56 protein-coding genes and 1 tRNA gene (2 of these 57 cut by a window edge) are annotated in these 57,671 nt (G+C 34.6%); 24 read left to right on the top strand and 33 right to left on the bottom strand.

Annotated features, from left to right (window positions below; genetic code table 11):
* The 8 genes from QWY88_RS00245 to QWY88_RS00280 form a co-directional block, all read left to right on the top strand.
* Window positions 1-368, top strand: partial view of a class II aldolase/adducin family protein gene (locus QWY88_RS00245; RefSeq protein WP_304542830.1) — the 3' portion only. It extends 796 nt beyond the left edge of the window; the window shows 368 of its 1,164 coding nt (coding positions 797-1,164); its start codon lies beyond the left edge, outside the window; its stop codon occupies window positions 366-368.
* Entirely contained in the window at window positions 368-1,933 is a 1,566-nt protein-coding gene (lsrK, locus tag QWY88_RS00250; RefSeq protein ID WP_304542832.1) for an autoinducer-2 kinase, read from the top strand. The genes QWY88_RS00245 and lsrK overlap by 1 nt, the downstream gene beginning before the upstream one ends.
* Before the next feature lie 141 nt (window positions 1,934-2,074).
* A complete protein-coding gene (mqnE, locus tag QWY88_RS00255) occupies window positions 2,075-3,109 on the top strand; it encodes an aminofutalosine synthase MqnE (protein ID WP_304542834.1) in 1,035 nt (344 codons plus the stop codon).
* Window positions 3,110-3,931, top strand: coding sequence for a glycosyltransferase family 2 protein (locus QWY88_RS00260; RefSeq protein ID WP_304542836.1), 822 nt, complete (start codon window positions 3,110-3,112; stop codon window positions 3,929-3,931).
* Entirely contained in the window at window positions 3,906-6,008 is a 2,103-nt protein-coding gene (locus QWY88_RS00265; protein WP_304542838.1) for an STT3 domain-containing protein, read from the top strand. The genes QWY88_RS00260 and QWY88_RS00265 overlap by 26 nt, the downstream gene beginning before the upstream one ends.
* A gap of 17 nt (window positions 6,009-6,025) precedes the next feature.
* Window positions 6,026-6,859, top strand: a complete 834-nt coding sequence (gene galU / locus QWY88_RS00270) for a UTP--glucose-1-phosphate uridylyltransferase GalU (protein ID WP_304542840.1) — start codon at window positions 6,026-6,028, stop codon at window positions 6,857-6,859.
* Window position 6,860: 1 nt separating this feature from the next.
* Window positions 6,861-8,069 carry a glucose-6-phosphate isomerase gene (locus tag QWY88_RS00275; RefSeq protein WP_304542842.1) on the top strand — a complete coding sequence of 403 codons (1,209 nt, stop codon included), beginning with the start codon at window positions 6,861-6,863 and terminating at the stop codon, window positions 8,067-8,069.
* A gap of 72 nt (window positions 8,070-8,141) precedes the next feature.
* Entirely contained in the window at window positions 8,142-8,390 is a 249-nt protein-coding gene (locus tag QWY88_RS00280; RefSeq protein ID WP_304542844.1) for a ComEA family DNA-binding protein, read from the top strand.
* A gap of 34 nt (window positions 8,391-8,424) precedes the next feature.
* Here the strand turns inward: QWY88_RS00280 and QWY88_RS00285 are convergent, their stop codons facing one another.
* The 13 genes from QWY88_RS00285 to QWY88_RS00345 all read right to left on the bottom strand — a co-directional run bounded on the left by QWY88_RS00285 (window position 8,425) and on the right by QWY88_RS00345 (window position 21,223).
* Entirely contained in the window at window positions 8,425-9,597 is a 1,173-nt protein-coding gene (locus QWY88_RS00285) for a glutathionylspermidine synthase family protein (RefSeq protein ID WP_369811206.1), read from the bottom strand.
* 5 nt (window positions 9,598-9,602) lie between these two features.
* Window positions 9,603-10,199 (bottom strand): Cj0371 family chemotaxis-regulating polar lipoprotein, encoded by a 597-nt coding sequence (locus tag QWY88_RS00290; protein WP_304542848.1) that lies wholly within the window; start codon window positions 10,197-10,199, stop codon window positions 9,603-9,605.
* Window positions 10,199-10,645 (bottom strand): hypothetical protein, encoded by a 447-nt coding sequence (locus QWY88_RS00295; RefSeq protein ID WP_304542850.1) that lies wholly within the window; start codon window positions 10,643-10,645, stop codon window positions 10,199-10,201. Before QWY88_RS00295 ends, QWY88_RS00290 begins: the two co-directional genes overlap by 1 nt.
* Window positions 10,642-11,115 carry a Sua5/YciO/YrdC/YwlC family protein gene (locus QWY88_RS00300; protein WP_193114303.1) on the bottom strand — a complete coding sequence of 158 codons (474 nt, stop codon included), beginning with the start codon at window positions 11,113-11,115 and terminating at the stop codon, window positions 10,642-10,644. The genes QWY88_RS00295 and QWY88_RS00300 overlap by 4 nt, the downstream gene beginning before the upstream one ends.
* On the bottom strand, window positions 11,076-14,330 hold the full coding sequence (carB, locus tag QWY88_RS00305; protein WP_304542855.1) for a carbamoyl-phosphate synthase large subunit: 3,255 nt from the start codon (window positions 14,328-14,330) through the stop codon (window positions 11,076-11,078). Before carB ends, QWY88_RS00300 begins: the two co-directional genes overlap by 40 nt.
* A 72-nt stretch (window positions 14,331-14,402) precedes the next feature.
* Window positions 14,403-15,158: a MipA/OmpV family protein gene (locus QWY88_RS00310; protein WP_304542857.1), complete on the bottom strand. Its 756-nt coding sequence runs from the start codon at window positions 15,156-15,158 to the stop codon at window positions 14,403-14,405.
* Window positions 15,155-15,916: a rod shape-determining protein MreC gene (gene mreC / locus QWY88_RS00315; protein WP_304542859.1), complete on the bottom strand. Its 762-nt coding sequence runs from the start codon at window positions 15,914-15,916 to the stop codon at window positions 15,155-15,157. Before mreC ends, QWY88_RS00310 begins: the two co-directional genes overlap by 4 nt.
* A complete protein-coding gene (locus tag QWY88_RS00320) occupies window positions 15,909-16,946 on the bottom strand; it encodes a rod shape-determining protein (RefSeq protein ID WP_283949395.1) in 1,038 nt (345 codons plus the stop codon). The genes mreC and QWY88_RS00320 overlap by 8 nt, the downstream gene beginning before the upstream one ends.
* A gap of 9 nt (window positions 16,947-16,955) precedes the next feature.
* Window positions 16,956-18,203: an ATP-dependent Clp protease ATP-binding subunit ClpX gene (gene clpX / locus QWY88_RS00325; protein ID WP_304542862.1), complete on the bottom strand. Its 1,248-nt coding sequence runs from the start codon at window positions 18,201-18,203 to the stop codon at window positions 16,956-16,958.
* Window positions 18,204-18,205: 2 nt separating this feature from the next.
* Window positions 18,206-18,988, bottom strand: coding sequence for an acyl-ACP--UDP-N-acetylglucosamine O-acyltransferase (gene lpxA / locus QWY88_RS00330; protein WP_304542864.1), 783 nt, complete (start codon window positions 18,986-18,988; stop codon window positions 18,206-18,208).
* Between the two features lie 9 nt (window positions 18,989-18,997).
* The gene (gene fabZ / locus QWY88_RS00335; protein WP_193114749.1) at window positions 18,998-19,444 is read right to left on the bottom strand and encodes a 3-hydroxyacyl-ACP dehydratase FabZ; all 447 of its coding nucleotides are present in this window, start codon (window positions 19,442-19,444) and stop codon (window positions 18,998-19,000) included.
* Between the two features lie 52 nt (window positions 19,445-19,496).
* Window positions 19,497-20,579 (bottom strand): epoxyqueuosine reductase QueH, encoded by a 1,083-nt coding sequence (locus QWY88_RS00340; protein WP_304542866.1) that lies wholly within the window; start codon window positions 20,577-20,579, stop codon window positions 19,497-19,499.
* A gap of 146 nt (window positions 20,580-20,725) precedes the next feature.
* Window positions 20,726-21,223 (bottom strand): peptidylprolyl isomerase, encoded by a 498-nt coding sequence (locus tag QWY88_RS00345; protein WP_304542868.1) that lies wholly within the window; start codon window positions 21,221-21,223, stop codon window positions 20,726-20,728.
* Between the two features lie 63 nt (window positions 21,224-21,286).
* On the opposite strand from QWY88_RS00345, the gene QWY88_RS00350 reads away from it, so the two are divergent.
* From QWY88_RS00350 to acs, 9 genes are all read left to right on the top strand, one after another.
* Window positions 21,287-22,495: a sensor histidine kinase gene (locus QWY88_RS00350; RefSeq protein WP_304542870.1), complete on the top strand. Its 1,209-nt coding sequence runs from the start codon at window positions 21,287-21,289 to the stop codon at window positions 22,493-22,495.
* Window positions 22,495-23,151, top strand: coding sequence for a response regulator transcription factor (locus QWY88_RS00355; protein WP_304542871.1), 657 nt, complete (start codon window positions 22,495-22,497; stop codon window positions 23,149-23,151). Before QWY88_RS00350 ends, QWY88_RS00355 begins: the two co-directional genes overlap by 1 nt.
* A gap of 124 nt (window positions 23,152-23,275) precedes the next feature.
* Complete coding sequence (locus QWY88_RS00360) at window positions 23,276-25,396, top strand: methyl-accepting chemotaxis protein (RefSeq protein WP_304542873.1); 2,121 nt, start codon at window positions 23,276-23,278, stop codon at window positions 25,394-25,396.
* A gap of 127 nt (window positions 25,397-25,523) precedes the next feature.
* Complete coding sequence (locus tag QWY88_RS00365; RefSeq protein ID WP_304542875.1) at window positions 25,524-26,822, top strand: OprD family outer membrane porin; 1,299 nt, start codon at window positions 25,524-25,526, stop codon at window positions 26,820-26,822.
* A 16-nt stretch (window positions 26,823-26,838) separates the two neighbouring features.
* On the top strand, window positions 26,839-27,156 hold the full coding sequence (locus tag QWY88_RS00370) for a DUF485 domain-containing protein (protein WP_304542876.1): 318 nt from the start codon (window positions 26,839-26,841) through the stop codon (window positions 27,154-27,156).
* Complete coding sequence (locus tag QWY88_RS00375) at window positions 27,156-28,820, top strand: cation acetate symporter (RefSeq protein ID WP_304542878.1); 1,665 nt, start codon at window positions 27,156-27,158, stop codon at window positions 28,818-28,820. Before QWY88_RS00370 ends, QWY88_RS00375 begins: the two co-directional genes overlap by 1 nt.
* Before the next feature lie 3 nt (window positions 28,821-28,823).
* Window positions 28,824-30,632: a putative nucleotidyltransferase substrate binding domain-containing protein gene (locus tag QWY88_RS00380; RefSeq protein ID WP_304542880.1), complete on the top strand. Its 1,809-nt coding sequence runs from the start codon at window positions 28,824-28,826 to the stop codon at window positions 30,630-30,632.
* Window positions 30,632-31,243, top strand: coding sequence for a 3'-5' exonuclease (locus tag QWY88_RS00385; protein ID WP_304542882.1), 612 nt, complete (start codon window positions 30,632-30,634; stop codon window positions 31,241-31,243). The genes QWY88_RS00380 and QWY88_RS00385 overlap by 1 nt, the downstream gene beginning before the upstream one ends.
* A gap of 16 nt (window positions 31,244-31,259) precedes the next feature.
* Entirely contained in the window at window positions 31,260-33,224 is a 1,965-nt protein-coding gene (gene acs / locus QWY88_RS00390) for an acetate--CoA ligase (RefSeq protein ID WP_304542884.1), read from the top strand.
* Window positions 33,225-33,227: 3 nt separating this feature from the next.
* Here the strand turns inward: acs and QWY88_RS00395 are convergent, their stop codons facing one another.
* On the bottom strand, window positions 33,228-33,899 hold the full coding sequence (locus tag QWY88_RS00395; protein ID WP_304542886.1) for a TIGR01621 family pseudouridine synthase: 672 nt from the start codon (window positions 33,897-33,899) through the stop codon (window positions 33,228-33,230).
* Window positions 33,900-34,030: 131 nt separating this feature from the next.
* On the opposite strand from QWY88_RS00395, the gene pyrF reads away from it, so the two are divergent.
* Both pyrF and QWY88_RS00405 read left to right on the top strand, forming a co-directional pair.
* The gene (gene pyrF / locus QWY88_RS00400) at window positions 34,031-34,714 is read left to right on the top strand and encodes an orotidine-5'-phosphate decarboxylase (RefSeq protein WP_304542888.1); all 684 of its coding nucleotides are present in this window, start codon (window positions 34,031-34,033) and stop codon (window positions 34,712-34,714) included.
* Window positions 34,715-34,779: 65 nt separating this feature from the next.
* A tRNA-Ser gene (locus QWY88_RS00405) sits at window positions 34,780-34,870 on the top strand.
* An 80-nt stretch (window positions 34,871-34,950) separates the two neighbouring features.
* On the opposite strand, the gene QWY88_RS00410 is transcribed toward QWY88_RS00405, so the two are convergent.
* The 6 genes from QWY88_RS00410 to QWY88_RS00435 all read right to left on the bottom strand — a co-directional run bounded on the left by QWY88_RS00410 (window position 34,951) and on the right by QWY88_RS00435 (window position 41,221).
* Window positions 34,951-36,012 carry a tyrosine-type recombinase/integrase gene (locus QWY88_RS00410; protein WP_304542890.1) on the bottom strand — a complete coding sequence of 354 codons (1,062 nt, stop codon included), beginning with the start codon at window positions 36,010-36,012 and terminating at the stop codon, window positions 34,951-34,953.
* An 80-nt stretch (window positions 36,013-36,092) separates the two neighbouring features.
* Entirely contained in the window at window positions 36,093-36,416 is a 324-nt protein-coding gene (locus tag QWY88_RS00415) for a MerR family transcriptional regulator (protein ID WP_304542892.1), read from the bottom strand.
* Between the two features lie 10 nt (window positions 36,417-36,426).
* Window positions 36,427-37,755, bottom strand: coding sequence for a hypothetical protein (locus QWY88_RS00420; protein WP_304542894.1), 1,329 nt, complete (start codon window positions 37,753-37,755; stop codon window positions 36,427-36,429).
* Window positions 37,756-37,897: 142 nt separating this feature from the next.
* A complete protein-coding gene (locus QWY88_RS00425; protein ID WP_304542896.1) occupies window positions 37,898-38,155 on the bottom strand; it encodes a hypothetical protein in 258 nt (85 codons plus the stop codon).
* Between the two features lie 142 nt (window positions 38,156-38,297).
* Complete coding sequence (locus QWY88_RS00430) at window positions 38,298-39,395, bottom strand: hypothetical protein (protein ID WP_304542898.1); 1,098 nt, start codon at window positions 39,393-39,395, stop codon at window positions 38,298-38,300.
* Between the two features lie 47 nt (window positions 39,396-39,442).
* Complete coding sequence (locus QWY88_RS00435; protein WP_304542900.1) at window positions 39,443-41,221, bottom strand: AAA family ATPase; 1,779 nt, start codon at window positions 41,219-41,221, stop codon at window positions 39,443-39,445.
* Between the two features lie 244 nt (window positions 41,222-41,465).
* Here QWY88_RS00435 and QWY88_RS00440 point away from each other — a divergent pair, with 244 nt between their 5' ends.
* Window positions 41,466-41,879 (top strand): hypothetical protein, encoded by a 414-nt coding sequence (locus tag QWY88_RS00440; protein ID WP_304542902.1) that lies wholly within the window; start codon window positions 41,466-41,468, stop codon window positions 41,877-41,879.
* A 188-nt stretch (window positions 41,880-42,067) separates the two neighbouring features.
* Here the strand turns inward: QWY88_RS00440 and QWY88_RS00445 are convergent, their stop codons facing one another.
* On the bottom strand, window positions 42,068-42,889 hold the full coding sequence (locus tag QWY88_RS00445; protein WP_304542904.1) for a hypothetical protein: 822 nt from the start codon (window positions 42,887-42,889) through the stop codon (window positions 42,068-42,070).
* A gap of 205 nt (window positions 42,890-43,094) precedes the next feature.
* Between QWY88_RS00445 and QWY88_RS00450 the strand changes: the two genes are divergently transcribed.
* Window positions 43,095-43,538: a hypothetical protein gene (locus QWY88_RS00450; RefSeq protein WP_304542906.1), complete on the top strand. Its 444-nt coding sequence runs from the start codon at window positions 43,095-43,097 to the stop codon at window positions 43,536-43,538.
* A gap of 224 nt (window positions 43,539-43,762) precedes the next feature.
* Here QWY88_RS00450 and QWY88_RS00455 read toward each other — a convergent pair whose 3' ends face one another.
* From QWY88_RS00455 to QWY88_RS00465, 3 genes are all read right to left on the bottom strand, one after another.
* Complete coding sequence (locus QWY88_RS00455) at window positions 43,763-44,527, bottom strand: hypothetical protein (protein WP_304542908.1); 765 nt, start codon at window positions 44,525-44,527, stop codon at window positions 43,763-43,765.
* Between the two features lie 54 nt (window positions 44,528-44,581).
* On the bottom strand, window positions 44,582-45,655 hold the full coding sequence (locus QWY88_RS00460) for a patatin-like phospholipase family protein (protein ID WP_304542909.1): 1,074 nt from the start codon (window positions 45,653-45,655) through the stop codon (window positions 44,582-44,584).
* A gap of 933 nt (window positions 45,656-46,588) precedes the next feature.
* Window positions 46,589-46,876, bottom strand: coding sequence for a hypothetical protein (locus QWY88_RS00465; RefSeq protein WP_304542911.1), 288 nt, complete (start codon window positions 46,874-46,876; stop codon window positions 46,589-46,591).
* 34 nt (window positions 46,877-46,910) lie between these two features.
* On the opposite strand from QWY88_RS00465, the gene QWY88_RS00470 reads away from it, so the two are divergent.
* A complete protein-coding gene (locus tag QWY88_RS00470) occupies window positions 46,911-48,644 on the top strand; it encodes a sensor domain-containing diguanylate cyclase (RefSeq protein WP_304542913.1) in 1,734 nt (577 codons plus the stop codon).
* Here QWY88_RS00470 and QWY88_RS00475 read toward each other — a convergent pair whose 3' ends face one another.
* From QWY88_RS00475 to QWY88_RS00510, 8 genes are read right to left on the bottom strand one after another with little or no spacing between them, the layout of a single operon-like run.
* Complete coding sequence (locus QWY88_RS00475; RefSeq protein ID WP_304542916.1) at window positions 48,645-51,215, bottom strand: plasma-membrane proton-efflux P-type ATPase; 2,571 nt, start codon at window positions 51,213-51,215, stop codon at window positions 48,645-48,647. It abuts the gene before it with no gap.
* The gene (locus QWY88_RS00480) at window positions 51,199-51,636 is read right to left on the bottom strand and encodes an NUDIX domain-containing protein (protein ID WP_304542918.1); all 438 of its coding nucleotides are present in this window, start codon (window positions 51,634-51,636) and stop codon (window positions 51,199-51,201) included. The genes QWY88_RS00475 and QWY88_RS00480 overlap by 17 nt, the downstream gene beginning before the upstream one ends.
* Before the next feature lie 17 nt (window positions 51,637-51,653).
* Window positions 51,654-52,322: a HesA/MoeB/ThiF family protein gene (locus QWY88_RS00485; RefSeq protein WP_304542920.1), complete on the bottom strand. Its 669-nt coding sequence runs from the start codon at window positions 52,320-52,322 to the stop codon at window positions 51,654-51,656.
* Window positions 52,323-52,364: 42 nt separating this feature from the next.
* A complete protein-coding gene (locus tag QWY88_RS00490) occupies window positions 52,365-53,165 on the bottom strand; it encodes a carbon-nitrogen hydrolase family protein (RefSeq protein WP_304542921.1) in 801 nt (266 codons plus the stop codon).
* On the bottom strand, window positions 53,165-53,356 hold the full coding sequence (gene xseB / locus QWY88_RS00495; RefSeq protein ID WP_304542923.1) for an exodeoxyribonuclease VII small subunit: 192 nt from the start codon (window positions 53,354-53,356) through the stop codon (window positions 53,165-53,167). Before xseB ends, QWY88_RS00490 begins: the two co-directional genes overlap by 1 nt.
* Window positions 53,349-54,455: a homoserine O-acetyltransferase MetX gene (gene metX / locus QWY88_RS00500; RefSeq protein WP_304542925.1), complete on the bottom strand. Its 1,107-nt coding sequence runs from the start codon at window positions 54,453-54,455 to the stop codon at window positions 53,349-53,351. The genes xseB and metX overlap by 8 nt, the downstream gene beginning before the upstream one ends.
* 52 nt (window positions 54,456-54,507) lie before the next feature.
* Entirely contained in the window at window positions 54,508-55,773 is a 1,266-nt protein-coding gene (locus QWY88_RS00505) for an O-acetylhomoserine aminocarboxypropyltransferase/cysteine synthase family protein (protein WP_304542927.1), read from the bottom strand.
* 11 nt (window positions 55,774-55,784) lie between these two features.
* Window positions 55,785-56,231, bottom strand: a complete 447-nt coding sequence (locus tag QWY88_RS00510) for a hypothetical protein (RefSeq protein ID WP_304542929.1) — start codon at window positions 56,229-56,231, stop codon at window positions 55,785-55,787.
* A gap of 77 nt (window positions 56,232-56,308) precedes the next feature.
* Here QWY88_RS00510 and QWY88_RS00515 point away from each other — a divergent pair, with 77 nt between their 5' ends.
* Both QWY88_RS00515 and QWY88_RS00520 read left to right on the top strand, forming a co-directional pair.
* Complete coding sequence (locus QWY88_RS00515) at window positions 56,309-57,019, top strand: YebC/PmpR family DNA-binding transcriptional regulator (protein ID WP_304542931.1); 711 nt, start codon at window positions 56,309-56,311, stop codon at window positions 57,017-57,019.
* 1 nt (window position 57,020) lies between these two features.
* Window positions 57,021-57,593: a YigZ family protein gene (locus tag QWY88_RS00520; RefSeq protein ID WP_304542933.1), complete on the top strand. Its 573-nt coding sequence runs from the start codon at window positions 57,021-57,023 to the stop codon at window positions 57,591-57,593.
* Window positions 57,594-57,602: 9 nt separating this feature from the next.
* Here QWY88_RS00520 and QWY88_RS00525 read toward each other — a convergent pair whose 3' ends face one another.
* Window positions 57,603-57,671, bottom strand: partial view of a type II secretion system F family protein gene (locus tag QWY88_RS00525; protein WP_304542935.1) — the end only. The gene runs 1,176 nt beyond the window's last position; 69 of the gene's 1,245 nt are visible here — the last part of the coding sequence; its start codon lies off the right edge, out of view; its stop codon occupies window positions 57,603-57,605.

Raw genomic sequence — 57,671 nt, forward strand, 5'->3', positions numbered from 1 at the left:
TTGCATCTCGCGGAGTATTAACACCAGAGCATATCATTCGTACAAAACGAGCACCTCTTGTGATGGAAGATACAAATCTTGAAGCTGGAATTGAGAACTATATTAAAGAGTATGAAGAGTACTATATGCGCTATGAAGATGGTGAGATGATGATTAATCCTGCCCCTAATTATATGATTATTAAAAACTTAGCTGTAATCTCTTTTGGAGCGACGAAAAAAGAGGCTGATATTGTTAACGATATAGTTGAACATACTATGAAAGCCGTATTGCAAGCTGATAAATTAGGCGGTTATGTAAGTATTAGCGAAAAAGATAGTTTTGCTATGGAATACTGGGAATTAGAACAGGCGAAACTAAAAAAATAATGGATAAATATTTACTCGCAATAGATGCCGGAACGGGAAGTATCCGTGCGGTACTTTTTGATACTTTAGGGAATCAGATCGCAGTATCACAACAAGAGTGGACACACCTTGAAGAAGAGGGTGTACCCAACTCTATGAGTTTTGATTTCAGAACAAACTGGCAGCTTACGTGTGAGTGTATTTCAGATGTGATCACTTGTTCATCTATTGATCCAAAAGATATATTAGCCCTTAGTGCTACAAGTATGCGTGAGGGGATAGTCCTATATGATAAAGAGGGAAATGAGCTTTGGGGTGTGGCAAATGTGGATGCACGTGCCTCAAAAGAGGTAGAGTATCTTAAAGAGAATTTTTCAGGCTTAGAGGAGAAGTTTTACCAAGAAAGTGGGCAAACTTTTGCTCTTGGTGCTTTGCCGCGTCTATTGTGGCTGAAAAACAATAGAGCAGATCTCTATGAAAAAGTTGCATCTATCTCTATGATCGGAGATTGGATTTTAGCAAAACTCTCAGGTGTGATCGCATCTGATCCGAGTAACGGTGGCACTACGGGAATTTTTAGTTTACAAAATCGCACTTGGAATGCAGGTATGGCGAGTGAAATTGGTCTAAAAGATACAATCTTTCCTCCTGTATTAGAAGTTGGTGAAGTAGTGGGGAATGTAACACCGGAAGCTTCAAAACAGACTCGACTCGATCCATCTACTAAAGTGGTAATGGGTGGCGGTGATGTGCAGCTTGGCTCAGCGGGACTTGGCGTAGTGAAAGAGGGTGATGTAGCAGTTCTGGGCGGGAGTTTTTGGCAGCAGGTAGTGAACATTAGTTCATTGACAAAACCGCCTAAAGATATGGGATTACGTGTCAATCCCCATGTAGTTCAAGGGCTCTCGCAAGCAGAGGGAATTACGTTTTTCTCAGGGCTTATTATGAGATGGTTTCGGGATGCTTTTTGTGATCTGGAGAAGTTGGAAGCTGATAAGAGTGGAAAAGATGTGTATGCGTTCATGGAAGAGAAAGCTATGCAGATTCCTGCCGGCTCGTATGGGATTTTACCGATTTTTTCGGATAGTATGAAGTATGGGAAATGGTACCATGCATCTCCGAGTTTTTTAAACCTTTCACTTGAGAGTGAGAAGTCAAACAAGTACTCAATGTTTCGATCTTTAGAAGAAAATGCGGCAATTGTTTCAAGTATTAATCTAGAAAACATTAAAAAGTTTAGCGGTGTAGAGTTTAATGAGATAGTATTTGCAGGCGGGGCCAGCAAGGGTACCCTTTGGTCACAGATACTTTCAGATGTTACGGGTTATACAGTGAAAATTCCAAAAGTAACGGAAGCAACGGCACTTGGTGCGGCGATGGCAGCGGGTGTGGGAGCCGGAGTTTATGACTCTTTGGTGGAAGCTTCGCAAAAATTGGTAGAGTGGGATAAAACTTTTACACCAAACTTGGAAAACAAAAAAGTTTATGATGAACTAAAAGAAAAATGGCAAAGTGCTTATGAAGTACAATTAAAGCTAGTTGATGATAATATCACGACTTCAATGTGGAAGGCTCCTGGGGTTTAAAAAAAACTGCTGGAGGGTTCTTTTTATATTATTTCTTAGAGGACGAATCCTCGCTTCGCTCTGAGCCTCACGAAATAATCTAAAAAGAACGGGAAAATGTTATTAAACCCTATAGAAAAGTAAAAAGATACAGAGGAAAAGATGGATAGAATAGATTTCGATACAGCACTAAAACTTTACGATGAAGACCTTTTCGTACTCGGTGAGATGGCAGATAAAAAGCGTAAAGAACTTCACGGCAATAAAACATACTTCAATATTAACCGCCATATAAATCCGACAAATATATGTGCAGATGTATGTAAGTTTTGTGCGTATGCAGCAAATAGAAAAAATCCAAATCCTTATACAATGACACACGAAGAGATTATGGAGATTGTGGATAAGATTGTAGAAGACGGTGTGAAAGAGGTGCACATTGTTTCAGCGCATAATCCGGATACGGGAATAGAGTGGTATCTTGATATTTTTAGAAAGATCAAAGATAAATATCCGCAACTTCATGTAAAAGCACTGACTGCTGCTGAGGTTGATTTCCTTGCTCGCCATTACGGCAAAACATATGATGAGATTCTTGATATGATGGTTGAAGCGGGAGTAGATTCTATGCCGGGCGGCGGTGCTGAGATCTTTGATGAAAAAGTACGCGATTACATCTGTAAAGGGAAAGTAACGTCTGACCAGTGGATAGAGATCCATAAAAAATGGCATGAACGCGGGAAAAAATCAAATGTTACTATGTTATTCGGTCATGTAGAAAACCGTGAACATAGAATTGATCATATGATGCGTATCCGCAAACTTCAAGATCAAACGGGTGGCTTTAACTGCTTTATCCCTCTTGTGTATCAGACTGAAAATAATTATCTAAAAATTGAACATCCAATCACTGCCGATGAGGTACTTCGTACTATGGCAATTTCTCGTTTAGTATTAGATAATGTACCGAACTTAAAAGCGTACTGGGTAACTTCAACGGTAAATCTGGCACTAGTAGCACAAGAGTTTGGTGCAAATGACCTTGACGGTACTATCCAAAAAGAGTCTATTAACTCTGCTGCGGGTGCTAAGAGTGCAAACGGGATTGAGCTTGATGATTTCGTAGGACTGATAAAAGACAGCGGTTTTACACCGGTTGAGAGAGACAGTATCTATAACGAGATTAAGGTTTGGTAGTTGGATATAACGGTCGTTATTCCAACTTATAACCGTTACCGCTTTTTAAAAAGGGCGATAACTTCCGTCCTTGCACAAACATACCAGCCAAAAGAGATCATTGTTGTTGATGATGGCTCAATTGATGAAACTTTCCAAATACAAACAGACTTTCCACAAATAAAATATATCTATCAAGAGAATAAAGGTGTTTCATCTGCTAGAAATATAGGGATTAAACATTCAAGTTGTAACTGGATCGCATTTTTAGATTCCGATGATGTTTTTGAAAAAGAAAAACTACAAAAACAAGTTGGTTTTCATAAACAAAATGCAGGGATATTAATGAGCTATACGGATGAGATATGGATACGAGATTCTCAAGAGATCAATATTCCAAAAAAATTTCAAAAAATAGGAAAAGATATTTTTACAGAAAACCTCTCTTATTGTAATATTGCTCCATCTTCAGCCTTGATACATAAAACAGTTTTTGACAATGTCGGTAGATTTGATGAGTCTTTAGAAGTATGTGAGGATTATGATCTCTGGCTTCGCATAATGATACGATATGAAATTAAACTATTAAATGAAAAACTGATAAAAAAATATGCAGGACATGAAGATCAGTTAAGCTTTAAACATTGGGGAATGGATAGATTTCGTGTAGTTTCTTTAGAAAAACTATTGAAAATAACAACCTCACAAGAAAAAACCTCAAAAATTAAAGAGGAACTTTTAAAAAAGTATGAATTGTTACTAAAGGGTGCAATCAAATATGATAAAATACATGACATTTCAATATATAGGGATAAGATTGCAAACTTTATCAAAAGAGACTAAATTAACGATATTTTATATTGTTTTAGCGTATATATTCTCAATTGCTATGAGATTTATTTGGGTAAATCAGTTTAATGGATATGAACCGTTTCATTTTAACGGACAGTTTATGATCAACACAAATGACGGGTATTTATGGGCTGAAGGTGCAAGAGATATACTTGGCGGAATTTATAGAGATGTAGACCAAACTCCTGTAGCAGAAGCACCCGCAGTTTTAACGGCATTTTTTGTAAAAATACTGCCATTTTCTTTTGAAACTGTTATTTTTTATATGCCCGCTTTTCTCTCTTCTTTAATTGTTATCCCTATTATTTTAATAGCAAGATTGCTTAAAAACTTGGAGATGGGGCTAATTGCTGCATTGTTGGCTTCAATTGCATGGAGCTACTATAACCGTACAATGGCAGGCTATTACGATACGGATATGCTCAATATCGTACTTCCTATGTTTTTATTATGGTCAATTATCTGGGCGGTAAAAACGGATCAAAATATCTATCTTCTTTTAACAGCTTTAGATATCTTGGTATATAGATGGTGGTATCCGCAAAGTTATTCTCTAGAGTTTGCATTTTTCGGTTTAATCCTTGCATGTACACTTATCTTTGACCGTAAAAATATCTTTAACTATAAACTGCTTGCAATTATGATGTTTGCTATGATGGGACTTGATGGTTACACAAGACTTACTTTGGTAGTAGTATCGTTTTATATTTTTACTCAAGAAAAGTTTGATAAATATGTATATTACATCTTAGGTGCTGCTATAGCAACATTTTTTGTTACAGGTGGATTTAATCCTATATGGATACAACTTAAAGGGTATGTATTTAAAGATAGTGTAAGTGTAGCTGAACAAGGTTTACACCTTCATTTCTTTACCGTAATGCAGACAATTCGTGAAGCGGGACAAATCCCTTTTGAAATGTTTGCAAACCGTATAAGCGGTAATGTTATTGTCTTTATAATTTCATTATTAGGGTATGGATATCTACTCTTTAAACATAGAATTATGCTGCTTTCATTACCGTTAGTGGGACTTGGCTTTTTAGCATATGTAGGGGGACTTAGATTTACTGTTTATGCAGTTCCTGTTTTAGCATTTGGAGTTGCATTCTTGATTACGGAACTTGCTCAAAAAATGCCTACACAAAAGTTAAAATATCTCTCAATGATTACATTTACTTTACTTATCTTACTTCCAAACTATAAGCATATAGATGATTATAAAGTTCCGACTGTTTTTAATGCAGAAGAAGTGAAGGTACTCGAGCAACTAAAGAGTATTGCAAATCCAAATGACTACACTATAGCATGGTGGGATTATGGATATCCTATCCGTTATTATGCAGATACACAAACATTAATAGACGGTGGAAAACACAGCGGTAGTGTAAACTTCCCTGTAAGTTTTATTTTAACGCATCCTCAAGATGCAGCTGCTAAGATGGCTCGTTTAGATGTGGAGTATACGGAGAAAAAACTCCTCGGGGATAAAAATCAGACCCATTTTTCAAATATTGAAGAGATTACGAAAGATTATGGATTTAATAATACAAATCTTTTTTTAAATGAGCTTACCAAAGATATCAAGTTACCAAAGAAAACAACAGATATTTATCTCTATTTACCGTTTAGAATGCTTAATATTTATCCGACAGTGACATATTTTTCAAATATCAATTTAATGAACGGTGTGCAAGGGAAGCAGCCTCTTTTCTTCCAAAGCAGAAATTTTAAAGATACAGGAGAGAAACTTTTACTTGGAGGTAATGTTTCTTTAAACAAAAGTGACTTAACACTGACACTTGGGAAGAAAACTGTACCGATTAGAAGATTTGTAAAAACTGTATATGGTCAAGATAATAAGGTGCATGTAGAGTCACAACTTGTGAATTTTACATCCGATATAAGCTTGATTTATCTTGCTTCTTACAATATATTTTTAGTTGTAGATGAAGCAACATATAACTCTACATATATACAACTGTTTGTCTTAGAAAACTATGATAAAGAACTATATGAGATGGTGATTAACACTGTAGGTGCGAAAGTATTTAAGCTAAAAATTTAAATGATAAAGGACGAAAAATGATAAGAAAATGTTTATTCCCGGCAGCAGGATACGGTACAAGGTTTTTACCGGCAACAAAAGCAATGCCAAAAGAGATGTTACCGATTCTAACTAAACCGCTCATTCAGTATGGTGTAGAAGAAGCGATGGAAGCCGGATGTGATGTTATGGCAATTATTACGGGACGCGGTAAACGTGCCATTACAGATCATTTTGATATCTCTTATGAGTTAGAACATCAGATACAGGGTTCATCTAAAGAAAAAATGTTAGATGGTATACGTAATATTATTAAAAACTGTACATTTACATATACTCGTCAAAATGAGATGAAAGGTTTGGGAGATGCAATTTATAAAGGAAACGTATTAGTAGGTTTCCAAAATCCTTTTGCAGTAATACTTGCAGATGACCTTTGTGTAAATCCTGACGGTGACGGAGTACTCAAACAGATGGTTGATCTTTACAATAAATATAAATGTTGTATAGTCGCTACTATGGAGGTACCAAATGAAGAGGTACATAAGTACGGTGTAATAGAGGGTAACGAGATTGAGGACGGTGTATTCATGGTTTCAAATATGATTGAAAAACCGGATAACGATAAAGCACCTTCAAATCAAGCGGTAATAGGGCGATATATTTTAACACCGGATATTTTTGAGATGATTCAACATACAAAGCCCGGAAAAAACGGTGAGATACAGATAACAGACGCTCTTTGCGAACAAGCAAAAAAAGGGATGGTTATCGCATATAGATTTAAAGGAAAGAGATTCGACTGTGGAAGTGTAGAAGGTTTCGTAGAAGCTACTAACTACTTTTATAATAAAGAGAAAGAAGAACTTTAAAATGCATTACAGACACAATTTTAATCCTACAATATCAGACGAAGAGATCTTTAATAAGATTTTAGATGAACAAGAGCTTATAGGTTATTATAATCTTCCTTTACAAGATCCTACTATATATAAAGAGTATGCTAAAACTGTAAAACAAAAAAATATTGTAGTGATTGGAATCGGGGGGAGTACACTCGGTACTTATGCGATCTATAAATACCTCAAACACTCTAAAGAACTCAGTAAAAAACTCTATTTTTTAGAAACTACGGATCCTATTGATATAGAGTCAAAACTGGAAAATGTTGATCTCAACGATACTCTTTTTATTGTAATATCTAAGTCGGGTACAACAATAGAGACTATATCTATCTTCAAATATATCCATTCCCTTGTAAGTATTGATAAAAATAATTGTGTCGTAGTAACTGAACATGATTCAAAACTAAAAACCTATGCCGATGCAAACGGAATGAAAAGTTTTGAAATCCCTAAAAATGTAGGCGGAAGATTTTCTGTTTTTTCTGCTGTCGGACTTTTACCTTTAGCGATCGTGGGTATCAATATAGACGATCTTTTAAAAGGTGCACAAATGGTGCACCAATCATTTTTTAATAAAAGAAACTTCTATAAGCGTTTGATCAATAAAGCGAGATTTTTAGTTGAGTATAAAAACAGTTTTAACGTAAATGTAGTTTTCTCTTATTCATCAAGACTTGAAGGGTTTAACAAGTGGTACATTCAGCTCTGGGGTGAATCGCTTGGAAAAGTTGATATAAACTCTACGAGACAAGGTTTAACACCTATCGGAATTATCGGACCTATCGATCAACACTCGTTTTTACAGCTTATTATTGAAGGGAAACGTGATAAAACCGTAACGGTAATCAAGGTGGAAAATTTCTATAACCATCTTAAAATTCCTGCCGTGAAGCTTGAAGGTTTAGAAGAGTTAGATTACATTGACAACTTGGAGTTCTCAAATCTTATCAATAAACAAGCAGATGCAACTATAGAGTCTATAAACAATGTCAATGATATCCCTTGTGATGTTATAACGATAGACGGGATGTGTGAGAGTGCCATTGCAGCATTAATGTATGAATATGAACTATTAACATCTTTATGTGCAAAATTTATGTACATCGATGCCTATAATCAACCGGGTGTTGAGAGCGGTAAAAAGATCTTGAAAGAAAAATTGATAAAAAATATTTAACAAAATAAATTATTTTTGTTAAATTTCGTAAATTAAGTTATAATAAACCTGATTTTAACAAAAAGGAATAAAATGAAGGTTTTACTTAGTTTACTAATAGGGTTTAGTTTTTTATTTTCGTCTGTTGATATTAACAATGCAGATAAGTCTCAATTGATGCAGTTAAAAGGGGTCGGTGCAAAAAAAGCTGATTCTATTATCACTTATAGAGAGGCGCATTGTTTTACTAACATTGCTGAACTTGAAAAAGTGAAAGGTCTTGGTAAAAAGTTTATAGAAAAAAACAAGGACAACATCTCAGTAGGTGCTTGTAAAAAGTAAATATTATCCAGAGAGTTTCTCTGGATAAAGGTCATTATTTGATGATATGTCCGACAAATTTTGACATATTGTCAAGTATCTCACCACCTTTTCTGAAGCTGAGTCCACACGCTTCATAGGCAAAAAATACTCCGGCTTGGTATTTGTCTCCTTGAGAATCTTTAGCAAACTCAACATATTCCTGGTAAACTTTTTTATAGTTTCCATAAGGTCCTTCTGTTTGTGTAATAACCTCTTCATTTCCATCTAAAACTCTCGTATTCGCACCTTCACGTCCAAAGACAGGTTTCTCTACCTGTTTAACATCTAAAGGCTCAAAAGAGGTTTTAAGAAGATACGGTGAATCAGGAAAGAGATCGCATAGTATCTTCATTATTCCTTTTGATTGAAAGATAAGGGTATATGCAGGATTTAATATGATTGCCTCTTGATTTACCATAATAGATGTAAGCGTAGTAGCTAGTTCTGGCTCATCTATAGCTATATCTTCCCACGGATAAAGTTTAAACCAGTACTCATATTTGTTCTCGTCTGCATCATAGATACCGCTCTCATCAAACTTTACGTTTTGAAGATATTCAAAAGAGGTTACAAAGCCTGCATCGGTTGCGATTTGCTGTAAAAGCTTTGTTGTCGCTTCCTCTTCATCATTTCCTTCGATTGATGAAAATAGGATCTTCCATCCGTCATAAAACTCTTCAAATTTCTCAGTCTCATCAAAAAGTGTAATCAGACGTTTAAAGTTCTCACTAATAGCTTCATACACATTGTTAAACTGTTGAGCCTCATCAAGGTTGTTTTGTTTTAAAAGTGCCCATTGCAGAAGGGCAGTTTCAAATAGTGCAGTTGGAGTATCTGCATTAAATTCAATAAGCTTAATAGGTTTACCGTCAATACCGCCTGCGAGATCAAATCTACCGTAGATATGCCAGTGGACATCATTTTCCCAAGATTTTTTAATCGCATCTACTAAATTAAATGGAATACCAAGTTCGAAAAAAAGATCATTTTCGATCACATACTCGGCAGCCTCTACAAACATATCGTAGAGCTCATTAACAGCCGTATAATAATTCTCTGCATCTTTATGGGAAATTTCAACAAGTTTATCACTAACATATTTTGAACCGTCAGTATCTGTATGCCAGGAAAAGCCTATTTCTTCTAGTTCTTCATTACTCAGCGGAGTAACATCTTGGAGTTGTATCACTCTTATCCCCCAAAAGAACTACTGCCAGTTTTTTTAGAAAAACTGCCACTGCTTTTATTGTATGTTGAACTACTTGAAGAGCCGAAAAAGCTTTTTTTCGAGCTCGAAGATTTAGTTGAACTCCCTGAAGCTGAACGAGAATATGCACTTTTGTTTGTAGTTACTGCATTTCTTGCAAAACTTTTATTATTCATAAGAGCATTACCGATCATGTTTCCAAGTAAACTTCCTGCTGCTACTGCAAGGATAGTCCCTGCAAGACCCATCCCTGCATCACCTGCACCGCTTTGAAGCGTTTCACTCGTACCGTTTTGCACTTTATTATACTCTTGTTCGGCAAGTGCTTTCATTTCAGCTTCATTCATAAAGCGTTCTGTAACGTTTCCATTTTCATCACGTTCGCGTATAATTGCACGAGATGGACCATCTGTCGGCATCTCCTCTACAACTACATATTTTCCGTTAGTTTGTTGTTCAATTACTAAAAATTTATTTTGTGCTTGTTCTTGTTGTTGTGAACATCCACTAAGGATACTCATCATAAGTATTCCGGCACTTCCAAGTGCCACACCGCCGGCCAAAGATGAAATATGTTTCATTAAATTTTTCCTTTTATTTTGTTTTTGTTTAAGATAATTATTTTATTGAGCTCTTTATCAAAAAATGTAACTTTCTCTCTTCCGTTGTAAAGAATATCTCCATGGTATGAAAACCTTGATGTTTGTAGTGTTACATCCTCTTTTGCCAATAAAAATGTTCCTACACTTTTACCGATAGGTGCAATCAAAGTTAAAAAACTCAGTACAAATAAAAAACCGACACTGTATAAAGCAACTTTAGTATTAGTATAAAGTGTAACATAGCCGATAATAAGGCTAAGAAGAAAATAAAGTATTACACTTTGATTGTCTGCAAAAAGTATATTGTAATATAGATCAATTTCATAATAATCTATGTAATTAAGTTTTATTCCTAAAAAGAGGAAAAAGTCTAAAATAAATGTAAAAAACATTCCAGATAACAAAGCTTGCAATAGTTTACTCATCTCAATCTCTTTATTTTTTTATTGTTGATACGTAACAGTTTAGAGGCTGTTTTTTCTTCTAAAGAGTTTCGATCTTCTATTATTATATCAGCTTTTGCTTGACAAAATTCCCGATCAAAGTTTTTCCCGCTCTCATTTGCAGAAGTGGAAAATGTCCAAGTGAGTTGTCGCAAAATATTTGAATTTAGAGGATAAGAAGCGACTCTAAACGCCTCATTTTTTACAATAAAAGTAGTCTGTTTTGCTAAGCGAACCAACTTTTTTTGTTTTTTTGGAACCCGTTTTCCATCTTTCTTGAGACTCTCTAAAGAGTTGTAGACTTTTATAAAGGGTTTATTATTTGGGCGTGATTTGATATGAGCGAGTCGATTAGAATCTTGAGATAACAAACCGACGGTAGTGTCGGTTTGTGTCAGTATAACTTTTGTATTTAAACTAAAAAGTCTTGAAGCGCTGTTGCTTTTGACCATGAATCATCTTTCATTTCGTCAAGTGCAAGTACTGCAGCACGAGCAGCACTTAAAGTTGTGAAATATGGGATATTTCTTTTTAGAACCTCTTGACGAATCACTACAGCATCTTTTTTGCTTGTGTTATTGTCTGAAGTGTTGATAGCCATTGCGATCTCATCATTTTTCATAGCATCTTCGATATTTGGACGACCTTCAGAGATTTTAAGAACTACTTCACATTCAACACCTGCTGCTGCGATAACCTCTTGAGTTCCTTTAGTCGCTACAAGTTTAAATCCGTGGCGAACTAAACCTTTAGCAATATCTACACCATGTTGTTTGTCTGCATCTACAAATGATAAGAAACATGTACCTGCTGTAGGGATGTTGTTTCCTGCACTTAACTGTGCTTTAGCAAATGAGATACCGAAGTTCGAACTAATCCCCATAACTTCACCCGTAGACTTCATCTCAGGACTTAGAACTAAGTCAGCACCATAAAGTTTATGGAACGGGAATACTGCCTCTTTAACAGAGATATGCCCTTTTAATTTAGGACGAAGTAAATCATTTACCTCTTCAACAATGTTGTATTTGTCATAGTATGCAAGTGAATCTCTTAAACTCTCACCCATCATTACACGAGTCGCAACTTTTGCAAGTGGCATACCTGTCGCTTTAGATACAAACGGAACTGTTCTTGAAGCTCTAGGGTTTACTTCGATTAAGTAAATTTCACCTTCATAGATAGCGTACTGAACATTCATAAGACCACATACACCAAGTCCTAGTGCAATAGTTTTTGTCTGAGCTTCAACTTTCTCGATCATCTCTTGAGATAAATTTACCGGCGGTAATGAACAAGCAGAGTCTCCAGAGTGGATACCCGCTTCTTCAATGTGTTGCATAACTGAACCGATATAAACTTCTTTACCGTCAGAGATACAGTCAACATCAAGTTCAATTGCTTGATCTAGGAATTTATCGATTAGAACAGGTGCTTCGTTTGAAACAGAGATTGCTAAGTCCATGTATTGGCGAAGTTCATCTTCTGAATAAACGATTCTCATACCGCGACCACCAAGAACAAATGATGGACGGACAAGAACAGGGTAACCTAACTTCTCAGCAATTACGTAAGATTCCTCTTTTGTACGTGCTAAACCGTTTGCCGGTTGTTTTAAACCATGCTTGATAACGAAATCAGAGAACTGCTCTCTATCTTCAGCCAAGTCAATTACCGCCGAAGGTGTTCCTGAAATTTTTGCACCGATTTTCGTAAGTGAATCTGCAAGTTTAAGAGGTGTTTGTCCACCAAAGTGTACGATAATGCCATCTGGATTTTCATTCTCAATAACTTCTCTTACGTGCTCAAAGTCGATTGGTTCAAAGTAAAGTACATCTGATGTATCGTAGTCTGTTGAAACAGTTTCAGGGTTACAGTTGTACATAATTGTTTCAATATCCATCTCTTTTAAAGCAAAAGCAGCGTGAACACAACAGTAGTCAAACTCGATACCTTGACCGATTCTGTTTGGCCCACCACCAAGGATAAGAACTTTTTTCTTATCAGATTTTCTTGTTTGAGCCGGAAGTTTTGTAATATTTGTACTTGAATAAAGATACGGAGTAAGTGCTTCAAACTCAGCTGCACATGTGTCAACTTCGTTGTACTCTTGTCTTACACCCAGTTTTTTTCTTGCTTCAAAAACATCATTCTCAGTAACTTTGTTATCAGTGTTTTGAGAAACTAGTTGAGCAATTCTTTTGTCTGAGAAACCGTCTACTTTTGCCATTCTCATAGCTTCTTCTTCAAATAACACTTTGTCAGTCATTGTTTTCTCAGCTTCGATTAGCTCTTGCAGTTGGTATAAGAACCATGGGTCAATTGCACAAGTATCAAACATCTCTTCAACACTCATACCGCGGCGGAAACCTTCTGCAACGTAAAGAATTCTGTCTGCATTTGGACGACGGATTTCATGTTTTACAAACTCATCATCAGCATCAATAGGATCTAGTCCACATAGCCCAGTTTCAAGTGAACATAATGCTTTTTGTAAAGACTCTTTAAATGTACGCCCAATTGCCATCGCTTCACCAACAGATTTCATAGAAGTTGAAAGTGTACTGATAGCTTCAGGGAATTTCTCGAATGTAAAACGTGGTACTTTTGTTACAACGTAGTCGATTACAGGCTCGAATGCCGCAGGTGTTCCCGTAATGTCATTTGTGATCTCATCAAGTGTAAAACCAACTGCAAGAAGTGTAGCCACTTTTGCGATTGGATAACCAGTAGCTTTTGAAGCAAGAGCAGATGAACGAGATACACGCGGGTTCATTTCAATTACGATCATACGACCAGTTTTAGGGTCAATTGAGAACTGAACGTTAGAACCACCTGTGTCAACACCGATCTCTCTTAGAATAGCAAAAGAAGCATCACGCATTCTTTGGTACTCTTTATCTGTAAGTGTAAGTGCCGGTGCTACAGTGATACTATCACCTGTGTGAACACCCATTGGATCGAAGTTTTCAATTGAACATACGATGATACAGTTGTCCGCTTTGTCACGGATAACTTCCATCTCATACTCTTTCCATCCAAGCATAGATTCCATAATTTCGATTTCATTGATTGGAGATGCTGAAATACCTTCTTGAGCAAGTTTCTCAAACTCTTCCATATTGTATGCTACACCTGAACCGCCACCGGCAAGTGTAAATGAAGCTCTAGAGATAACAGGGAAACCAATCTCTTTAGCTACTTCAATAGCTTCTTCAACGCTGTAAGCATTTTTACTTTTTGGTAAATCCATACCGATTTTTACCATAGCTTCGTTGAAAAGGTGTCTGTCTTCACCTTTGTTGATAGCTTCCGGGTCTGCACCTAAAAATTCTACACCCTCTAGCATACCTTTTTCATACATGCTCATAGCAACGTTTAGTGCAGTCTGTCCACCCATAGTCGGCAGTACTGCATCAACATTTTCATCTTTGATGATTTTTGCGATGATATCTTCTTTGATTGGTTCAATGTATGTTCTATCTGCAAACTCAGGGTCAGTCATAATAGTTGCTGGATTTGAGTTGATCAGTACTACGCGATAACCAAGCTCTTTAAGAGTCTTAACTGCTTGTGTTCCAGAGTAGTCAAACTCACAAGCCTGACCGATAACGATCGGACCAGAACCTATAAGTAAAATAGTTTTAATGTCGGTGCGTTTTGGCATTTTTTACCCCATAAAATAGTCTATATAAAATTTAGAGATTATAGCCAATATGCACTTAATATTTGATGAACTTTAGTACTCAAAGTTATATAAAATTGATGCTAATCCTGAATAAATGTAGTTATCTTCCACTAAAGGGGAGTTTTTAGCACTTTTAGGAAGGAGATCGTATCTGAAATTAAAAAGTGCAGAAAAGTTTTTTGTGATTGGAAATCCAATGTAAGTTTGTACACCAAATTCGAAACCGTCATCAGCTTTGTAAGCGGGTCTGTTTAATGATAAATTAACTTCATTATCCTTAACACCGTAATAATAATTGACAAATTTTTCACTCATATAAAGCATAATGACACTAGGATAAAAGTTAACTTTTCCTATACTGTATTTAGTCCCGATCTCTGTTCTGTTAACCCATGATTTGTTGTATCCCAGAAGATCGTGAAGAAGCATATTTTCTATATATGTATCTTTATACTTTGCACTAAAAGCTAAACCGCCTTCAATTGAGCTTTTTTTCTCATCCATTCCTGAAAGAATTTCAGAATCACCCGGTTTATAACCTAAAGTTCTCGGCTGTGCAGTGAGTGATAACCCCCATGCAAAATCATCTTTTTTATCCCCTAAAAAGTAGATACCTGCTCTTGACCATCTAACATAAAAGATCGAGTTGTCAAAAAAGATAACAGGTGAGGGAATAACCATATTTGATGTACTTTTATATGGTTGTGATTGTACATACGGACCAAAACCGATACTCACCTCTTGTTTTTTTTCTTCGGCAAAGAGTATATTTATAAATAAAAGGAAGCCTAGGAGAAGGTATCTCATTTTACCACCTTAATCATATAAAAATAGTTTGGTTCGTTTGGATCGTAATAAGGCTTGACGATTGCAGTCTGATACCCTTCAGATTGGGTGATGGAGATAACTTTTCCAACTTTAAGACCTTTGAAAAAGATATTATCAAGTCCCGATGTTACCACTTCATCCCCTTCGTTAATGCTAAACCAAGCAGGAATGAAGTTGATTATAATATATTGATCATTATTTCCGTGTGCAATTCCGGGAGCTTTCACATCACCGATATATACTGAATAAGCACTTTTGATATCGCTGTTTAATAAAGCTAAAGGTTTAGAGTCGTTTTCAATGACGATCCCCGCAACCATCTCTTTATAAGTAAGTCCATAGATCTTAGAAGAGTTATAATCTTCAACATCCAACCATAAACGGTTAAGATTTCCAAGCTTTTGATAAGAGATGCTACGTACAAGCTGCGCCTGCGGATTTATACTTAAGTTTGAATCATTCGCTTTATAAAGATCATCTATCTCAGAAGCAAGTTCCTGCATAACGAGATGATTGTTTTCATATTGTTGCAGTTGCTCTTTTAATTCATCGATAGTATCTGCTTGAAAAAAGTGTCTGTCTATACTATTGCCGATGTTAGAGATTGTATTGTGGTAAGATGTTTTAATAAAGTTGAGTGAACTTATAAAAGGTTTTTGAACAGTTGAAGAGTAGTTTAATGCACCCACAAAGAGTGCAATAAGTATGAAAAAATAAACAATCGAAGATTTATTCATTCTCAAATAGTTCTTGGAGGATATCGATCTCTTCTAAAGCACGACCAGTTCCGCGAGCAACCGCTAAAAGTGGTTCATCTGCTACAAAAACAGGGATTTTTACGATGTCAGAGAGGTATTTATCAAGTTGACGGATAAGTGCACCACCACCAGTTAAGATAATACCGTGATTTACGATGTCACCTGCAAGATCTGGAGGCATAATCTCTAAAACGTCACGAAGTGCTTCAGCAATCTCTTTAAGAGGTTCTTTCATAGCATCACGAGCATCGTCAGATGTAAGTTCAACTGAGCTTAAAAGTCCTTCAACTTGGTCACGACCGTTGATGATCATAGAAAGTGGTTCATCTAAAGTAACAGCTGTACCGATAGTGATTTTGATCTCTTCAGCTACACGCTCACCGATAAGTAAGTTGTATTTTTTTCTTACGTAGTTAATGATACCTTGATCTATCTTGTCACCTGCAGTTCTGATTGACTTAGAAAGTACAAGACCACCAAGTGAAACAACACCGATCTCAGTAGTACCACCACCGATATCAACAACTAAGTTACCTTGTGGCTCACGGATATCAACACCGGCACCGATTGCAGCTGCCATTGGCTCTTCGATCAGGTAAACTTCTCTAGCACCTGCACTCATAGCAGATTCACGAACTGCTTTTCTCTCAACCTGAGTAAGTCCGTAAGGTACACAGATAATGATACGTGGAGAGATAAGAGAACTTCTACCGTGTGCTTTTTCGATAAACTTTCTGATCATCTTCTCTGTCATATCGAAATCGGCGATAACACCGTCACGCATAGGACGGATAGCTCTGATATTTCCTGGAGTTTTACCAACCATCTCTTTTGCTTCATGTCCAACAGCTAAAACTCTGCTTTGTCCATATTTCTCAGATTTAACAGCAACAACTGAAGGTTCATTAATAATGATACCTCTTCCTTTTGCTATAACGATAGTATTTGCTGTTCCTAAGTCGATTGAAAGATCGTTTGAAAATAGCCCAATAAATTTGTTAAAAATCATACTCTTACCTTATGCTGATATTTCTGTTGTTTTTTTAATATATGCCGGTTGTTCACCATTCTCGATAACTTCTTTAGTGATAAGTACTTCATACCCACTATATTCAGGAAGTTCATACATAATATCGATCATAGCTTCTTCTAAAATTGCACGAAGTCCGCGAGCACCCGTTTTACGTTTAATTGCTTTTTGTGCGATAGCACGAAGTGCATCATCTTCAAAACTAAGTTCAACATTGTCGATTGAGAAAAGTTTTATATATTGTTTAATAAGTGAATTTTTAGGCTCAGTTAAAATGCGAACCATATCATCTTCCGTAATCTCGTTAAGAGAAGCGATAATCGGTAGACGACCTATAAGTTCAGGAATAAGTCCGTACTGTACCAGATCATCAGGCTCAACCATATCAAAAGTCGGTTTTTTCTCGTCTTTAGTTTTTTTATCGTGTCCGAAACCTAGTACATTTTCACCTTGCTTACGTTTTAGGATCTCTTCTAAACCGTCAAATGCACCGCCACAAATAAATAAAATATTTGAAGTATCAACTGCCGTAAACTCTTGATTTGGATGTTTTCTACCACCTTTTGGCGGAATGTTTACAGATGAACCTTCAATAATTTTAAGAAGAGCTTGCTGTACACCTTCCCCTGAAACATCACGAGTGATAGAACGGTTTTCACTCATACGTGAAACTTTGTCTATCTCATCTAAAAAGATGATCCCTTTTTGTGCACGTTCAACATCACCGTCTGCTGCTTGGATCAGTTTTGTTAAGATATTCTCAACATCTTCACCTACGTATCCTGCTTCTGTTAAACTTGTAGCATCAGCGATAGCGATAGGTACGTTTAATACTCTGGCAATTGTTTGCGCCATTAATGTTTTACCGCTACCTGTCGGTCCAATTAAAAGGATGTTTGATTTTGCGATCTCTGTATCGTCATCTTCAATGTTTGCTGTTTTGAAGATTCTTTTATAGTGGTTGTAAACAGCTACACTTAAAAGTTTACGTGCACGCTCTTGACCTATGATATAGTCCCCTAAGAATTTATCTAACTCTTTTGGTGTCATAAGTTTTTCTACGGCATCTACAAGCTCTTCACTTTGTTCATGTGCTAGAGATTCTTTTTCATCTCCGAACATGATTTTATATGCTGAGATCACACAGTTTTTACAGATATATACACCGTTTCCGGCAATTAGCGGATTTGTTTCACTCTCACTTGCATCACAAAAGCTACAATGTCTATGAATCATAATTAATTTTTCCTTTCAAATGGAATACCACGTTTTGTCTTGATAACAAAGTTACAAAGATCAGTAACGTAATGGTTGTCCGTACTCTCTAGTAGTTCACTAGCACTATCTTTTAACGGCTTTCCAGATTCAAAAAGTTCACGATATGCAGATTTTAGTGCATTGATGTCATCACGTTCAATATGGCGTCTAAGACCCGTAAGGTTTAGTCCTCTTAAACTTGCACGATTTCCCTCAGCCATACAAAACGGAGGTACATCTTGTGCAAGTGCAGAAGCTCCACCAACCATAGCATAGTCACCGATGTGAACAAACTGATGGATAGGTGTCATACCGCCAACTACTACATAGTCACCTAACTCTACGTGACCAGCTAACGTTGCAGCATTTGCTAAGATACAGTGGTTACCGATGATTACATCGTGACCAAGGTGTACATACCCCATAAAAAGGTTATGGTTTCCGATGATAGTTTTACCACCGCCACCTTTTGTCCCCGGATTGAAAAGTGTGAACTCTCTTATCTTATTATTATCACCGATAATTAGTTCAACATCTTCACCTTCAAATTTTAAGTCTTGCGGAATCGAACCGATAACAGCGTGTGAAAAAATCTCATTGTTTTTTCCGATCGTCGTTTTACCGTAGATACAAGCACCTTGTGCTATCTTTGTACCATCTCCGATCACAGCTTCGCTAGATACGTGGCAAAACGGTCCAATCTCAACATTTTCACCGATAACTGCACCATCTTCGATGATTGCTAGTTTGGAAATATTACTCAATTTTTAACCTTATTTATCTACGATCATAGCTTTTAGTTCAGCTTCACTTGTTAACTTACCGTCAACATAAGCTTCACCTTTTAGTAACCAAATAGCACCTTTATGTTTGATAACAGAGATTCTGTACTCAAGACGATCACCAGGTTTTACAGGATTTCTAAATTTTGCTTTATCGATACTCATAAAGTATACAACTTTATTTTTTACTTCTTCTTCGCTTAAATCGTCCATACTTTTAAAAGCTAAAACGCCACCTGCTTGTGCCATACCTTCTAAGATCATAACGCCAGGGTAGATCGGGTGACCAGGAAAGTGTCCTTCAAATACCGGTTCAGAAATAGATACGTTTTTGTAACCAACAAGTGATTCGTTTTTCACGATCTCTGTAATTCTGTCAACAAGTAAGAAAGGGTAACGGTGAGGTAATATGTTTTGAATCTCTACAACATCCATAATCATAGTTTTATAGCCTTAGATAATAATTTTGGATATTTTACCTAAAAATTCATTATAAAATTATTATCTTTTCTTTTGTGTCCTCATAAGTTGTCGCATCAAGTTCTATGGTAAGTTTTGTATCTGGGATGTTTTCAACAACGATGATAGGACTGAGATCATAGTCGGTATTGTTAATTTTTTTTCTAAAAGTCAACTCTTGTTCATACGATAAAGGGTTATAGATAAGCTCTTTTACGGTTTTGTAATTAGTAGAATTTTGCTCGTTGAAAAACTCTAAAGTGACGAACTTTATCTCTTCACGGTTAAAGTAGTGAATGTTATGAGCTGCGAACTCTATGCGTCCTTGTGCTTTTTTTCTTGGAAGTGTCGAGTAGGAAAGGGCATAAGCATCTAATGCATCTTTTTTGCCGCTGATAAGTTGAAAGTTAAACTGTCTGTAGTTTAAAAACTTTTGTTTGATAATTTTGTATTCAATACCCTTCTCTTCAAGCTCGTTTCTATAAGTATACATCTCTAAACGCTCTTCGATCGAAGCAGGCAGAGTCTGTCCGGAAATAGGGGAGAACATCTCATCCATAAGTTTGTCTTGATGTTCTCTTTGCATCGTTAAACCAAAAAGACAACCGCAATAATCTTGGCGGTAAAGCTGCTCCTCTTTTGTCACTCGTGATTGGTCCTGTGTACCGCCGCCGCTTCTGTAATCTACGGCAATAAACTCTACGCCGTGTTTTGCATGAAAATCATCGCCTACACGTTTGAGTTGTTCTTGTGATTTTAGTGGGCTGACAAGTAAAGTAGTAGTGATCTTTTTTTCGCCTAGTTCAAGAGCCTTTTTTGCACTTGTGATGAAGCGTTTGTCAAAACAGACTTCACAGCGAGCCCCTTTTTCTGGCTCTTTTTCAAGGCCTCGTACAGCATCGATCCAGTTTTCAAAATCGTACTCACCCTCGAGCAGATCGATGCCGAGTTTTTTACAAGATCGTTGGACATCAAGGTAGCGTAGTTGATATTCTGAATATGGATGGATGTTAGGATCGTAAAAAAATCCAGTCAGTTTTTCCTCTGGAAAATCTTTTTGTAACTTCTCTAAGAAAAAGTGACTGTCAACCGAACAGCAGATATGAACTAGCATAGAACCTCATTTAAAGTATTTATGAAATTATAGTTGAAATCTTCTAATAAAGAAAGATGATGAATTATTTTAAAAAATATTTTAAGTAGGAAATTATTAAGAGAAGAAAAATGGAGCTAGAAAAAGCTCCATTAAAAAAGTAAAGCTTACGCTCTCTCTTTGAAGATCTCAATTGAGTTGATCTCGTCTTGCATTCTGATATCATCAAGAACAGACATAGATTCAGCGTCGTTTTCTTCGATACCACCGAATACAGTGTGAACACCGTCTAAGTGTGGACAAGGAACGAAACAGATGAAGAATTGGCTACCACCAGTGTTTGGTCCAGCGTGAGCCATAGATAATGTTCCTTTTACGTGTTTGTGAGTGTTTTTGTCAGTCTCACAAGCGATCGCCCAGTCAGGTCCGCCAGTACCAGTTCCGTGTGGACATCCACCTTGTGCCATGAAACCTGGAATAACTCTGTGGAAGTTTAAGTCATTGTAAAAACCAGTGCTTGCTAAGTGAGCAAAGTTTGCAACAGTATTTGGTGTCTCTTCAGGATAAAGTTTGATCCAGATATCACCTTTGTTTGTAGATACTTTTGCCCATTGAAACTCATTAACATTTGTTAAGTCGTACTCTTTTAGTTGTCTTCCGAACATATTATTGCCTTTTTATTTTTTTGAAATTATAGTCAAACTTGATAAATTTTGTATAATTCTTTTATGAAAGAACTATTTATTAAGTTACAGAACTATTTGATCTTGCGTTTTAACTCTGTAACGATCCGTCAGGCAAATATATTAACAACATTAACTATTTTGCTTTTTACTATTATATTTGCATACCTGTTGATCAAGGAAAACTACCATGATTACGAAAAGACACTTTCACAACAGCATCACGAACAGATTGCGGGTACTCCTTACGATTATGATGTCGCTCAAGAAAAATTGAAATCTCTTTTGATCAAAAATACTTTGGCAATTGCAACACTTGCATTTATACTTTTTGCGATCATGCTTGGGTTTTATAAGATATTTAATACTTTAATTCAAAGAGATATGAAAGCATTTTTGGATTTTTTTAATGATGCGGCACACAAAGATCAGGTGTTAAATCCACATACGATCTTTTTTAAAGAGTTTAAAACAATGGTGACCTATGCCAATGATATGGTAGATACTATTAATGAGCAGAAAAGTTCACTCAAAGAGTTAAATCTTCATCTAGAAGACAAAGTAAAGGCAAAAACACAAGATTTAGAGAGAATCCTTGAGGCGCAAAAAGAGTTTTTACGTTACACGGTACATGAGACAAATACGCCACTTAGTGTTATACTTACGTCTTTAGAACTTTATGAGATGGAACACGAAAAAGACAGACACCTCTCAAAAGTGGAAGCGGCGGCAAAAAATATCTTTAATATCTATGACGACCTGAGTTACTTGGTAAAAAAAGAGCATGTAGATTATCCAAAAGCTTCGATTGATATCAACAAGTTTGTAAAAAGCAGGGTAGATTTTTTCACTGAAGTGGCATATCTTTCTAAACTCTCTTTTTCATATGTGAGTGAAGTTGAAGATCTCTATATCTTTTTTAACGAGACAAAACTGCAACGTATTATAGATAACAGCATTACAAATGCGATCAAGTATACCTTTCAGAATGAGATTATAGATATTAAACTCACAAAGACGTTACAATATGTAGAGTTCTCGATCGGCAGTCATTCTCAACCAATTAAAGATGTTGATAAAATATTTGATGAATATTATAGAGAAGATGCAAAGAGTGTTGCAAGTGAAAAAGGATTTGGGATAGGTTTGAGACTAGTGAAGAACATATGCGATGAAGAGGGTGTCGTTATAGTGATCGATCTAAATGAAAAACAAAATACTTTTAAATATAGATTTAAAATAATGGGTGAATAATGAAGATACTGTTATTAGAAGATGAAGTGATGTTAAATGAATCTATTTGTGAGTATTTAGAATCATTCGGTCACGTCGTAGAACCTTTTTTTGATGGCCAAGAAGCATTTGATGCGATGAAGCAAAACAGCTACGACCTTTTCATCCTTGATATTAACGTCCCTCAAATTGACGGACTCTCACTTCTCGAACAGTTACATGCTTTAAAGATTCATGTCCCTACCATCTACATAAGTGCCTTGGTAGATATAGAAGATATCTCACGTGCATACAATCTTGGGTGTTACGATTATCTTAAAAAACCTTTTCATCTTAAAGAGTTGGCACTGAGAATCGACAGAATAGTAGCAACATCGAAAACACCTAACGTACATCTTGTACTTTCAAAAAACTATAGTTACGATCAGCAACATGCAACGCTTTTCTTTCAACAAGAACCGCAAACACTTACAAAAAAACAGATGCAGATTATTGATCTATTGGCGAGAAACAGAGGTTTGGTAGTTGACTTTGAACAGTTCCAGGAATATGTCTGGAGTGATACTATAGTTGACAACGCTACCATCCGTGCCGAGATAAACAGACTCAAAAAGATTCTTAAAGAGGATATGGTCGTGAATGTCCGCGGTATGGGTTATATGATCGAAAAACCGTAGTTACTTCTCTTTATACCTCAATAGTTTCAATATAAAATTTACTAATATCTTTCAATTGCTACACTCCTGCTACGCTTGTACTTTATCATTCGCTCCATTATTTTATCATTGATGAGGGAGAACAATGAAGTCTATATCTATTAGAATGAAAATTCTATTATTAATGGTGGTTACAGTGGCTGCCGTATCTATCGCACTTATTATTGAGTCGATTTTTACTATAAATGAGATGACGGAAAACAATATAGCTGCGTATAAAAAAGAGGCGTACAAAAATAAAGAGCTGGAGCTAAAAAACTATGTAGATGTTGCACTGAAATCTGTAGAGTCGTTTTATGAGAGAACATCTGAAGAGAAACTCAAAAAAGAGGTTGAAGCAGATTTAAAAACACAAACAGAGTTTCTCTTTACTATACTGGAAGAAGCTTACAAGAGAAACAAAGACTCTATGTCAAAAGCTGCCTTGCAAGAACATTTAAAATCATTGGTAGCATCTGCAAAATATGGGGAGAATGGCTACTTTTGGATCAACGATTTTACTCCAACAATGATCATGCATCCTCTCAAACCATCTTTAAACGGAAAGAATCTTACAGGTTTTAAAGATCCAAACGGAGTATATCTTTTTAACGAAATGGTCAAGGTTGTACAAAATAAAGGGGAAGGGTTTGTAAACTACAGCTGGTCGAAACCCGGTTTTAAAACTCCGCAACCTAAAATATCTTATGTAAAAAAGTTTAAACAGTACAATTGGATTATAGGGACAGGGGCATATGTGTCTGATGTAACTGCTAAAATGAAGTCTGAAGCACTTAAAACAATTTCCCAAATGCGTTTTGGAAAGGGCGGTTATTTTTGGATCAACGATTTAATGCCAAAGATGATTATGCATCCAATAAAACCATCATTAAACGGAAAAGATATATCTGAGGTAAAAGATCCAAACGGTGTATACCTTTTTATGGAGATGGTGAAAACTGTCAAAAGCCAGGACGAAGGGATGGTGCAATACAGTTGGTCTAAACCAAATGAACAAAATCCGGTTCCAAAAATGTCATATGTTGTACTTTTTAAAAAATGGGGATGGATAATCGGTACAGGTGAATACATAGATAATATTGAAAAAGAGATAGCCAAAATGAGAAGAAAAGCAGACAAGGCTATCTTTGAATCTATCACTTTTATTATTATGATATCTATTGCTCTTTCTGTAGTTATAGGAATCATAGCGATCGTAGTTGCCGAGAAGGGAATAGTAGCTCCAATTCGAGAGATATTGACTGTTACCAAAAATTTGGCAAGGGGTGAAGGTGACCTGACAAAAAGGGTTAATGTTCATAGTCGTGACGAGATCAAAGAGGTAGCGGATAATATAAATGAATTTATCAGTAAAGTACATACAAGTGTAAACGGAGCGAAAACTTCCAGTTTTGAAAACTCGGCAGTTTCCCATGAACTTTCCGCAACGGCAACTATGTTGGGGAGTAATGTAGATAAATCAGTGAGTATAGTTAGTGAGACGACTGAGAATGCGATCAGGACAAATTCTCAAATAAAACTTTCCATAGAAGATGCTATCAACTCTAAAGAAGAGATGGTAGAGGCTAATAAGATGTTAAACAATGCTAAAGATGATATTGTGCTGCTTACAACAAAAGTACAAAGCAGTGTTGAGTCAGAACTGGAGTTAGCAGGAAAAATTGAAACACTTTCACAAGAGACTGCACAGGTAAAAGATGTATTAGTTGTTATCTCCGATATAGCAGACCAAACAAATCTACTTGCACTTAATGCTGCAATTGAGGCAGCTCGAGCGGGAGAACACGGACGTGGATTCGCAGTAGTTGCCGATGAGGTAAGAAAACTGGCAGAGCGTACACAAAATACGTTAGCAGAGATCAATGCTACGATAAGTATCATCGTTCAATCGACTGAAACAGCAAGCCAAGAGATGAATATAAATTCTCAACAGATGCAAAAACTCTCTGAGATCTCTATTGATGTTGAACAACGTATAGAGTCAACGACACAAATTGTAAACAGGGCTACAGAGGCGACAGACAGGACTGTGCAGGATTTTGAAAATACCGGAAAACAGATTGATGAGATACTCGGTGGTATAGAGGAGATAAATACAATCTCCCTTGGAAATGCTAGAAGTGTAGAAGAAATTATGGTAGCAGCACAACACCTAAATAACATGACACACGAGCTTTCTTCAAAACTTGAACAGTTCAGAACATAATTGTTGTTACTTTTTTTCACATAATGGAAATTTAAATATAAAATTTCCTAAGATTCTTCTTTTGCTACGTTCATGCTATTTTTGTTCTTTAGCATTAGAGTTGAATAGTTTAACGGGGAGAAACTAAATGAAAAAAGTAGTAACAACATCACTTGTAAGTCTTGGACTTCTTTCAAGTGTAAGTTTAAATGCGGCAGATGATCTTAGCTCTATGTTTTCTGAGGGGAAAACTAGCGGACAGATTCGTATGTTTGCTATTGATCGTGATTATGTAAATAAAGATTTACATCGTAGTGGGTTATCTTTAGGTGGACATCTAAAGTTTGAAACAGCTGATTATAACGGCTTAAGTGCAGGTGCAGCATTTTATACAGTTAATAAGTTAGATGAGTGGACTGGTACGGTAGAACCTGCACTATTTGGTCCTAATAACAGTAGTTATGACCTTTTAGGTGAAACATATCTACAATATACTCGTGGAAATACTACATTTAAAGGTGGTCGTCAGAAACTTGATACTCCTTTAGCTGGTAGCGATGATGCTAGAACATTACCAAACTTATTTGAAGCATATATTGTTACAAATACAGATATTGCAGATACAACTATCGTAGCTGGACATATTACAAAATTTGCTCAAGGTACATTCGGTCGTGTATATGGGAATCAAGATACACCAAGTAATTTAGCTGTTACAGCGGGTTATTCATACTTTAACAGTGTTGACAATGCTGGCAAGTTTGTAAATATGGGTACATATGCTATCAATGAAAAAACTGCAGGTGTAAGTGTAGCTGCAGCTGTTTATACAGGTGTTGAAAACCTAAAAATACAAGTATGGGATTACTATGCTCATGATATTTTAAATGCTATCTATGCTGATGCTAATTATGGTGTGAAACTTGATGGTTATTCTCCATATGTTGCAGCGCAGTTTATTAGAGAAGATGCTATAGGCGATAAACTTGTTGGTGAAGTTTCATCTATGTATGGTGCTGCAAAAGCAGGTGTTAAGTTTGGTGGATTTAATGTATATGCTGCATATTCACAAACAACTGAATCTAATGGTAATGCATTATTAAAATCTATTATTACTCCATGGGGTGGTATGCCTGCTTATACACAAGGTATGGTAACTCGTCACCAATTTTTAGCTGGAACAAAAGCTACAAAAGTTGCTGGAACATATAGTTTTAAAGATATGGGTGTGAATTTATCAACAACTGCATACTATACATCTTTTGATATGGATGAGAATAGTGGATACGGTACTGCACGTACAGCTACTGAAAGCGGTTTTGATGCTATTTACTACCCAGAAGCAGTGAAAAACCTTCAGTTACGTTTACGTGGAAACTTCCCAAGAGACTTTATAGGGACAGTTGGTTGGAATGAATATAGATTTATAGTAAACTATAATTTCTAGAAAAAAAGGAGAGAAGATGAATAAAGAATTAATTGAACAGATTAAATCTAATCCGGATTACCAAACATTGGTAAAGAAAAGAACATCTTTTGCGATCGTTTTAACAATTGTAATGTTAATAGTTTACTTTGCATTTATTTTAACAATAGCATTTGACCCGTCATTACTTGGACAACCGTTAAGTAGTGAGAGTGTAACAACAGTAGGTATTCCGGTTGGAATTACTGTAATTGTGATCGCGTTTATACTTACAGGTATTTACACTACAAGAGCAAACGGTGAGTTTGATGAACTTGCAAACAGAGTAAAAAACTCTGTTAAAGGGGATAAATAATGAATAGAGCTTTTTTATTTTTAATTTTAGGATCTATCGCTGTATTCGCAAGTGGTGCGATCGAAGGTGAAGTTGCGAAGCAAGAGTTAAATATCTCTGCTATCGTAATGTTCTTAATCTTTGTAAGTGGTACTTTAGGTATCACTTATTGGGCTGCTAAGCGTACAAAATCTGCAAAAGATTTCTATACTGCAGGTGGTGGTATTACTGGTTTTCAAAACGGTATGGCAATTGCGGGTGACTATATGTCAGCGGCATCATTTCTTGGTATTTCCGGTCTTGTTTACTTAAAAGGGTATGATGGTCTTATCTACTCTATCGGTTTCTTAGTTGGTTGGCCAATCATCCTTTTCTTAATTGCTGAGCCTTTAAGAAATCTTGGTAAATATACGTTTGCTGACGTTGCTTCATATAGACTACGTCAAACACCTATCCGTACATTAGCGGCATTTGGTTCGATCGCAACGGTAATTTTATACCTAATTGCACAAATGGTTGGTTCTGGAAAGCTTATTCAGCTTCTATTTGGTCTTAACTATGAAGTAGCGGTAATACTTGTTGGTGTACTAATGGTACTTTATGTAACATTCGGTGGTATGCTTGCAACTACTTGGGTACAGATCATTAAGGCGTTCCTATTATTATCTGGTGCTACATTTATGGCAATCGCTGTTATGGCACATTACGATTTCTCATTCGGTTCGTTATTTGCAAAAGCTGTTGAAGTAAAAGGTGAGGCTATTATGAGTCCGGGTGGTCTTGTAAGTGATCCTATTTCAGCTATCTCACTTGCGATCGCATTAATGTTTGGTACAGCTGGTTTACCACACATCTTAATGAGATTTTTTACTGTAAGTGATGCGAAAGAAGCACGTAAGTCTGTATTCTTTGCAACTGGATTTATCGGATATTTCTATATTCTTACGTTCATCATCGGTTTCGGTGCGATTGTAATGGTATTCCAAAATCCACAATATTTAGATTTAGCAAAACAAGCGATTTCTGGTGGTAGCCCGATTCTTGGTGGAAACAACATGGCGGCAATTCACTTAAGTCATGCAGTAGGTGGAGATTTCTTCCTAGGTTTCATTTCAGCGGTTGCATTCGCTACTATCTTAGCGGTTGTTTCAGGTTTAACACTTGCTGGTGCATCGGCTATTTCACACGACCTTTACGCATCTGTGTTTAAAAAAGGTGAAGTAGATTCAATGAAAGAGATGAGAGTTTCAAAAATTGCAACTATCGTTCTTGGAATTGTAGCTATCATTATGGGTATCGCGTTTGAGAAACAAAACATCGCGTTTGTTGTTGGTTTGGCGTTTGCTATTGCAGCATCGGCTAACTTCCCTGTACTTTTCTTATCAATGTACTGGAGAAGATTAACTACTCGCGGTGCGGTAATCGGTGGAAGTTTAGGTCTTGCTACGGCAGTTATCCTAGTTATCCTTGGTCCAATCGTTTGGGTACAGATTTTAGGAAATGCAGAAGCAATTTTCCCATATAAATATCCGGCACTTTTCTCAGTATTAGTATCGTTTGTTGGTATCTGGTTCTTTTCAATTACAGATAATTCTGAAAATGCGAAAAATGAACAAGAGATGTTCGAAGCGCAATATATTAGAAGCCAAACTGGAATTGGTGCAGAGGGTGCAGTAGAGCATTAAAAAATGAGTATATTAGATCAAAGACGTTTAATCGAGTCTATCCATCCTTTTGAATTGTTAAGTTCTTTTGAACTTGACAATTTGATGTCCAAGATAGATATTGCTTACTATCCTAAAGAAACCCTGCTTATCTCTCGGAATTTAGAGAGTATAGCTTTTTATATAATTATAAAAGGGCAAGTTGCAGAATACATCGATGATGAACTGTACAATATTTATAACGAGGGTGATAGCTTCGATGCCGACTCCTTGATCTATAATAAAACCAATTCCCGCTTCGTTGTCACCGAGGATCTCATATGCTATGAGATCAAAAAAGAGGACTTCCTCGATCTCATGCAAAACAAAAAGATCCAAGGCTACTTTCTACAAGACTTTATCTCACGCCATAAACAACTCAAAGAGTATCATAGCAGCAGTGAATTTACCCCATTTTTAGTTTCCAAAGTTTCAGACATATACCTTCATGCCGCATGCATAGTTACTCCAGATATTTCGATCCACGACGCACTCCAAAAACAAAAAGAATTACAATCTAGTATTATCATTGTTGAAGAGCTTTCTCGTGTAGTTACAGATGCAGATTTAAAAGAGCAGGTGCTTCTCGGCGATGTAACCGTAGATGCTCCGATTCGCTCTATTGCATCATCGAAAATGGTATGTGTAGATAAAAACGATTTTCTTTTTAATGTCCTGTTAGTTATGACACATGAAGAGGTTAGACGTGTAATTGTAAAAGAGAACAACACTATTGTAGGTGTATTGGAACAGCTTGATCTATTAAGCTTCTTTGCAAACCATTCACACCTTGTAGCGGTACAAATCGATCGTGCAAATTCGATCGAAGATTTGACAGACATTCAGCAGGATCTGCGAAACCTTATTTTAGCACTTACAACAAAAGGTGTAAAAGTACGTTACATCACAAAACTGGTTTCTGCACTCAATGAAAAAATATACAAAAAAGTTTTTGAAATGTGTGTGGAAGAGTCGCTAAGAGAAAAATGTGCACTCATTGTAATGGGAAGTGAAGGGCGTGAAGAGCAGGGGCTTAAAAGCGATCAGGATAACGCTTTGATCATCGATCCGAGTGTTGCTATTGAGCTGTTTGAAGAGCCGATGCTAAAACTAAACGACTATTTACTTCGCATAGGATTCCCTCCTTGTAAAGGGGATGTAATGGTAAGTAATCCTTTTTGGAGAAGAGACCTAAATACATATAAAGAACTTATAGATACTTGGTCTTCTTCTTTAGATGAAGCTACTTTACAAAATATGAGTATTTTCGTAGATGCAAAATGTGTTGCGGGAAATTGTGCTCTTTTAGATGAACTAACAGACTTTTTAGGGCACAGATTTGAGGCAAGGGATGATGTACTTGCCCATATGGCAAAAGCAGTTATCCATTTTGATACACCGTTAACGGTATTTTCAAATTTTGTTGTGCAAAAAAGCCATGCGAATAAACTTGATATTAAGAAAGGAGGGTTGTTTGCGTTGGTACACGGCGTACGATGTTTATCGTTGCAGTACCATATTAGAGATACGAATACAGTAGAGAGAATTAAACAACTAAACAACAAAGGTGTGATAGATAAAAATTTTGCATCTGAACTGATTGAGAGCTTTGACACACTATCTTCTATCAGATTAAAAACAATGCTAAATGCAAAAAACTTGGAAGATGATAACTTCCTTGATCCAAACTCTTTAGATAAAGTACAAAAAGATCTGTTAAAAGATAGTTTGAAAATAGTAAACAAATTTAAAAAATTTATCTCATTTCACTTTCATTTGGAGATGGTGAGCTAATGTTTACATCTTTAGTAAGATCTTTTAAAAAATATAGGGATTTTAAAAGATTAAAAGATAAAGATTTTGCATTTTTATTTTGTGAAAACAAAGATGATGAAATTGTCGTATTTGATACGGAAACAACAGGGCTTGATCCAAAAAAAGATGAGATACTCTCAATAGGTGCGGTAAAAGTAAAAAACAATAAAATATTAACATCACAGACATTTGAAGTTTATTTGAAAAATTCTAAGGAGATAGATGCAAAAAGTATAGAAATTCATGGCATTCGTCCTTGTGATTTAGTAAATGCTAAAGATAGTGATGAAGCCATAAAAGAGTTTTTAAAATTTATAGGAAGTTCAAAATTAGTTGGGTATTATTTAGAGTTTGATGTCGCTATGATTAACAGATATACAAGACCGCTTTTAGGTATAGAGTTACCGAATGAAATGGTTGAGATTTCTGAATTATATTTTGATAAAACAATTACTTTAATACCTCAAGGAAATATTGATTTACGCTTCGATACAATCATGCAAAACTATGATTTACCAAGTATGGGAGCCCATAATGCAGTTAATGACGCGATCATGACTGCAATGATTTATTTAAAATTAACAAACTAAATAAAGGAGACTGTAAATGTCAGAGATTCAAACTAAACCGGTTTTTAAACCAAACAAAGAGTTCGCTAAAACGGCAAGAATAAAAAACATGTGTGAGTACCAAGCGCTTCAAGATGAGGCTATGGAAAACTATGAAGGTTTTTGGGGACGTTATGCACAAGAGAAACTGGATTGGATGGAACCTTTTAATGAGGTACTAGATGAATCAAACTTCCCATTTGTAAAATGGTTCAATGGTGGTAAGCTTAATGTTGCTAGCCAATGTATTGATCGCCATTTAGAGTCTCGTAAAAATAAAGCGGCTATCATTTTCGAAGGTGATAGAGGTGACAAACAAATCATCACTTATCTTGAACTTTACTATCAAGTAAATAAATTTGCAAATCTTTTAAAAGAAGACTTCGGAGTTAAAAAAGGTGACCGTGTAGTTATCTATATGCCGATGATTCCTGAAGCTGCATTTGCTATGTTAGCTTGTGCTAGACTTGGTGCAATCCACTCGATCGTATTTGGTGGTTTCTCTGCAGAGGCTCTACGTGATAGAATCGAAGATGCTGAAGCAAAAGTTGTTATTACAGCTGACGGTGCGTTTAGAAAAACTAAGCCGTATATGCTAAAACCTGTTGTTGATGCTGCACTTGAAGGGTGTGACGTAGTTGAGAAAGTTCTAGTTGTTGAGAGAAACAACGAAGATGTTGAGTGGGTTGCTGGACGTGACTACTCTTACAATGAACTGATCAAATCTAAATCTTCAGTATGTGAAGCAGAACCTATGGATGCTGAAGATCCATTATTCTTACTTTATACATCAGGTTCAACTGGTAAACCAAAAGGTGTTCAGCATAACTCTGCTGGATATATTCTTTGGGCACAAATGACTATGGAATGGGTATTTGACGTAAAAGAGAACGATACTTACTGGTGTACTGCAGATATCGGTTGGATTACAGGTCATACTTACATTGTTTACGGTCCACTTGCAATGGGTGCTACAACAGTAATGTTTGAGGGTGTTATTACATACCCTGATGCTGGTCGTCCATGGCAAATGGTAGAAGAGTATAAAATTAACCAATTCTATACAGCTCCAACTGCAATTCGTGTATTACACAAAACGGGTGAAGATGAGCCTAAAAAATATGACATCTCATCTCTTAAAGTTCTTGGAACTGTTGGTGAGCCAATCGATCCACCGGCATGGAAATGGTACTATGAAGAAGTTGGTCAATCTAAGTGTGCTATCGTGGATACTTACTGGCAAACAGAAACAGGTGGTCACATCGTTTCTCCATTACCGGGTGCTACTCCTATTAAACCTGCTTGTGCTACATTACCACTACCGGGTATCATGGGTGAGATCTTAGATCCTGAAACTGGTAAAAAAGTTGGTGTAAATGAAAAAGGTTATATGTGTGTTACACGTCCTTGGCCGTCAATGATCCGTGGTGTTTGGGGTGATCCTGAAAGATTTATCAAATCTTACTTCGGTGATGTGAAAAAAGATGACAAAGCTGTTTACTTCACTGGTGACGGTGCTATCTACGATGAAGACGGTTACATTACGATCACGGGTCGTACAGATGACGTTATCAACGTAAGTGGTCACAGAATGGGTACTGCTGAAGTTGAAGCAGCAATCAAAAAACACTGGAATGTTGCAGAGGTTGCAGTTGTTGGTAAACCACATGAGATTAAAGGTGAAGGTATCTTTGCTTATGTTGTATTAAAATCTGACAACGGTGTAGCTGATGAAGTTGAAGAGATGAAAATTATCAACTCTCACATCAAACAAGAGATCGGTAACATTGCTGTATGTGACGATATCGTATTTGCTCCGGGACTTCCAAAAACTCGTTCTGGAAAAATTATGCGTCGTATCCTTCGCTCAATTGCGAAAGGTGAAGAGATCACTCAAGATATCTCAACACTAGAAGATCCTTCAGTAGTTGAAAAAATCGAAACTATGGTTAAGTCTAAATAAGACTTAGCCTTTAAAAAAAGTCTCCGGCTTTTCCCAGAGCATTATGTGATTTTGACACTCTTGTGTTAAAAACAATTTTCCCTCATCAGGGGGAAATCTAAAAGAATAAGATTCCCCATTTAAAACAAACTTCAATGCATATGCATGAAGATACCCACGATCCAGTTGCTTTGCATCTTCAACAGCTGCATATCTTTCATCCCCCGCTATAGGAGAACCGATAGACTTTAAAGCTACCCTTATTTGATGTGTTTTACCCGTGTATGGTTTTACTAAAAAAAGTTTTTCACCTGTAGTTAAAGATGTCGAGATAAAGCGAGTTATTGCAGGATTGTTTTTAGTATGTAACAGTTTCCAACTTCCTCGTCTTGACTTTTGCATATCACCTACAATTTTTCCCATCTTTTTCTTCGGTTTTCTCAGACTGATTGCCAGATAGTATTTTTCAATTTTGCGTGATTCAAATAGCTGCAAAAATGCATTTGCAATTTCACTGCTTTTAGCAAGGATCACAAGTCCCGATGTCATTTTGTCCAAACGATGAACAGGAAAAAGTTTAGATCCCGTCATTTCAGATGCAAGGACAACAAATCCTGCTTCATCTTCTGAGTGAAAATTCATTCCTGCAGGCTTTGAGACAATTGCAAAATCGTTGTTTTCATAAAGAAGTTTCATCGCAGGGTACTCTACCTTAGTATGTAATTATTTTGACATTATAGATAGTTTCTCCTTGTAAACTGCAAATAAGGCTGAACCAAACTCTAAAGTGTTATAATTTCATAAAATTTATGACGATGAGAATGATTATGGAATTATGTGTAGCATTAGACCTTCCTTCTAAAGAAGAGAACCTTGCGTTAGTTGAAAAAATCAAAAATTACAATGTTTGGCTCAAAGTGGGTCTTCGAACTTATATTCGTGACGGTGAAGAGTTTTTAAAAGCACTCAAAGATATCAATCCAAATTTTAAAATCTTTTTGGATTTAAAGCTATACGATATCCCAAATACTATGGCAGATGCTGCTGAGTCGATCATGGGGCTTGGTGTTGATATGTTTAACGTTCATGCAAGTGCAGGGCGTCGTGCGATGAAAGAGGTTATGGATAGACTCTCAAGCTATGAACAACGTCCGATCGTGCTAGCGGTAACTGCTCTAACTTCATTTGCAGAAGATGAGTTCACGGCTGTATATGAGCAGTCTATCGCTGCAAAGGCTGACCAGTTTGCAAAAGATGCATATGATTGTGGACTTGACGGTGTTGTATGTTCTGCGTTTGAGAGTGCATCGATCAAAAATATTACTTCAAACGAGTTTATGACATTAACGCCTGGAATCCGTCCATTTGGTGAAGATGCAGGTGACCAAAAACGTGTTGCAGATGTAGCTTACGCACAAGGTGCCGGAGTTGATTTCATAGTAGTCGGACGTCCTATATATAAAGCTGAAAACCCTGCTGAAGTAGTTGAAAAAATCTTAGAACAGATATAATGCTTAAAACTTTCGAGTTTTAAGCAAAATATTATATAAACATTATTATAATGTCGACCTCCAAAGGACAGATGGGTGAGCTGGCTGAAACCACATCCCTGCTAAGGATGCGTATGGGTAACTGTACCGAGGGTTCGAATCCCTCTCTGTCCACCACTTGATTGAAAATCCCCCTAAAATAAGCAATTTCAGAGTTCTTAAAACTAAGTGTGCAGTTTTTGTGCAGTAATGTGCAATTATCTATCTAAAAAACTAGCCCTTTTTACATTCTTTTGTGGAATATATCTAGCATATTTTTCTAGTGTCATAGTACTGTCTTTATGACCCAACATTTGAGAAGTCCAAAGTATATCTTCACCATTCATAAGCATTTGACTAGCAAACGTATGTCTCATTTGATAGAGATTTCTATATGGAATGTTATGTTCCTTTAAAATCGCTTTCCAATAGTGAGAACTAATCTTGTCACTTCTTGCATAAGGTTTTCCGACATAAGTTTCAAACAAAAAGACACTTTCATCACTTGCTTGTTCTCTATGTGCTATGAGATAAGGTTTGAGTGCATCAATAATTTCAATGTCTCTAATACTTGCTTTTGTTTTTGGAGCAGTAAATAGACCAGCTCTGATACTGTGACGAACATATATCATCCAGTTCTCAAAATCTATATCTTGCCATCGCAAAGCTATTATTTCACCAGTACGTAAACCTGCAAAGAAACCTATCGCAAAATAAGCTCTGATATGTTCAGGTGCATTATCTAGTATTGTGTACATCTCTTCAACTGTAAAAGGCTTTTTTTCTCTAGTTTCAACTACCTTTGGTGGGTCAACAAGTTTAAGATAGTTCTTCTCAATTATCTCCTCTTTATAGGCATCTTCAAAGATACTCATAAGAACTGTTCTAATTGATACTACCGTTTTACCTGTTCGAGTATCTAAAAGTTTGTTTTGCCAAAGAAAAAGTTCAGCACGTTTGATTTTATCAATCTGTTTATGACCAAATGTTGGTTGTATATGAAGTCTATAAATATCTTCATACTTTTTTTGAGTTAATTCTCTTCTATGATGCTTGTGCAGAGAAAAGCTTAATTTTACAAACTCATCAACAGTTGGTTTTTCTTCTTTTTCTTCAAAGAACTCACCTAGCACTAATTGTTTTTGGATTTCAGGAATAATTTGTTTTTTTACTAAAGTCCTATTTTTAAAAGTATCTTCTAGTTTTAAAGACTTTCGTACAAATTTTCCGTCATGTGCAAAGTGTAAATATAGTTTATTGTTTCTTGATTTTATTTTCATTTTTAAAATTCCTAAAAATTTAAAAACCAAATAATACGGACTCAAGAAAGTCGTATTATAGGCTATTATTTTTTAAAGGTTTATTTTTTGATTGAGGCAACCACATCATCAATAATTTGAATAGTACTTTGAAAGTCAAGTTTTTCGGGAGTATTTAATACCCAATCATCAATTTTCTCTTTGTCAAATAAGAGTCTGTTCTCTTTACGATAATAGTGTTCTCCCTCTATGAAAATAACATCAACCATTTTATAGATTTTATCTTTTCCAAATGTGAGATATTCGCTTAACTCTTTTACACTTAACCATCTTTTATCAGAGTTGGTACTTGTATTTTTTAGCTCTTCTATTAAGTCAAATAGTTGAGGAATTAGTTCTAAATTATTAAATGCTTCATAATTCATATTCCACCACCTAAAAAGGAAATTCCTGTTGAAGATGTTTGCCTCTTGACTCTAACTCTATACAAGCTAATTGATGCTTTTTAATAAGAACATGTAAATCTAAATCAGGCTCATTCATAGACACTTCAATCATTTTTATATACTTCTCTAGTTCTAAGTCTGTAAGTTCCGTAATATTGATTTCACTAGCTACTGTTTCATAAACAATTTCTAGTTCTTGAGATTGCGTTTGAGATATTTTTATATCTTCATATTTAGGCTTTAAAGTTCTCTCAAATGCTTGAAGTACTTCTTCATAAAACTGTTCATCTACAACTCCACCATGTATATAGTGTTTACGAGCTAAAGATATATGCTCTTTGATAGCATCTTCAATTGTATATGTATAACTCTTTCTCTTGATACGTTCCAGTGGTGTATCAACTGCTAAGAAGTCTTTGAGTTTGTAAGACTCTTTAAGATGCTGCCAAAGTGGATGCATCTCTGCTTTGTATCTGTTGGAACTCTTTATTGAATTGTTTGAGATAGTTGATAAATCAACTAGTCGTATATTTTCCATACACTCACTAAAGAGCTGTTCTGCTTTTCCTAAGAGTTCATCTACTGTTGTGATGTTGTAAGTCTTTAAATACTTCCTATGTAGTTCAAATTCAACATTGAATATAGCTTCATTCTCAATAAAGTCATGGTTAGCAAAGTACTCATACATCAACTCTTTTTTCTTGGAGCTTTTAAGTTCTTCTCTTTTGTCATAAATACGAAGTAAGAAAGGCTCTTTGCCTATGTAGAGAGTTTGAAGTTTATACTTTGAAGCTACTTCTTTGGAGTGAGTTGTATATCTTCTTTTTCTGCTTACAAACATATCTTTAGTAAGCCAAGATAAATCACTTTGAACAAAGATATTTAAATCAACCCTTGTTATTGGTCTATATCCGCTTGAAACCTCTTTAAAGAGTTCATCTATATAGCTTAGAATTGATTTTAATCCTAATGTATAAATACCTATACCTAAGAGCTGTATTTGAATATCATTTAAAGCTCTGTTTGTCATATAGTCTTTAAAGCCTACTTTGAAATAATCATCTATATGTGTGAACCAGTAGAACCCTTGAGCTTTACCGTTGTATTCAAACACTTGATTGTTTATTGATACTTTTAAATCTCTGTATTCATAAGAGATTTCTCTTTTATCGAATCTGCTCTTTGCATCTTCGAGTTGGTCTAATATATCTAGGAACATATTGTCGTAGTTGTCATTAGATTCATAGAAGTAGTAAAGAGTATCTATTCCACAAATTACACGAGGTAAAAGTGTGGATATATTGTTATTGTTTTCCATCATTTTTCCTTGTAAATATGTTAAGAACCGAGTATTACCAAGAATACTCGGTAAACTTAACCGCTGTTCGATACGCTTTCTCTCTCTTGTCGTAATGCCGACAAGCCGAGCCGAACGCTTCTCTCACTGCGAATTTGTTAATCTAGATTCCGTAGAAACTACACTTGCCTATGATTCCAACTTCAACCTCTACTGTTGAACCTACTTTGTCCTTATAGAGATTGTATTTATCTTTTGGGATAGAGATATCTATCAACTCATTTTTAATTTCACCATTACGAAGAGTAATTGTTTCTAAGAGCTGGAGCTTTACTTTGCCCGCAACTGTAGAACCGTCTTCTTTTGTAAAATCTGCACTTGTAAATATATGCAGAAGTTTTGCTTTTTTATAAGTTGCCATTTTTGAATCCTTTTGGCATGAAATGAAAACTTATACGCGTAAAGAAACACCGAGATGTTTTTTGAATATCAATTGACAAGTAGTATTGTTTCACATGTAGGATGTTTTATGAAAGAGTTATTCTTCAGGTTAAAAAAGAATTTTATATTTTTTTCTGAACTAATCCGAAAAGTTTTATACGCACCATTTTTTGGTAGTATGAGAGGGGTGTATCTAAAAATTTATTGAGAAAATATTTTCTCATAAATTTAGGAATATATTTTGGAACTAAACTATTTTTTCCTAAAAAGTAGAACTTAAACCTATGTATTTGTTTATTAGTGAGTTTTGAATCGCATTCAAAGAGAGGAAAATTATAAATAATGTTTTTTACATAGGCTTCTTGTACTATACCAGTAAAGTTTTGATAGGGTTTTTCAGTGTTAAAAGTATAATCAATTAACTTTCCAATTTCTTCTTTGAGTTTTGTATCTGTTGTTTTTGTGGATAAGTCAGCTTTAGAGATATTATGTTTATACAAACTATATATTTGAATAGCTACACTTTTATAAATTTGATTAGATGTTGCATGACCTATACGAAAAAATTCAAATAAATCTTGAAAGAGTTTTAAATCTTCTTTATCTTTTTTCTTTTTCTTAGGAAAATAATCTTCCATTGGAAGTAAGGCATACAGCATAAGATAAAAGTTTATAAACAATGTATCATGTTTTTTTAATTTAACAATGAATTTACGAAGACGAACTTCATTTCTTGCTATTTTTGTTAGAAGTTTATCTTCATTTTTAGATTCTAGTTTTTTAATATAGTGGTCTATCAAGCTATCTAATGAAGCATTTTTATTGGATTCATAGTAAGAAATTTTTTTGTCTTGAGCTGTTACTTGCTCTAAATGTTGGAGAGCTTCGTGAGCTAGAGATAATATATGAAAAATATATTTAATTCCTACAAATTGAGGGTTTTGTTTTTCAGAGTCAAAAATAACAATTTTATCAAAACTACTAAAGTATTCTAATGTTTTGATACATTCCTCTTGATAATCTTCTTGGACAGTATATTTTTGAAGAAAGTTTTGCCATTCTTCACGAATACTTTCTCCATCTTCTGATGTTAGGTCTTCTTTTAACTTATAGTGTTTGTTTTGAAATAAAAGTTCAAATAACTTTGATGAAAAAATAAATACGAGCATTATAATTGGAAACCAAATTATAAATTTAATTATAATATTAATGTATTTCATAATTATCCAAAATTTTAATTCCTTTATATAGGTAGCTTTATTTTTATTTATTGAACTTTGAGAAAATCTTCTATAATGTCAATAATATATTGAAAGTTTTCAAACTCTTCTTGTTGAGCGTTTTCACAAATCCATTCACAGATTTCTACTTTTTTCCCATTAACTATTTTTAAATTTTTTTCTTCACCACCAATTACTTGGTATTGAAAACAATCTTTTTTAGCTTCTTTTAATTGGTCTATAAAAGTTTTATGAAATAAGTTTTCAATACCATGTTGTAATGGATTTTCATCATATTGCTTCATCTTTCTTACATAAAGAAGGTTGTTAATAGTTTCATCTGCTACATTCTCTTCTGGATCATTAAGTAATAACACCTTTTGTTTTACAAAACCTATATTTGATTTAATAAAGTTTTTTGCATTCTTTAAAGCAAAATTATTTGAGTTTTTTGTACCTGTTCCTGTATCTTCTCCAATTATATCAATATCAAAATTCTGTAAGTCTTTTTCTTTAGCAAATAGTTGATAAGCTTTTTGAATATATTTTACATCTGTTGGACCTTCAACAAACACTATAGGCTTATTGAGTTCTTGTATTTTAATATTCATATCGGCTTCATACTTTTGAGTATCTTTCAATACTTTATAAGCATTTTCAAATTCAGAAAATCTTTCTGCTGTTATAACTTCTCCATTTGGCATGTTCCTTATTTCAAAGTTGTTTTCTCCCAAAACATTTTTCATACCTAGTATAAATAATGGGGAGTGTGTAGTAATAATAAATTGTACTTTTGGAAAGAGCCGTATAAGTTCAGGTAAAACAGCATTTTGTAAATCAGTATGTAAATGAACATCTATTTCATCAATTGCAACTATTCCTCGTATATCTGTTGTTAATTTTGGAGGTTTGTCACCATGACGAATTATATTAATAAATAGGTTAAGTAAAATTGATTCACCCAATGAAAGGTTATCAATACTTGGTAAGACAGTCTTTACTGGTTCTAAACTCTCTCCAACTTCTACTATACTCACTCTATAACCACCTCTAGGACCTATTCCAAAACGTATATTGTCTTTTTTCTTAATCTTCCTTAATATACTATTGATATTATTCCAAGTAACTTGGTCGATTGTATTTGCTCTATTATTTGTAAAATCAAGGACCAAATCCATTAAGTAAGCTTTATTTTCTTTTGTCGAAGAAATAATTTCTATTTCTTTACCAAGTACTCCTGTATAGTTCACTTTATCTTCAAATCTCTGCTTATCTTTAAAGATTTCATTTTTCCAAAAAGGTTCTTCGTATCTATATGCTGGTTGAAATATATGAACCTCCTGAATCCATTCTTTTTCTAGATTTTCCTTTTTTATAGTATCATGAATCACTATTTCATGCTTTTGGTTGCCATTTTGACCATTAGGAGATAGAGAATAGTCAGCTATAGCACTTGTAAAATCCTGTTTTGTTACATTACCTATTTTGTCAAAATATTCTATTTTCTGATTTTCAGAATCAACAAAACTAAGTAGTGAAAAACCTTTATCTTTTCCTATCTGTAAGTTAATTGCTCCAGAAACTTTATAATAATTTCTTCCTTCTGCTCCTTTGATACCGACATCATGAAATAAGTTACTCCCAATTTCATAAAGACTATCTATTATTTGTGATTGAAACATGGTTTTTCCTGCGCCATTTTCACCAACTAATAGTAGAGGTTTTGGATTTCCATTTTCATTGAATGGTAGTTGTATTGACAGTTCATCAATTGGGCCAATATTTTTAATAGCTATATTTTTGAGGTACAAGGTTGCTCCAATCATTTAAAATTAAATTTAGTTGTTTTTAGTTTGCTATTATATCAAAGTTGTATATAGCATTTATGTATATTTTGAAAATTAAAAGATTAAAAGGTGCCATCAAAGGGAAAAAAAGAACTTTCATCATCTTTGTATTCTTTAAAGTTTTTTTTAATTTGGCATCAAGAAAGCGGATTATTTTAATGTATAATTAATAATTATACATTTATTATAAGATTTTACAAATTTATAAAAGTAGGAGTAAGAAATGTTAGGAATTACCTTGATGTATGTAGTTGTTAAGTTGAATTTTTATGCTTTTAAATATCATAATATAGATTTAAATAAAGAGGATAGAGCATATAGAAGAAGAAATATGTTGGTAACTTTTGGTTCAATAGCCGGAATTCTTACATCATATGGATTTACTGAGGGTATTGTTAACTATTTATATAATGAAGTTAATCCTGTATTTTCTCCTTTTTTTATGTTATTCCATTTTTTAGTGGGTGCAGGAGTTGCTATTGAAGCAATGGGTACCTTCTTATTATTTTCTTGGATTTTTGAACGATTTTCTTGTAGTCTTCCAAACGTTTTAGTAGTTTGGCTTGTGTATTTAAATTTTGTATTTAAAAAAGCATATAAGGTAATTAGAAAATATTATCTAATTATATTCAATTAATTCAAGTTCATAAAAAGTGTGCGGTTACTTATGAATCACAAAGTATAATGAGATTATTTTATATATGGGATTTAACTGGGTGCGATGATGATGACTGATGAAGGATTTGAACCTTCTTCTCACCCTTGTCAAAATAGTACAAATACCACTTTACCAAAGACGGGTGCACATTGAAACCGCAATGCTAATCAGTCAAATTTTATTCTATGAATAATATCATCTACTTCATTTTTTGTCAAGAGATATTCTTGTTGTAGTGATTGCCTAATCCCATTTAGACGACGTTTTTGAGGGACATGACTATATCGTTTTTGTAAATTAGGTATTATAGAATGATGTATATCAATACACGATTTACAAATACTAGATATTGCATTTTGCCAAGCTAATGATAATATATAGATGTCGTTTTCATTCAATGTTTTATTATTATTTGGTCGATAGCCAAATTTGTTTTCAATTGATGTTAATAATGTTTCATTAAAGTAGTCATCTCTTAGAAAAATACTACGGTTACTATTGTGAAAACTACTGTTACGAATTTTACGGTAATAGTCTATTACATGAAACTCTTCTTTACCTAAAAACTCCTCAAGTTTATTCCCCAGTTTTTCATCAAAATCAAATTTTTCTTTAGACTTTAGTTCCTCAAGGTTATATTTACTTCTATGAACTACAAAAATAGTTTTTCTAAGATAATCACCAACATTTACATTTTTATGGTTTTTATTCATTTCTTTTAAATTCATAATAGAATTACATGCAGTTTCTGCTTTACTATTAATATATGCAATATGGGACATATTAACTAATTCTTGTAACTTATTTAATTCTAAATGTTCTAAATATATATTTGGGTGTCCAGAATTTTTGTTAAGAGAGTTTATTTCAGATAAAGGTTTATTTTTAAACTCTTTTACTGCGGAGTCAATAAGACACATATAAGGATTAATTGCCCCTAATTCTTTTCTAAAAAAACGTTCTATTTCTCCTGGTGTTTTTAAATTCACTAATGAACTCCTGATTATGATAGTAAAGTTTATTATAACAATGTACGTATTCTAATATACAAAAATTAAATTATGAAAAGTATTTTAGTAAAATATCTTATTTTGTTACATAATACAAAGAAAAATTTGACAATTTGTAAGATTTTCTGGCTTTACACATAGTGTATATTATAATAATTTAATATCAAACTGCAAGGCACTTAAAATGAGTATAGAAGTATTAGATGTTTTTGGAGAAATAGAAGACTTTCTTCCAAAAATGATGTGTAAAGGAATGATAAATATGTTATTTAAAGCAGTTTTTTATATACTGGTCATATTACTAACACTTTATCATATTAAGAAATCTAAAGATTTTTTTTTGTCTTTTGAAACATTAATGCATAGTCCTGGATTGTATCTATTTGAGACATATTTTATTAGTATGACTGTTTTTCTTTTTTATACTATGATTATGTTTATAATTGCTGGATTACTTACTCAACCAGTGTTTCAAAATATGCATTGTGCAAAAGAAGTAATAGTAAAAACTGCTTTTTTTTATAAGAAAAAAGTCATAAAGTATAAAACTTATGTGGCCCTAGTCCTTTCCTTGTTATTATATTTTGAACAATCAAATTACTATGTTATATTATTATTAAGTTTATAAGAAAATATAATCTTTTTTTCTAGAAAGTGTGCAGTTTTTGTGTAGAATTATACTAAATTATATACTGTGTTTTTAGATACTTTTATTTTTTTAAGTCCGTATTATCAGGATAAAAGTGGTATTGAATGGATGCAAAAATCGTGCCTATATTCCCTCTCTATTCATAATTTATTACTAAGTAAAAAGCTTGAGTAGTGATATAAAATTGTGTTCATGCAAGCATATTATTTAAATAATATATTATATGTAAAAGTTTTTATCTCATTCAAGTTTTTTATATCACTTTCTAGATCTGTAGTTACAGCCAAATAAGCATTATATGTTTTTTCTTTGTGAATTTCTATATATCTACTGTATTCATATATACTATTTGGATTATCCGGTTTATATGTACTAAGTAATGTATTAATATCATTGATTATTAAATTAACATTATTTATATTTTTTTGAAAATAACTTGTAAGTTGATTATATTTTTTTTCGAAGGCTATTCTGTCATCTTTATTCGAAATATAAGGTAGTAAGTTATACTTATATTTATGTAACATTTCTGATGTTTTTGTCAAAGTTAAATTTGCTTCTTCTAAATTAAATGAATATTGTGTAGAAATTTTTTGTATTTCATAAAAAATATTATTAGCTTCTTCATATTTTTTTTCCAATAAGAGTTGAAAAAACTTTGTCATCAATTCTCCATATACCTTGTCAGGTGTATTTTCATTAAATACTTTAAATGAATTATCAATAGCGTATGAGAATTCTGTAAAAACGTCTATTTTTTTTTGATGGTTAATTTCGTATATTAATTTTTCTTTTTCTGCAATAATTTTTTTATTTTCCAACTCATAAGTAGTATTCATTGCAATATAATTACTTACAAAGACTATTGCTCCACCAGTAATAGTTGCAATAATCTGATATAAAGCTGAATTAGATTTTTTGTTATCTTGAATATGTACTATAATTTCCTCTTTTTGTTTTTTAAGCATAAAACTCCTTTGCAATACAAAATTTATTTTTTTGACAACATTGTCTTTTACTTTTTAGTTCTTTATATATTTCTTTAAACTCTTATGTGTTAATTCATTACTATAATTTACTAGAAGTTCATATTCTTCATCTGATAAGGAAAAAAAGTTTGTTTTTATTTTTCCAATTGCTTTTGAGTCATATATTTCATTTAACTCTTTTTGGTACTGGCCAATTCTAACAAAAATTCCATCTTTAGGATGTTTATTTAAAAAACTATGTATAGCTCTTGTTCTTAGAGCTTTTATTTGGTCCATGGCTATGTCAATTAATCGTAAAGTTCTTGCTAAAATTCGAAATGAAGCCTTACTTTTTTCATTTAAAAGAGGTTTTGATGCATCACTGATGACAAAAAAATCAATGTTCTTATCTAAACTTTTCCCTAACTCATCAATTAATGGTTCTTCTCCTAAATTGTTATATAGTCCTCCATCTGACAAGTGTAATTTACTAAACTCCAAAGGTGTTTTTTTCTCTTTATAAGACTTGTCTTTCCAATCAAAAACTTCCCATCCTGTAAATTTATTTGTTTTTAATGTGAACCGTCCAATTATTCCTGGATAAGCGGCAGATGCAGCTACAGCATCAGACAAAAAGTACGTTGGATCCTTTATAACTCCAAATTTATAATCTCCCATTTTTTCTTGAGAAAAACGCCAATTCTTTCCAGTTTCATTCGTAGTGGCATTAATTTCCCAAATAGGTTTTTTTTCTAAATTATTCAGTGAAGCATTTATTTGCCAATAATTTTTTAATGAATCAGCTACTATATTAGCTCTACTGAAAATATTTATCCAGTTCTTAGGATAAAAAAGTCTTTGAATAATATTGGCACCTAAATTCAATTCTACAAAGTATTTTTGAAGACTAGGTAATATTGAAGTTAAATATTCATGACTAGTTGGCCATTTATTATTATTTAGTTTATATATGAGTGCTACTGTCAGAGAACCACCTGATACTGTAGAAATTATCTCAACATTCTCTAATTGATTATTTTCAGCTAAAGCTTTTAATACACCTATATGAAATACAGAAGCCCTGAAACCACCTCCAGATAATGCAATTCCAATTCTTTTTTTTTCCATCAAATTTAATGCCTTTTATACAGTAAATATAAAAATATATTTTTATCAAAGAATTATACTAAAAAAAATATTATAAATTTAAAATTGTTCTTTTTGTTATGAAAAAATTCTAGTTACATAATGTGTCAAAATTGTGCAGTTTTTGTGCAGTTTTATACTAAAAAATGCTATTTTTTTGAATAAATTGATTTTCTATAAGTCCGTATTATTGGGATGGAGTGGTATAGAATGGATGCAAAACCGTGCTCCCTCTCTGTCCACCACCACTACTTAAAATCCATAAAATAAATATTTTTTCAACATAAAAAATTCAGATGTGTCATATTTGTGCCAAAATGTGCAATTAGCTACCTAATAAATTAGCTCTTTTTACGGCATTATAAAAAGCAATAGAAAAGTAAAGTATCAAGGGATAGAAGTTTTTCGAGGGAATAAGGAAGATACTACTTATGGCAGTATCCCCCATGAAATTTTAAAAAGACGCTAGGTCTATAACTTAGAACTCCATCAATAAATGCGGTGACCACTCTGGAATATAGATTCCAGCATCATCATACTCCGCCATATGGTGAGCGAATGCGCTAGAAGCCATAGCTCCAAGAATCATTAGTGTCATTAAAACTTTTTTCATAATTTTCTCCTTTGTTTGGTGGAGAAAGTATAGGATATTTACGTTAGCAGAGTGTTAGCAGTCAAGGTGCAGAGATGTTTTGTAATAATTAAGTAATGAATATCTTTTAAAATGATGATGTCATAAAATAAAAAGGACATAACAATGAAAAAAGCAAAACTCAGTACATTAGATAGATTAAAGTTACAAAAACTAAAAAAGAATAAGTCTGTTAGTTGGATGGTTAAATAAAAGGGTTAAAGTTTCAAAAAAAAGCTACTCTTTTATATCGATCTGAATAAAAGAGCACTATATGTTTTTGTTTAATCCCATATAATTTCCTCTATAAAATCAGTATTAGATTCTATACAATCAAACTCAAAGTTATATTCTAAAGTATCAAGATCGCATTCGTCAAAATGATGTAGAAAATGATTTACTCTTTCATCTTCAAACTCAACCATATTATATTCATCTGAACAATTACTATACATTTTTCGCTCCTTGTAGTAATAATTATCTTTATACAGATTCCGTTCCTTTGAAAAATTGAGTTTAAGATCATGACAAGGGCAGAAAATTTTAAGTTCAATACTACTATAATCAATCATCGAAGTAGTATAGATAAAATTTAGGTTAGTAGTAATGCGCATTTTCTTTTTGCTTTTTTTTATGATTGTAAGTATCTATGCACAAGATATAAGTATTACTGCAAATGGGCAAAAGATTAGTAATTTCCCATTGGAAATTTATGAAGATAAAACAAAAAATCTTACATTAAATGAAGTTCAGAGTTTAACAAGTTTCAAACCCTATAAAAGCAATATTAGCAAGGGGTATAGCGACTCTGCTTTCTGGATCCGTTTCAAGGTAAAAAATGATTCAGTAGAAAAACTAAAATATTTTATTTTTTTTACAGAGACATATTTAGATCAAGTAAACAGTTACATTATCAATAATGACAACAGTTTTAGTGAGGTGCATTATGGAGTATGGTATTTAACTCAAAGTAAGCAAAAAGAGGTAGTAAAACCGACGATAAAGATAGAGCTAAACCCGTATGAGCAGAAAACTGTCTACATACGAATGTTTTCAAAATACCCTATGTTTACCGCTATACACCTTTTTGATGAAGAGGGTGTAAAAGAGTTTTCTTATTTAGTACGATTATTTCATATCTTTTTTCTAGGTGCAGTTCTTGCTTTAGTATTGTACAACTTGGGGATTTTTCTTTTTATTCGAGATATCTCTTATCTCTATTACATCTTTTTTGTAAGTGGCTTTGCTGTTTGGCAGATGATCTCTATAGGAATCTTTCCATTTGATAGTTTCCGTTCAACATTTAGTTTTTATGCTTTTTCGATGGCAATACCGCTTTTTCAAGCTTTTTTAATGCTTTTTGCCCGTTCTCTTTTAGACCTGAAACATCAGTTGCCTCAGTATGCAAAAATGCTAAAAGTAGTTGCCTATCTATATATAGTTTTTTCAATTGGTATGTTGTTTGACCCTGCTCGTAGCTTGTTTTTTATGAACACTTTCTCAACTTTTATTTTGCCTCTTTTACTTTTTATAGGGTACCAAAGTTATAAAGCCGGAAATAAAATTGCTATATATTTTTTAATAGCACAATTTTGTTTTTTATCTATGGGGACACTTTTTGCTCTTGCTGCTTATGGGATTTTAGAGTTTAATATTTTTACCCGTTACGGCATTATTGTAGGGTCATTTGGTGAGATGATCTTTTTTGCTTTAGCGTTGGCATATCGTATTAAGGTATTGGAAACAGAAAAGCTGGAAATTATTGAGCAGACAAATAAAGAGTTAGATAATAAAGTTCAGAGCCGAACGCAGGAATTGGAAATAGCCAAAAATAAACTTGAAAAACTTGCAAATAAAGATGCATTGACAGGTTTATACAATAGAAGGGCACTTTTTAATGAGAGTAGCAAGTTTATAAAACTAGCTAAAAGAGATTCTCAACCGTTGAGTCTGATTATGTTTGATCTTGATTATTTCAAAAATATTAATGATACATACGGGCATGCAGCCGGAGATGATGTACTTAAAGCTTTTGCAGAACAACTTCAACATGTTAGAGAATCAGATATAGTCGCAAGAATCGGAGGGGAAGAGTTTATCTTATTCTGTCCAAATACGGACTTGGAATCAGCAACTATATTAGCACAGCAGATTAGATCAAGAACTGAAGAACTATCCGTAATAACAGAGCGTGGAGATGTTTTATTTACAGTAAGTGCGGGTGTGACTACACTTGATTCTATGAACGATAATAAAATAGATGATTTAATACTGCGTGCAGACAAAGCATTGTATGAGGCTAAGAATAAAGGGCGTAACAGCGTAGTCCAGTTTAAATAGTTAACGCTGAGAACTGTGTAAAACTTTTTTATGATAAAAGTCCAATACTGATAGTTTTACCATATCGTTAAATACAAACCATACCATTGCATATGCCCACATACCTAAAGCCCACTCCCATCCTATAGGTTCCATGAGTCCAAAACCGTATACAGCTATGATAGTACCTACAATTCTACTTAAAAATGTTGCACCGAAGAGTGTTAACGAAGGATAAGGTTTTTTGAAAAACCATGTATCTGTACGGGTATTGTAGATAGTTCCGTGACCGGCAACAACAAGCTTAGCAAAAAAGATACTCTGCACCAGTTCTAACGGCAGTTTTAAAATAGTTACCGTATACCAAAAGAGTAAAAATGAAGAGAGTACACCAGCGATCCCCAGCCAAGAAGATAGTACCAGTAACTCTTTCATATCCCAACGTATAGGTTTGTTCTGAATCTTGGTATTGTCGTAGGCTATTGCCAATATAGGGATGTCGTTAAGAAGTGCAAGAACTATGATCATCAAAGCGGTAACGGGATAAAATTGAAAAACAACTATGGCCAAGGTCATAAAGAGTATAATGCGTATAGTCTCGGCTATTCTAAAAATTGTATAGCTTTTCATCCTTTCAAAGGTGATTCTCGCTTGTTTTATTGCATCTACAATGACACTAAGGCCTGGTAGGGTAAGTACAATGTCTGCGGCTGCTCTTGCGGCATCTGTTGCGTTACTGACGGCAATTCCACAGTCCGCTTTTTTAAGTGCGGGCGCATCATTGACACCATCTCCTGTCATCCCTACTATATGGTTGGCTTTTTGAAGCTCTTCAACTATAAAGTATTTGTCTTCAGGGAAAACTTCAGCAAAACCGTTTGCATTTTCGATGAGTGATATGATCTCAGATTCATGCTTTTGTACTGTTCCCGAAGGGAGACGATGATGGAGTTGATCTTTTACATCATTGACAACAGTTTGTACTAAATGTTCTAGCTTTACATTAGATATTTTCGGTTCAAGAACTTTTATGAATGATCGAGACAAAAGCTCAGAGAGATAGATGTACTCTTTTGTACTCTCGCCTTTTAGATCGCGGATATTCTCTATATCTTCACCAATTTGCAATATTGAAGATATATATTGTGCTACAGCGATATTATCCCCTGTAACGATTTTAACTGTAACACCTTGATTAAGTGCTTGAGCTATGGCATCTAGTGAATCATCCCTTGGCGGATCGTAAAGTGGAATCATCCCAACAAAGGTATATTTGTCATCTTCATTGTTTTTAAATGCGACACCTAGTGTTCTAAAACCTTTTAAAGCATACTGGTGTATCTGCTCCTCTACAGTTTCTCTTGCATGGCCTGAGATATCACTTAAAGACAAGATAACTTGCGGTGCGCCTTTTATAACGTTTATAGTGTTATTGTCAATTTTATAGACAGCTTCTATACGTTTTCTGATTGGATCAAAAGGTATATGTTTTATAAACTCGGCATTACTTAGTTTATCGTTTAGTTTATGCTCATCTACATATGTAAAGATAGGTTTTTCTATTGGATCTTCATTCTCTTTAATACTTGCTAATGCAGCATAATAGTAGAGTTCATTTGCAGTAAAACCATGGAGGGTAAACGGATCAGAGAGACTCATCTCATTTTTAGTGAGTGTTCCTGTTTTATCTGAGCACAGGATGTCCATTCCTGCTAACTCTTCAATAGCCGAGAGTCTGCTGACAATTGCTTTCTTTTTTGCCAAAACCCTGGCTCCGACCGCCATAGTGACTGTTAAAACGGCAGGCATTGCAACAGGAATTGCCGAAATGGTAAGTACAAGTGAAAAGATAAGCAGTTCACTCATACTCTCATCTCTGTAATACCCGACACCTAAGATAATCAAGATCATAACTATAGTTACGGCAATTAAAAAGTTCCCTACATTTAAAACCATTTTTTGAAAATGGCTTTTTTGTTGATGTTGTGCTTTAGCTACCAAACCAACTGTTTTACCAAAGTAGGTATTTGCTCCGGTATTGGTTACTTTAGCTAACATCTCTCCCTGTTTTATGATCGCATTTGCATAGACCTCTTCATCCCCTTTTTTTGTTACTGGTAAAGATTCTCCTGTTAAGGCTGATTGGTCAACGAGTAAAAACTCTTCACTTGGAAGTAGTTTAAGATCAGCCGGGGCTATATCGCCGATTTTTAGTTTTATGAGATCATCTGGAACCAACTCTTTAGCTTCTACGGTTTGCCAATGATTGTCACGAAATACAAGAGCATGATGTTGTAGTTTTTGTTTTAATACGGAGATAGCACTTAATGCTTTAGACTCTTGGAAAAAGTCTACAAAAGCGTTGACAAACAATAGAACCATAATAATGATAAAATCTTCGTATTTGTGTGCAAAGTAGGAGAGTAGGGCAGCTATCTCGATCATCCAGGGGATAGGTCCCCAAAATCTTTTAAAAAGTCTTTTATACCAGCTATCCTCTTTTTCGTCTAACTGGTTATAACCATATTGTTCAAGTTTTTCTTGAACCTCTTGTGATGTTAAACCTTGCGGGATTTCAGTCTCTTTGCTCATGATGATACTTTTTGAGGTAATCTTTTAGAATTTGTCCGTGATCGAAGACAAGTTGATCGAGTTGTAGTTGATCTAGTCTATAAACATACGCTTCTTTTGCATCGTCTGCACCTTTAGGCGTGCCGTAAGCTTTGCATACAAAAACAACAGATACTGTATGAAATCTTTTATCTCTTGCAGGATCGGAGTAGACGTTTAAGAGTTCTTTGATCTCTACATCTAAAGAGATCTCCTCTTTCATTTCACGAATTACGGCATCTTCTATTTTTTCACCGATATCGACAAATCCACCGGGGATTGCTAAACCGATCGGCTCATATTTACGCTGTATCAGAATTATCCCTTGAAACTCCGAAGCATCGTTATAGATCTCAACGATACCGTCAACTGTAAGATATGGAGTTTTTGGGGTAAATGCCATGGAAAATCCTTAAAGGTTTATTTTGGCAGGGTGAACTTTTGTGTTATTAATTCACCTTCATCATTAAAGTAAAGATAGTATAGCATATCTTTTTTGACTGAAAGTCCCGCTAAAAAGCGTAATGCCAAGTTCGCCTGTAGAGAAGCTATATGCATCACAATTGGAGCTGCAATCCCTGCAGGTGTTTTTTGGATAATTTTAAATGCATCGGAAAAAGAGGACTCATCTATAAAACAAACTTGTCCGTGGAATGCTTCAACACTTCCGTAGACCCATGGAAGGTTTTTTTCTTTTGCATACTCGTTGATCTCACCGCGAGTAGGTAGATTGTCTGTCGCATCTATGATGAGGTCCACTTCTATATTTTTCGCTGCCCAGCCGGCAAAGTCACAATCGTGTGCAATAGCTTTCGTAAAAGGGCATCTTTGCTCAATAAGCTGTGCATTTATTTGGGCTTTGTTTTTCCCTTCATCACCCGTTTTAAAAGCTATTTGTCTATGGATATTATGTAAACTTACTTCATCAAAATCAACCATGTGGATTTCTCCGATACCGCTAGCACCAAGTGCAAATGCTAAAGAGGAACCAAGTCCTCCAGAACCGATAATAGCGATCTTTTTTGATTGTAGATTTTGTTGTGTTTCTTCGCCCCATAGTTGTACTTGGCGATGGAAGTATTTCATCATAATTCAGCCTTTGTCATAAAAAAGTGATTATATCATAAAAAATTATAGCTTAACTTCTCTTCGTTTGACTGCTTCTCGAAATCCCCACATTCTACGAGATGCTACAACCTCTTTGTGAGAAAGATCTACCAGCATAAGCTCTTCTTTATTTCCTAGGTGTGTTAGTATCTCACCGTCAGGAGATGCTAAGACGGAGTCTCCGTAAAACTTCCATGTAAAATCTTTCTCTTGGTATTCACCGATTCTGTTTGCTCGTAATACATAACAGTTGTTTGTAAAAGCACGTGTCTGAATAAGTGCTTTCCATCGTTCGTAAGATTCAAATGTAGAAACACTTGGCATTAAAATACAGTCTATATTTTTGTTTTTAAGTTTTTTAAATATCTCATCAAAGTGAAGCTCGAAGCCACTTACAACGGCAAACTTAAGATTTTCTACCTTAAACGTTAACGGTGCTTTTATCGTTTCAATCTCATTGGCAAAAAACTTCTCTTCGTTCCAGTGCGGATAGTTGATAAGTATCTGTTGTTGATAGTAAGATGTTGAGTTTGGTGCAAATTTTGCGATTGTTTTGTAAGGTTTCCCTTTTTTTACAACAATAATAGGTGCAATAATAGTTATCTCATAAGTGCTTGAGAGATCTTTTAATATATTTATCTGTTGTGTTGATTGCTCTTTGATCATAGAGATTGATAAAGATTGAAGCTCTTTAAAAAAAGGGTTTAGTATATATTCACCCAGTAAAAGAAGTTTAACCCCTTTTTTATTTGCAATTCTAATGTAGTTTAAGAGCTTTGTAGAACTAAGACCTTGTGAGCTTAGTTGTAAAACGGCAGCTTTCATTATTTGCTTTTGATCTCTTGGATCTTAATCTGTGCATCTTCAAGCATTTTTTGTGCTTCGCTTAGCTCTTTCATACCTGCTTCATACTCTTTTACGCTATCTTCTAGTGTAATCTCAGGATTCATTAGTTTTTCAAGAGTTTTTTTTGCATTTTCCAGTTTAAGTTCAAAACTTTGTGTCTCATTATCCATTTAAAACCTCTGTTATATATCTATCAAATTTTTCTAGTTCAACCAAAAAGGCATCATGCCCGTAATCACTCTCTACACATAGGTAGTTAAAGTTTTCTTTTCCTAGTTGTGTCATCTCGTCTGCAATCTCTTTCATTTCAAAGTCTCTAAATAAAAGATCATTTTTAAAGCTTATAAGGTGAAGGTCTGCACTCACTTTGTCAAGAGCATCGCTAAGAGAATCAAATCCGCGGGAAAGATCGTAGATGTTGATCGCTTTTGTGATGTAAAGATAAGAAAGCGGGTCAAACCATTTTGTAAAGTTATAACCGTTGTATTCTAGGTACGATTCCACTTGAAACTTTCCAAAAAGTTCATAAAGTCCATCTGTACGTTTATAGTCACGGCCAAACTTTTTTTGCATAGATTCCGGTGACAAGAAGCTTATGTGTCCTGCCATTCTTCCTATAGCCATACCTGAAAGACCTTGCTCTTTTATCACTTCTGGATCATAATACCCTTGTTGAAAGTCTGGATCTTTGAGGATAGCTTCTTGAGCTACTTTATTAAAAGCAATTGCCCAAGGTTGCGTTGCATGTGTTGTTGCAAGTGCAATAATTTTATTTGCAAAGTTAGGATAGTGGATCGCAAACTGAAGGGCTTGCATCCCACCCATGCTTCCACCGATGATTGCTTCAACTCTATGGATATCAAGGCGATCGAACAAGATTCTTTGCGCTTTGACCATATCTTTGACGCTAATTACCGGAAATTTATAACGGTAGGGTTCGTGGTGAGGATGTTGTGTACTTATAGGTCCCGTTGAACCAAAACAACTGCCTATTACATTTGAGCAGATTACAAAATATTTGTTCGTATCGATCGCTTTATCTGGACCGATGAGTCCATCCCACCAACCGGCTTTATTTTCACCTTCATAGATACCTGCAGCATGGTGTGAACCCGTGAGCGCATGACAAACTACTATTACATTTGATTTCTCTTCATTAAGAGTTCCATATGTTTCGTATGTTATGTCATAAGGTTCTAAAATACGACCACTTTCTAGGTATAAGGGGTTAGTAAAATGTTCCGTATGTGTTTGTAGGTTTAAACTCAAATTTTGCGCTCTTTAAAAAATTGTTTCTGTAATTCTATCAAAAGTCACTTAATTAAACCTCTAACGCCTGCTTCATATCTGCTATTAAATCATCTGCATTCTCAAGTCCGCAACTGATACGGATAAGTCCTGATGGTACACCACAAGCAATTAACTCTTCCGGGCTGAGTTGTTGGTGTGTAGTTGATGCAGGGTGGGTAATAATCGATTTGCTATCGCCGATATTTACCACAAGTGAGTAAAGTTTAGTTGCATTAACTATTTTTGTAGCTTCCTCTAAAGAATCTACCTCAAAACTAAGCAGTCCGCTTGAATGGCCATCTTTGAAATATTTCTGTGCCATTGCATAGTTAGGATTACTCTTTAGTCCCGGATAATTTACTTTTTTTACTTTTGGATGCGCTTCTAAAAATTCTGCAAGTTTTTGTGCGTTGTTAGAGTGCTCTTTCATTCTGATCGCTAGTGTTTCCATCCCTTGGATAAATAACCACGAGTTAAAAGGTGAAGATACAGCACCGAGATCACGTAGTAGTGAGAGTCTTGCACGAAGTGAAAACGGAGGTAGTCCAACATCTGTATAGACTAAACCGTGATACGATTCATCCGGCTCGTTAAAATGGTAGTATCTCGGATTGTTTTTTAGCTTTTCTAAGATGTTTTTGCTTTCAACCATAATACCGCCGATAGCTAAACCTTGACCCGTTGTATATTTTGAGGCACTATGGACTACAACATCTACACCATGATTTAAAGGATTGCACAAAATAGGCGTAGCAACAGTATTGTCTACAACCGTTAAGATATTATGTTTGTTAGCAATAGCAACAATCGCTTCAATATCGGCTACATCTATACTAGGGTTTGTTAAAGACTCGAAAAAGATTACTTTAGTTTTATCATCGACAAGCGCTTCGATCTCTTCTGGATTGTGAACATTAAAAAAACGTGCTTCAATTCCAAAACGTTTTAGAGTATGTGCTGTTTGCGTTAAACTACCACCGTAGAGTTGTTTTGCACAAACGATGTTGTCTCCTGCTTCAGCAGCATTTGCAAAGGCATAAAAAATAGCACTCATTCCACTAGATGTTGCAATCGCAGCTGCACCACCTTCAAGTTCTGTAAAACGTTTTTCAAATACATCTGTTGTTGGATTATTTAAACGTGTATAGATATTACCGAGCTCTTTTAATGCAAAAAGATCAGCTGCATGTTCAACATCACGAAATTCATATGCAGTTGTTTGATAGATTGGAACAGCCATCGTCCCTTGCGTATCTTTATCGTATCCTACATGTAATGCTTTAGTTTGTATATCCATCTAAATTTCCTTTAATTTTCTTCTTTGTATTGTTGTTTTAAATTACTGAGGAACTCTAATATTCTCTCTTGATAGCTTAGAGTATCTTCATCTTTTGTTAAAATCACTAACGGTTTAAGTGCCTTGATATCAATTTTGTTTGCATATCTTGGAATGATATGTAACTCTTTTTGAATATGATAAACAAGTTTGTCAATATCTAAACCATTGTCATTATGGACTTTTTGTACAATCTCTCTGGTTGTAAGCATGAGAAGGTTTGCACGAGCCTCATCTTGTTCATAAATATCCATTCCTATATCTTTTACGATTATAAAACTTTCATCAGGTGCTTGTTCATTTGCTGCAATAAGCAGGGCAAATACTTTTGCACGAAACTCTAACGATCCATGATGATGGACAAAAAGTTCCCTAAAAGCATTAAAAAAACGATATTTAAATTTAAAAGCAAAATTCATACGTATTCCTTAGGTGATATTATACATTGAAATGGTATAATTCCAAATAATAAAATTTTGGATTTAAAAGGAAAGAAATGGGTAGAGCCTTTGAATATAGAAAAGCATCAAAACTAAAACGTTGGGGAGCAATGTCAAAACTGTTTCCTAAACTCGGTAAAGTTATTACGATGGCAGCTAAAGAGGGTGGAGGCGATCCGGATCTAAATCCAAAGTTACGTACAGCTATTTTAAATGCAAAAGCTGAAAATATGCCAAAAGACAACATTGAAGCAGCGATCAAACGTGCAACAGCAAAAGATCTTGCAGATATGAAAGAGGTGAACTTTGAAGGGAAAGCTCCTCATGGTGTTTTACTTTTCATTGAATGTGCAACAGATAACAATACTAGAACTGTTGCAAACGTAAAATCTATTTTAAATAAAAACAACGGTGAGATGTTAACAAACGGTTCACTAGAGTTTATGTTCTCACGTAAAGCGATCTTTGAATTTGCATTAAAAGATGATATGGATCTAGAAGAGTTAGAGTTAGAACTAATTGATGCAGGATTAGAAGAGATTGAATCGGAAGAGGGTGTAGTTTTAGTTACTGCTGATTATACAAGTTTCGGTACCATGAATGAAGCATTAGAAGGGATGGGTGTAGAGATTACAAAAGCTACGTTAGAAAGAATTGCAAATACACCAATCGAGATCACTGAAGAGCAGCAAGTTGATATTGATAAAATTTTAGAAAGACTTGAAGATGATGAAGATGTTCAAAAGGTATATACAAACTTAGCATAATATGCAGTATATACAAGAACATTTTACTTCCACATTAGAGGTGAAGCAATCAAAGTTTATTGCTCACCTTATTCCCTATGAGCTTTACGAAACTACATTAGAACAACTCAAAGTTGAACATCCTAAAGCAAGACATTTTGTAACGGCTTTTCGTTATTTAAATGAGTTTGATCAAGTGGTTGAACACTCAAGTGATGACGGTGAACCAAAAGGGACATCCGGTAAACCTTCACTTATGGTACTTCAAGGACAGGAGTTAATCAATATTGCTGTTATTGTTGTTAGATATTTTGGTGGTACAAAACTGGGAACTGGTGGATTGGTTCGAGCGTACAGTGATGCCGTGAACCAAGTGATTGGCGAAGCAGTTCTTTATGAATATGAAAAAGAGTTTACTGCAAAAGTATCTGTGGATTATGCAGATGTAAGACTTTTGGAATATGAATGTGAAACGATAGGGGTAAAAATAGTGGAGAAAAATTTTGCTCAAAATGTAGAGTATATATTACGATCAACAAAAGAGAACTTAGACCTTTTATTGAAAAAACTAGAAAGGGTAGTAAAACCTTTGTAGGTTTTACTTTTATCTTCCCTGTACAGCATTCCCCATATCCCACATAGGTAGGAAAATACCAAGAGCAAGAAGAATTAC

Origin of the sequence: Sulfurimonas sp. hsl 1-7, from assembly GCF_030577135.1 — a bacterium.
Lineage (GTDB): Bacteria > Campylobacterota > Campylobacteria > Campylobacterales > Sulfurimonadaceae > Sulfurimonas > Sulfurimonas microaerophilus.

Excerpts from the sequence above, each read along its gene's own strand:
- lsrK (WP_304542832.1), top strand. The coding sequence starts at position 368 with ATGGATAAATATTTACTCGCAATAGATGCCGGAACGGGAAGTATCCGT.
- mqnE (WP_304542834.1), top strand. The coding sequence starts at position 2,075 with ATGGATAGAATAGATTTCGATACAGCACTAAAACTTTACGATGAAGAC.
- galU (WP_304542840.1), top strand. The coding sequence starts at position 6,026 with ATGATAAGAAAATGTTTATTCCCGGCAGCAGGATACGGTACAAGGTTT.
- QWY88_RS00275 (WP_304542842.1), top strand. The coding sequence starts at position 6,861 with ATGCATTACAGACACAATTTTAATCCTACAATATCAGACGAAGAGATC.
- QWY88_RS00280 (WP_304542844.1), top strand. The coding sequence starts at position 8,142 with ATGAAGGTTTTACTTAGTTTACTAATAGGGTTTAGTTTTTTATTTTCG.
- QWY88_RS00290 (WP_304542848.1), bottom strand. The coding sequence starts at position 10,199 with ATGAAACATATTTCATCTTTGGCCGGCGGTGTGGCACTTGGAAGTGCC.
- QWY88_RS00295 (WP_304542850.1), bottom strand. The coding sequence starts at position 10,645 with ATGAGTAAACTATTGCAAGCTTTGTTATCTGGAATGTTTTTTACATTT.
- QWY88_RS00300 (WP_193114303.1), bottom strand. The coding sequence starts at position 11,115 with ATGGTCAAAAGCAACAGCGCTTCAAGACTTTTTAGTTTAAATACAAAA.
- carB (WP_304542855.1), bottom strand. The coding sequence starts at position 14,330 with ATGCCAAAACGCACCGACATTAAAACTATTTTACTTATAGGTTCTGGT.
- QWY88_RS00310 (WP_304542857.1), bottom strand. The coding sequence starts at position 15,158 with ATGAGATACCTTCTCCTAGGCTTCCTTTTATTTATAAATATACTCTTT.
- mreC (WP_304542859.1), bottom strand. The coding sequence starts at position 15,916 with ATGAATAAATCTTCGATTGTTTATTTTTTCATACTTATTGCACTCTTT.
- QWY88_RS00320 (WP_283949395.1), bottom strand. The coding sequence starts at position 16,946 with ATGATTTTTAACAAATTTATTGGGCTATTTTCAAACGATCTTTCAATC.
- clpX (WP_304542862.1), bottom strand. The coding sequence starts at position 18,203 with ATGATTCATAGACATTGTAGCTTTTGTGATGCAAGTGAGAGTGAAACA.
- QWY88_RS00340 (WP_304542866.1), bottom strand. The coding sequence starts at position 20,579 with ATGCTAGTTCATATCTGCTGTTCGGTTGACAGTCACTTTTTCTTAGAG.
- QWY88_RS00345 (WP_304542868.1), bottom strand. The coding sequence starts at position 21,223 with ATGTTCGGAAGACAACTAAAAGAGTACGACTTAACAAATGTTAATGAG.
- QWY88_RS00350 (WP_304542870.1), top strand. The coding sequence starts at position 21,287 with ATGAAAGAACTATTTATTAAGTTACAGAACTATTTGATCTTGCGTTTT.
- QWY88_RS00355 (WP_304542871.1), top strand. The coding sequence starts at position 22,495 with ATGAAGATACTGTTATTAGAAGATGAAGTGATGTTAAATGAATCTATT.
- QWY88_RS00360 (WP_304542873.1), top strand. The coding sequence starts at position 23,276 with ATGAAGTCTATATCTATTAGAATGAAAATTCTATTATTAATGGTGGTT.
- QWY88_RS00365 (WP_304542875.1), top strand. The coding sequence starts at position 25,524 with ATGAAAAAAGTAGTAACAACATCACTTGTAAGTCTTGGACTTCTTTCA.
- QWY88_RS00370 (WP_304542876.1), top strand. The coding sequence starts at position 26,839 with ATGAATAAAGAATTAATTGAACAGATTAAATCTAATCCGGATTACCAA.
- QWY88_RS00375 (WP_304542878.1), top strand. The coding sequence starts at position 27,156 with ATGAATAGAGCTTTTTTATTTTTAATTTTAGGATCTATCGCTGTATTC.
- QWY88_RS00380 (WP_304542880.1), top strand. The coding sequence starts at position 28,824 with ATGAGTATATTAGATCAAAGACGTTTAATCGAGTCTATCCATCCTTTT.
- QWY88_RS00385 (WP_304542882.1), top strand. The coding sequence starts at position 30,632 with ATGTTTACATCTTTAGTAAGATCTTTTAAAAAATATAGGGATTTTAAA.
- acs (WP_304542884.1), top strand. The coding sequence starts at position 31,260 with ATGTCAGAGATTCAAACTAAACCGGTTTTTAAACCAAACAAAGAGTTC.
- QWY88_RS00395 (WP_304542886.1), bottom strand. The coding sequence starts at position 33,899 with ATGAAACTTCTTTATGAAAACAACGATTTTGCAATTGTCTCAAAGCCT.
- pyrF (WP_304542888.1), top strand. The coding sequence starts at position 34,031 with ATGGAATTATGTGTAGCATTAGACCTTCCTTCTAAAGAAGAGAACCTT.
- QWY88_RS00410 (WP_304542890.1), bottom strand. The coding sequence starts at position 36,012 with ATGAAAATAAAATCAAGAAACAATAAACTATATTTACACTTTGCACAT.
- QWY88_RS00415 (WP_304542892.1), bottom strand. The coding sequence starts at position 36,416 with ATGAATTATGAAGCATTTAATAATTTAGAACTAATTCCTCAACTATTT.
- QWY88_RS00420 (WP_304542894.1), bottom strand. The coding sequence starts at position 37,755 with ATGGAAAACAATAACAATATATCCACACTTTTACCTCGTGTAATTTGT.
- QWY88_RS00425 (WP_304542896.1), bottom strand. The coding sequence starts at position 38,155 with ATGGCAACTTATAAAAAAGCAAAACTTCTGCATATATTTACAAGTGCA.
- QWY88_RS00430 (WP_304542898.1), bottom strand. The coding sequence starts at position 39,395 with ATGAAATACATTAATATTATAATTAAATTTATAATTTGGTTTCCAATT.
- QWY88_RS00435 (WP_304542900.1), bottom strand. The coding sequence starts at position 41,221 with ATGATTGGAGCAACCTTGTACCTCAAAAATATAGCTATTAAAAATATT.
- QWY88_RS00440 (WP_304542902.1), top strand. The coding sequence starts at position 41,466 with ATGTTAGGAATTACCTTGATGTATGTAGTTGTTAAGTTGAATTTTTAT.
- QWY88_RS00450 (WP_304542906.1), top strand. The coding sequence starts at position 43,095 with ATGAGTATAGAAGTATTAGATGTTTTTGGAGAAATAGAAGACTTTCTT.
- QWY88_RS00455 (WP_304542908.1), bottom strand. The coding sequence starts at position 44,527 with ATGCTTAAAAAACAAAAAGAGGAAATTATAGTACATATTCAAGATAAC.
- QWY88_RS00460 (WP_304542909.1), bottom strand. The coding sequence starts at position 45,655 with ATGGAAAAAAAAAGAATTGGAATTGCATTATCTGGAGGTGGTTTCAGG.
- QWY88_RS00465 (WP_304542911.1), bottom strand. The coding sequence starts at position 46,876 with ATGATTGATTATAGTAGTATTGAACTTAAAATTTTCTGCCCTTGTCAT.
- QWY88_RS00470 (WP_304542913.1), top strand. The coding sequence starts at position 46,911 with ATGCGCATTTTCTTTTTGCTTTTTTTTATGATTGTAAGTATCTATGCA.
- QWY88_RS00475 (WP_304542916.1), bottom strand. The coding sequence starts at position 51,215 with ATGAGCAAAGAGACTGAAATCCCGCAAGGTTTAACATCACAAGAGGTT.
- QWY88_RS00480 (WP_304542918.1), bottom strand. The coding sequence starts at position 51,636 with ATGGCATTTACCCCAAAAACTCCATATCTTACAGTTGACGGTATCGTT.
- QWY88_RS00485 (WP_304542920.1), bottom strand. The coding sequence starts at position 52,322 with ATGATGAAATACTTCCATCGCCAAGTACAACTATGGGGCGAAGAAACA.
- QWY88_RS00490 (WP_304542921.1), bottom strand. The coding sequence starts at position 53,165 with ATGAAAGCTGCCGTTTTACAACTAAGCTCACAAGGTCTTAGTTCTACA.
- xseB (WP_304542923.1), bottom strand. The coding sequence starts at position 53,356 with ATGGATAATGAGACACAAAGTTTTGAACTTAAACTGGAAAATGCAAAA.
- QWY88_RS00505 (WP_304542927.1), bottom strand. The coding sequence starts at position 55,773 with ATGGATATACAAACTAAAGCATTACATGTAGGATACGATAAAGATACG.
- QWY88_RS00510 (WP_304542929.1), bottom strand. The coding sequence starts at position 56,231 with ATGAATTTTGCTTTTAAATTTAAATATCGTTTTTTTAATGCTTTTAGG.
- QWY88_RS00515 (WP_304542931.1), top strand. The coding sequence starts at position 56,309 with ATGGGTAGAGCCTTTGAATATAGAAAAGCATCAAAACTAAAACGTTGG.
- QWY88_RS00520 (WP_304542933.1), top strand. The coding sequence starts at position 57,021 with ATGCAGTATATACAAGAACATTTTACTTCCACATTAGAGGTGAAGCAA.